Origin of the sequence: Marisediminitalea lipolytica (assembly GCF_001758465.1) — a bacterium.
GTDB classification, from domain to species: Bacteria; Pseudomonadota; Gammaproteobacteria; order Enterobacterales; family Alteromonadaceae; genus Alteromonas; species Alteromonas lipolytica.
The window spans coordinates 922,743-969,036 of record NZ_MJIC01000010.1; the positions used below are offsets into that span (position 1 = coordinate 922,743).

Consider the following 46,294-nt stretch of genomic DNA (forward strand, 5'->3'; position numbering starts at 1 on the left):
CAGATACAGCTGCCCTTGCTCTTCGGTAAAGCGATAGGCGCGTAAATACCGATTGGCATTTTGGCGGATCGTATCCACCGCCTGATAATCATTAATATCCTGCTGACCGGTAATCCTGACCAGCAGTTGTTCTATTGCCTGACGGGTCCCTTTACTCAGAGTCCGGCTTGCGCGGTTTTCAACCGGCACCTTCCCCGTTGCCAGCTCAACCGTACTGCTCGCGAAGGCGACAGACAGCACAGAGCATCCCATCAGCAGAGCAAGACCGGCGGTCAGCACCGACATTTTTTTACGTAGATTTTTGAATTCAGGCACTGGCAAAGACTTTACAAACTCCATGTTCATCAGCGAAATAGTGCGCGAGCAAAAGACGTTTCATTGTTATCTATTTAAACACGTTTTTCACCTTAATTATTGGCTTATCTGTACCCCGATGACGAATAACTGCGCCGACTGACGACTATTTGTACAGGCCTGGTCTTAAACATTGGTGCAATTTACCGTGTTAAGCCGGGTTACACATTGGACTTACCCCCGGATACTGGTAGAATCCGCGCATTCAAACCTGTCCATGTAACAAGGCTTACCCGTGTCTGAAAAAAATACGTCATTAAGTTATAAAGATGCCGGTGTCGATATCGACGCTGGAAACCAACTCGTTGAACGCATTAAGTCCGTAACCAAACGTACTCATCGCCCCGAAGTTCGTGGTGGTCTGGGCGGTTTTGGCGCATTGTGTTCGCTACCGGAAAAGTACAAAAATCCGTTATTGGTATCTGGCACTGATGGCGTAGGCACCAAATTACGCCTGGCAATGGATTTTGAGCGCCACGACAGTGTGGGTATCGATCTGGTCGCTATGTGCGTTAACGATTTAATCGTACAAGGCGCCGAGCCGCTGTTTTTCCTGGATTACTATGCCACTGGCAAATTAAACGTAGATACTGCTGCGGCGGTAGTATCGGGTATCGGTACCGGCTGCGAACAGGCTGGTTGTGCCCTGATTGGTGGCGAAACTGCTGAAATGCCCGGCATGTACCATGGCGACGATTACGATATCGCGGGCTTCTGCGTAGGTGTAGTGGAAGCTGATGACGCTATCGATGGCAGCACCGTAAAAGCCGGTCAAAAACTACTGGCACTGGGTTCTTCTGGCCCGCATTCAAACGGTTACTCGCTGATCCGTAAAATTATCGAAGTCAGCGGCGCAGATGTAAATGCCGACCTTAATGGCACACCGGTTATCGACCAGTTACTGGCACCTACCCGCATTTACGTTAAATCTGTTCTTAAACTGCTGGAAAGCGTTAAAGTGGCGGCTATTTCACATATCACCGGTGGTGGTTTCTGGGAAAATATCCCGCGCGTATTACCCGCAGATAAAAAAGCCGTGGTTGATGCAAGCAGCTGGCAATGGCCTACCGTATTTAACTGGTTGCAGGACAACGGTAACGTAGAAACCCACGAAATGTACCGTACTTTCAACTGTGGTGTTGGTCTGGTACTGGTGGTTGACGAACAGGATGTTGAAGCCGCGTTAAGCATTTTAAACGACGCTGGTGAAAACGCCTGGTTACTGGGCGAAATCGCCGATCTGGACGGTGACAACCAGGTTGAGATCAATTAGTAATATGAGTACACAACCTAACATTTGCGTCATGATATCCGGTAATGGCTCTAATTTACAAGCCATTATCGATTGGGTAGAAGCGGGTAAGATTAACGCTAAAATTGCCTGCGTCATCTCAAACCGTCCTGACGCATATGGTCTGGAGCGTGCCCGTGAAGCGGGCATAGAGGCAATTTGTCTGGATCACAAAGACTTTGCCGAACGTGAAGCATACGATCAGGAACTGATGGCTACGCTGGATAGCTTTCAACCCGATTGTGTTGTGCTGGCCGGCTTTATGCGCATACTCACCAGTGAGTTTGTTGAACATTTTAGTGGCCGGCTATTGAACATTCACCCATCTTTGTTGCCTAAGTACAAGGGTTTAAATACCCATCAGCGCGCACTGGACAACGGTGACGATGAACACGGCCTGAGTGTTCATTTTGTTACGCCTGAACTTGACGGCGGCCCCGTCATCATTCAATGTAAAGTCCCGGTGTTTGATGATGATGACGCCGACGCTCTGGCCCAAAGGGTTCAGGAGCAAGAACGTAGTATTTACCCGCTAGTGGTTCACTGGTTTTGCAGTGGCCGGCTTACAATGAACAACAATAAGGCATTATTAGATGGTAAAGTTCTTCCGGACAACGGTTACGCGAACGACTAAATCTATTGCGCTGACACTTTTGTCAGCGCTTCTTTGTGTGTCAGCCAGAGCCGACACAAACGCAGCACAATCCACTCCCTTACTCACCCCTTTCGAAGCCGTTTATTACGCTTATAAGTGGGATGATAACCTTGGCTCGGCGAAAATTTCTCTGGAGCAATTATCAGAAGGACTGTACTCCCTTACCTATCAATCCAAGGTCTCCAAATTTTTCTTGTCGGATAAGCGCTTTGAGCATTCCATCTTTTTAGTTGAGGATGATCATCTTATTCCGCAGCAATATAACTATTCCCGCACTGGCACTGGTCCGGATAAAAATCTGAAAGTAGAATTTCCGGCGCAGGATGGCGGTCAGATCCAGATAGAAAATGACGATGAATCCTTTTCCTTGCCCTGGCAGGGCGAACTGGACAATCAGTTGTATCGTCTCGATGCGCCGATTCGTCTGGCCCGTGGTGAAAAGGAACTAAGTTACGATTTCATTAATTACCGCGGACAACAACGCAACTATGGCCTGCAAGTACTGGGCGAAGAGATAGTGGATTTACCCTACGGAAAAATTCAGGCTATTAAAGTCCAGATCGTGCGCAATTCCAAAAGCCGTATGACCCTGGCCTGGTTCGCTCCTGCGCTTAATTACCAGTTGGTACGCTTACAACAATTTAAAGATGGTGATGAGCAGGGTGATTTACGATTAAAAGCCTACTCAACAACCAGTTCAGCGCCGTAAGTGGCTTGATGGCAGGTGCGCTGAGTACCTGCCAGGGCGCATTTTTCCCCTCTTAACACGTTTTCCGTCACGAATTTATGACAGCGCACACGGTAAATGTCACAACACTATCACTTGATTTTTTGCCCCAGCGAAGATAGCTTTAAGACATCTGGTCAGACCTCGGACAATAATGTGAGGAAAACAAATGTCTGATTTTATTTGGGTATTACTGGTCGTTCTGTCTTTGTGTATCGCCGCTTATCAACGACAGTCATTAGTTAACGCCTTGTTGATCGCTGCCGGGGTATTAATGCTGGGCAGCATTTTTGGTTCTCTTGGCATACTCAGCTGGTTGCTCTTTGCCCTGCTCGCTGCGCCCTTTGCCATTGCGTCTATTCGCATACCTTACCTTACCAAACCCATGTTGGCGTTTTATCGCAAAGTCATGCCAGAAATGTCGAGTACCGAACAGGAAGCCATTGATGCGGGCACCGTATGGTGGGACGGCGACATTTTTTCCGGCCGCCCCGACTGGCAAAAATTGCATGCTATTCCCATGGGGCGTTTGACGCCCGAAGAGCAGGCCTTTCTTGACGGCCCGGTCGATCGTGTTTGTAACATGATTGATGAGTGGCAGGTTAATCACAAGGATGCTGATTTGCCGCCAGAAGTCTGGGCCTACCTGAAAGAACACAAATTCTTCGCCATGATCATCAAAAAAGAATACGGTGGTCTGGAATTTTCCGCTTTTGCGCAATCCCGGGTTATCCAGAAACTGGCCGGAACCAGTGCGGTTTTATCAAGCACGGTAGGTGTGCCTAATTCACTCGGTCCCGGCGAATTACTGCAACACTATGGTACCGAGGCACAAAAGAATCATTATCTGCCACGACTGGCCAATGGCGATGAAATTCCGTGTTTTGCACTCACCAGTCCCGAAGCGGGCTCAGATGCCGGCGCCATCCCGGATCAAGGCATCGTTTGCAAAGGCCAGTGGCAGGGTGAAGAAGTGCTTGGCATGAAACTCACGTTTGACAAACGATACATTACCCTGGCGCCGGTTGCCACGGTCATTGGCCTGGCCTTTAAGCTCTATGATCCGGACGGTTTGCTGGGTAACCAGAAAGAACTGGGCATTACCTGCGCGCTGATCCCTCATGATACCGAGGGGCTTGATGTTGGACGCCGTCATTTTCCTCTGAACACGCCGTTTCAGAATGGCCCAGTACGAGGTAAGGACATTTTTGTTCCACTGGACTTTATTATTGGTGGCGCCGATATGGCCGGTAAAGGCTGGCGTATGCTGATGGAATGCCTGTCGGTGGGCCGCTGTATCACCCTGCCCTCAACGTCGGCTGGCGGCGCAAAATCCTGCGCCATGGCTACCGGCGCCTACGCCCGGATACGACGCCAGTTTAAAATCCCTATCGGCCATATGGAAGGTGTGGAAGAAATGCTTGCTCGTATAGGCGGTAATGCTTATCTGATGGATGCGGTGACTCGTTTTTCCACAGTAGGCGTTGACCTGGGTGAAAAACCTTCGGTTATTTCTGCCATTTGTAAGTATCATCTTACCGAACGTTCGCGCATTACGATCAATGACGCCATGGATGTGCACGGTGGTAAAGGCATTATGTTAGGCCCGAATAACTATTTAGGCCGTGGCTATCAGGGTATGCCGATTTCCATTACGGTGGAAGGCGCGAATATCCTTACCCGTAACATGATGATATTTGGTCAGGGCGCCATGCGCTGTCATCCGTTTGTGCTGGATGAAATCAAAGCCGCCGCCCTGAAAGACGAACAGGAAGCGCTGGCTGCCTTTGATAAAGCGGTGTTTGGCCATATTGGTTTTGCCCTGGCAAACGCATATCGCAGTATCTGGTTTACCCTGACCGGCGGATACTTTCACCAGTCACCGTTTAAAGACAGTACGGCACGTTATTACCAGTTATTACAGGGATACAGTGCTAACCTGGCATTATTAACTGACTTATCCATGGGCTTGTTAGGGGGTTCCTTAAAACGACGGGAACGTCTCTCAGCACGGCTCGGCGATATCCTCAGTTACATTTATCTGGCCAGCGCAACGCTTAAACGTTATGACGAAGAAGGACGTCAACATGACGATTTACCCTTGTTACACTGGGCCATGCAGGATCTGATTTACAGCCTGGAAACGTCCTTAATGGATTTTCTGGATAACTTCCCGAACAAATGGCTGGGCATCATTCTTAAGCTTAAACTCATCCCTTTTGGTCACCGGGTAGCCAAACCCAGTGACAAAACCGAACATGCTATTGCCCGACTGCTGCAGCAGCCAAGTAGTGCCCGAACGCGCCTGGGGAATGGCCAGTATCTGACCCGTGAACCCGGCAGCCTGCCAGGTGAACTGGAACAAACCCTGGCCGATGTCATCGCGGCTGAGCCCGTGTTTGATAATATCTGCCGGGCATTAGGAGAAAAACGCCCTTTCACCCAACTCGATGCGCTAGCTGACGAAGCACTGGCAAAAAATATTATCAGTGAGGAAGACGCTGAGTTACTCAGAAGAACCGAACACGGCCGGGCTAAAGTGGTTGCCGTGGATGACTTTGACCCGGAAGAACTGGTTGCTGCGATTCGCTAAGAAGCGGCTACATCCAAAAGTTAAAAGGAACCTGCGGGTTCCTTTTTTAGTGGATTAAGCGGAAACAATTTGACTCATTTCGCTGGCAAACCACTGGTGTTTATAACGCCAGTACCATTGCCACTTCGCCGACAAAATCAGCGGTAGAAACGGTGCCCCAGAAGCGGCTGTCACGAGAATTATCCCGATTGTCGCCCAGAAAGAAATAGTGATGAGCCGGGACCTCGACCGTTTGAAACACGCCCACCGGACGATTTGGGTTACGCTGAATGAGGTAATTTTTGTCACCCAGAAACTCCCGGTAGATTTTATTATCGTCATCAACGCGTAAAAATTCTGTTCGTAATACTTTGCCGTTAACCGTAATAACGTCCCCTTCAATTACAATAGTATCACCCGGTAATCCAATCAGGCGTTTAACGTAGGGCGTCTCACTATCGGGCGGGTAAAAAACATAGATCTCGCCCCGTTGCAGCATTGACTCATCTTTTACCTGCGTATTGTTGAGAGTGACGCCGTAACTACCGTAGTCACCAAAACCCCATTTTTTCACGATAATATACTCACCCACTTTCAGGGTCGGGTTCATAGACGTTGCCGGAATACTGAACGGCTCGTAGCAAAACGCGCGAAATAAAAACACCAGGCTATAAAATATCGTGAAGATGGCTGGAATAGCCCACCATTTTGCATACCACCGCCTGACTTTTTGCGTTGAATAGGCCCTGCAAAGCAAATAAGCGTGCACCGCACATACCAGCGTAAACAACCAGTTAAGATAAACGTAATTTAGCCAGTGACTTGGGGGAATTGATTTGTGGAGCACATAATCAAGGACTGCTACCACTAAGGACAACAGAAAATACCGCCAGAACAGTGTTCCTTGATTGACGTACAAAAAGGCAAAAGGCGGTAACAGGATACCCAGCAACAGCGTAATCCAGCCCTTGGGCTTCCATTCCATCATTGTGCTCCTTTGGCTGCTATCTTGCCCGCGCACCATCCAGTAACCGTTGCTTCTCGGCCGCTGAAATGAAAGCCTGGTGCACCCCGTTCATTTGCACCTGTCGCAGCTGCTCAACGGTTAGCCCGATTACTTCATGGGCTACGCGGTATTCGTGACTGATATCAATGGCCGAAACGCCAGGATCATCGGTATTGAGTGTCACTTCTATGCCCGCTTGCAAAAAGCGTTTTAACGGATGATTTGCCGTATCGATCACGGTGGCGGTCTGATAATTGGAGGTCGGACAGGCTTCTATCCCAATGCGTTGGTCCGCCAGATACTGCATTAGTCGCTCATCGTGTTGCGCTGCTACACCATGGCCTATTCGGCTTGCACCCAACAGCTCGATGGCATTCCAGATACTCTGCGGCCCATCCGCTTCGCCTGCATGTACGGTTATCTGCCAGCCAGCATCCCTGGCCTGTTTAAAATGTTCGACGAAAATCGGCGCAGGATAGCCAAGCTCATCGCCAGCCAGATCTAATGCAGTGATATGCGCTTTATGGGCCAGCAGTCCAGCTAACTCCTGAGTACAGGCGTCGGTACCGAAGGTTCGACTTAAGATGCCGATAAGATTGTATTTTAACGCAAAATCACGTTCACCATCAGCACAGCCCTGAACAACCGCAGCCACCACATCAGCGACATTTAAACCATGATGTTGCGCCATGTAATAAGGAGAAAAACGCAGTTCCACATAGTCCAGTCCGCTAAGACTGGCGTCCTGCATGTTTTCGTAAGCAATACGATAGCAGGCATCCGGATTAGCTAATACCGACACGCCATAATCCAGCTTAGCTAAAAACGCGAGTAAGTCAGCCGTTTTATCCTGTATCTGGCACAGCGGCAGTAATTCATCAAGTGAATTGGCAGGTAACGCCAGATTATGCTGAGCAGCTAGTTCCCAAATGGTTAACGGGCGGATATTACCGTCGAGATGACGGTGAATATCCACCAGAGGAAGGTTGGGATCGATCACAAAGATTTAGTTGATTTGTAACTTGTCCATCAATAGCACCGCCTGAGTACGGGTATTGATATCCAGTTTTTTGAGCGCGGCACTGATATGTGCTTTTACCGTTGCTTCAGTAACGTTCATTTCGTGGGCAATTTGTTTATTCATCATGCCAGAACGCACATACTTTAACACCTGCACCTGTTTGGGTGTCAGCTCTTTAAAACGTTCCAGCATGTCATTCATGTTGCCGCTGTTAAACGTTAGCTTTTCAGCGATTTCCGTTGGCAGCCATTGTTCGCCACTTAAAACCAGGTCAATGGCCTCGGCAATGGTTTTCGTAGGCGTGGATTTAGGAATATACCCCTGGGCCCCTAAGGTAATGGACTGCGAAATCACGTCTACATCATCGTTTGCTGAAACCATCACCACCGGCAGCGATGGAAACTTTTCCTTTACTGTAGATAAGGTATCAAACCAGTTAGCCCCAGGCATTGATAAATCCAGGAGCAGTAAATCAACATTGTTTTTGTCAATGAGGTCGATTAACACATCCGTTGATTCAGCTTCCAGAACTTCAAGTCCCTCAAACAACGGGGTTAAAGCTCCAGATAAGGCTTCTCTGAAGAGCGGGTGATCATCGGCTATTACAAACTTCATTTAGGTATAGGCCCCACTGGCAATAATATCTTTACTGTATAGGTTAATACTAAAGATTAACCTATAGAAGCAGAGAATGTCTAATTTCCTGATTTTTTTCGACTCAGGGTTGGTTTTCTGGCCCGTAGGGGTAAAATTGCCGCCCTAAAATACCCTTGCCCAAGAGATAATTGTGTCAAATAAAGACAATCTGTTCGCCACCCCATTAAATCAGGTCAGTGATTTCCAGTTTGATGATGCGGTAGCAGAAGTATTTCCAGACATGATCAGCCGCTCAATTCCCGGCTATCAGACGATTATAGAAACCATCGGTCAGCTGGCGGCCAGTAAAGTGGTCTCTGGCACCAACGTGTATGATATTGGCTGTTCATTAGGCGCCGCATCTTTCTCGGTTTCGCGCCATTGCAGTGCCGGGCAATGTCAAATCATCGCCATCGACAGTTCACCGGCCATGGTTGAGCGTTGTCGGCGTAAGGTAGAGGCATTCCAATTGCCCAACCCTATCACCGTAAAGCAAGGGTTTGCCCAGTCAGAAACCATCACCAATGCGTCCATGGTAGTGATGAATTTTACCCTGCAATTTATACCGCCGCCTGAACGCCCCGCACTGGTTCAGCAAATTTATGACGGACTGCAGCCGGGGGGGATTTTTGTTATTTCAGAAAAAATACGCCACCCGACTGAGCAGGGCAACGACCTGATCAACGACCTGCATTTACAGTTTAAGCGCGATAATGGCTACAGCGAGCTGGAAATCAGCCAAAAACGGGCCGCGCTGGAAAACGTCATGTTAATAGACACCTTTGATGTGCATAAAACCCGCCTGGAACAGGCCGGTTTTGCCGATGTGGTTATGTGGTACCGTTGTTATAATTTTATGTCGCTGGTAGCGATTAAATAAAGTAGGGCTTTTTGTTATGTCTGCGTCTGAATTATTCACCCCCTGTTACAAACAGCTGCTGGAAAGTCCACTGTCGCACTGGTTGAATACCCTGCCACAGCAAATGGACAACTGGTATCGTACAGACCTGCACGGGGAATTTAAGAAATGGCAAAAACTGGTGGCTAAATTACCTGTCACCACACCTTCGTTACTAGACCTTAAACAAACAGTGACCGTTGGTGCAAAGAGCGATATTGACGAGTACGTACAAAAACAAATTGAAGGTTTATTACGCCAGTTTATGCCATGGCGCAAAGGCCCGTATCATATTCACGGTATTCATATTGATACCGAATGGCGTTCAGACTGGAAATGGGACCGGGTATTACCACACCTTGCCCCCCTGGCCGGCCGACAAGTGCTTGATGTGGGCTGTGGCAGTGGTTACCACTTATGGCGCATGTATGGTGAAGGCGCGGCGGGCGTCTATGGTATCGACCCCACCCAACTGTTTTTTATTCAGTTTATGGCTATTAAACATTTTATTGGTGAAGCCCCGGTGCATTTTTTACCGCTGGGTATTGAGCAGATGCAGCCTTTGCAGGCCTTTGACACCGTATTTTCTATGGGCGTACTGTATCATCGTCGCGATCCTATGGAATTTTTAAATCAGCTCAAATCACAACTGCGTAAAGGTGGCCAACTGGTACTGGAAACATTGGTAGTGGATGGTGATGAGCAAACCGTACTGATGGCTGGAGAGCGTTACGCACAAATGCGCAACGTGTGGTTTTTGCCAAGTTCAAAGGCCCTGTTGGTGTGGCTGCAACGCCTTGGCTTCACCGACTGTCAGGTTGTCGATGAATGCGTTACAACCACTGACGAGCAACGAGCCACCAGCTGGATGACCACTCATTCGCTGGCCGATTTTCTTGACCCCGAAGACCCCGGTAAAACCATAGAAGGGTATCCAGCCCCCAAACGCGCGGTGATAATTGCTAACCGGGGCTAAATCACCCTTTGCTGGATTTTTAAAGCTGAACCTGCAATCGATCCCTTTTTGTGCAATGATTGGACTCGGGATCGATGTGCAGTAACTTATCGACTGAATTGGCACAGATGTTGTAACAAAATTACGTATATGCTGTGCAAATCATCAATAACTAAGGCAGCTTTATGGACATTTCTACATTTCTCGCGGCGCATCAACTTCCCGATAGCTATCGCGACATTGCACTAAAATGGTTCACGCCATTAGCTGATGAAATCTTTGCGCACCAGGAGAGTGCAAAGAAGCCTGTTTTCATCGGTGTGAATGGCTGTCAGGGGTCCGGCAAGTCAACACTTTGTGATTTTTTGGTGTATTACCTGTCACAACATAAAAAGCTTAATATAGTTTCTTTATCACTCGACGATTTTTATCTCGACAAATCCAGTCGCAACGCACTGGCAGTGAAGGTTCACCCCTTGCTGGCAACCCGTGGTGTCCCCGGTACCCATGATGTTGAGCTGGCGCAACAAACTTTCGACCGCTTACGGGGCTATGGCACCGTGTCGATTCCTCGTTTTAACAAAGCCATTGACGATCCTTACCCGGTTGTCGACTGGCCGGTCATTCATTCACCACCCGACGTTGTACTGGTAGAAGGCTGGTGCTGGGGGGTTAGCAGTCAAAGTAAAAGTCAGCTGCTGGAACCGGTGAATATTCTCGAGCGTGATGAAGACCCGCTGGGTATCTGGCGCAGTTACGTAAACAAGCAACTGGGCGAATCCTATCAGGCCCTGTTTGACCAGATGTCGTTCTGGATCATGCTTAAAGCGCCGTCCTTCGCCCAGGTGTATAACTGGCGAAAAGAGCAGGAACATAAGCTGGCAGCTAAAGTAGGTGCCAGTAAGCCACATACCGGCATTATGACCGACCTGGAAATTGAACGCTTCATTCAACACTACCAACGACTAACAGAACACAGTCTGGAAACACTGCCAGCACGTTGCAACTATGTGTTCCATTTGGATGAAACCCGTCAAATAACAAAAGTAGATAAGGCTGTTTAATGGATCAATCGAGTACTGTGATCTTTACCGATATGGACGGCACCTTGCTGGATCATCACACCTATAGTTTTGCTCCGGCACAACCCACCCTGGATGCCCTCGCCGAGCGCGGCATTCCGGTTATACCCAACACCAGTAAAACCTACGCGGAAATGACCCAACTGCGGGATAAAATTGGTTTAAATGGCCCTTTTATCATCGAAAACGGGGCCGCCGCTTATATTCCCCATGGCTTTTTTAAACAAAAGCCGGCGGGCACTATCTGGCAGGATGGTTTTTGGTGTAAATCCTTTATTTCGTCTAAAGGTTACTGGCTCAAATTACTCGACATAGTTAAAGGCGAGTTTGCCGGCGAATTTACCCATTTTAGTGTAATGAGTAATGACGAATTAGTCGCCGCGACCGGCCTTAGCGAAGACGAGGCCCGCTTAGCTGCCAAACGCCAGTATGGCGAGCCTGTAATGTGGCTTGGCAGCGAGCAACGTAAAGATGAATTTATTGCAGCCGTCAGAGATCGGGGGGCCACCCCGCTGGAAGGCGGACGGTTTATCCACATCTCCGGCGACTGTACCAAAGGCAAAGCACTTAGCTGGTTTATGGAAGAGTATCGACGGCAATCAGCCATCTCAGCCACTTCTATTGCACTGGGCGATGGTAAAAATGACATCGCCATGATGGAAGCGGCAGATATCGCTGTGCGCATTGCGTCTCCCACGCACGAGCCTCCCCAGGTTAATAAAAAAGATAATATATATACCAGCACCCTACTCGGCCCTGAGGGCTGGACAGAAATGCTTTCACAACTGCTTTCATTGAAAGATTAGGAGGACACATGGCCGATTTTTATCAAAACGGTATCGTAACGACGCTACATAATTTAAACAGCCGCTCTACTGAAGCGCTTGAAGCTGAGTTACTCAGATTTTCCCAGAAACGCCCAATGGCACTGATCCTGCCCTCACTCTTCTCCGAACTGGAGGGACCGGCATTAACCCACATTGTTGACGAACTGACCCACGTCCCGTATTTGTCAGAAATCGTTATTGGCCTTGACCGTGCGGATGAGGAGCAATACCGTCACGCCCAAAAGTTCTTTGACCGTTTACCCCAACACCACCGGATTTTATGGAATGATGGCCCTCGTTTAAAAGCTATCGACGAAGAATTACAAGCGCTGGATCTGGCACCTAAAGAATTGGGTAAAGGTCGCAACGTGTGGTATTGCATGGGTTACATTCTGGCATCTAACAAAGCGGAATCCGTGGCTCTGCATGATTGCGATATTATTACCTACAACCGTGATCTGCTGGCCCGCCTGATTTATCCGGTTGCCAATCCACAGTTTAACTATGAATTCTGTAAAGGGTATTACGCCCGCGTCGCCGACGGCAAAATTAACGGCCGCGTATCGCGTTTGCTGGTTACTCCATTGCTGCGGGCATTAAAACGCACCCTGGGTGACAACGAATATATCGAATTTATGGACAGCTTCCGTTATCCGCTGGCCGGGGAGTTTTCTTTCCGCCGTGACGTTCTGAATGATATTCGTATTCCGAGTGACTGGGGATTAGAAATCGGCGTACTTTCTGAGATGCACCGCAACTATTCGCACAATCGCTTATGTCAGGCTGACATTGCAGAAACCTACGACCACAAGCATCAGGATTTGTCGCTTAATAATGAACAAGGCGGCCTGTCTAAAATGTCCATCGATATCACCAAGGCATTATTCAGAAAACTGGCTACCCAGGGCGTGTCTTTCAGTAACGAAATGTTCCGCTCTATCAAAGCCACCTACTTCCGTATCGCACTGGACTTTATCGAGACTTACCATAACGATGCGGTTATGAACGGACTGTCACTGGACATTCACAGTGAAGAAAAAGCGGTAGAAATGTTTGCCAGTAATATCATGAAAGCGGGTCAGCACTTCCTTGAAAACCCCATGGAAACGCCGTTTATTCCAAGCTGGAACCGGGTTACCAGTGCGATGCCTGACATTCTTGATCGCCTGCTCGAAGCTGTAGAACTGGATACTGAAGAATTTAGAGGATAATCAATGACAAAACGCTGGGATTACTTACACGAAAAAATCAGTCATCATCTTCAGTTTATTTATGCGGATGTGGTTACCACGACCCCGATGGGCGAGCTGGCCACAGAGCTGATGAACACCATTGGCCTGCACAGCGAAGACGATATAGTGATCCCCGAGCCGCATAAGAATTATTGGGACGAGCAGGACATCATAATGATCACCTATGGTGACAGCGTGATGAACGAGCACGAATCGCCACTGTTTACCCTGTTCCGTTTTTTACACACTTACTGTAAGAATACCGTGAACAAGGTGCATATCCTGCCCTTCTTCCCGTTTAGTTCTGACGATGGTTTTTCGGTTATCAACTACTCCAGTGTTAACGAGTCGCTTGGCACCTGGTCTGATGTACATCGCATTGCCGCCGAATATGGATTAATGTTTGATTTGGTTATCAACCACTGCTCTTCCCGGAGCATGTGGTTTGACAACTTCATTAAAGGCGAAGGCCCGGGCAGTGATTTCTTCTTAACGGCCGATCCGGCGACTGATTTGAGTGAAGTCACCCGTCCACGCACCAGTCCGCTGCTGCGGGAAACAGAAACGGCGAATGGCACTCAGTACGTATGGTGTACCTTTAGTCACGATCAGGTCGACTTTGACTTTAGAAATCCTAAGGTCTTGTTAACCTTTATTCAGATTATTAAGCACTACATCGATAACGGCGCCAAAATTTTCCGCCTGGATGCCGTTGCATTCCTGTGGAAAATTATTGGTACCAAGTGCATTAACCTGCCCCAGACCCATGAAGTGATCCGCTTAATGCGTACACTTATCGAGCATGTTGATCCCAGTATCATGATCATTACTGAGACCAACATTCCTAACCGTGAAAACCTGACCTATTTTGGAAATGCGAATGAAGCTCATGCTATTTATAACTTCTCGCTGCCGCCGCTGTTGGTCAATACCATGGTTACCGGTGATTGTACTTATCTGAAGAGCTGGATGATGAGTATGCCACCAGCGCAAAACGGCACCACCTATTTTAACTTTATCGCTTCTCACGACGGCATTGGCTTACGCCCGGCAGAGGGTCTGTTAAGTGATGAGGAAATAGGTACGCTGGTGCAGTCGATGCAAAATTTTGGTGGTCGTATTTCCTGGCGCTCTACTGATCATGGTCAGCAGAAGCCCTATGAAATCAACATTACGCTGTTTGATGCCATGCAGGGGACCGTAAAAGGCCCGGATAAGTATCAGGTCGACAGATTCCTGTGTGCCCATGCAATTATGCTGGGTATGGAAGGGATCCCTGGTCTGTATATTCATAGTCTGCTGGGTACTTCAAATGACTACGATAAAGTGGCTAATACCGGCCAGAACCGTTCGATAAACCGCAAGCGCTGGGATTATTCTGAGTTAGAAGCGCAGCTTGACTCACCCTACTCTCAGCACCACAAAGTGCTTACAAGGCTGTCGCAGCTGATCCGCATTCGTAAAGCCCAGGAAGCGTTTCATCCCAACGCGACCCAGTTTACCCTGCAATTAGGCACGGCCTTGTTTGGTTACTGGCGGCAAAGTCTGAATCGCCGTCAAAGTATATTTTGTATCAGTAACGTGACTGATGAAGAACAGTCTATTTTACTGTCAGACTTAAATCTTATCGGCACGGATAACTGGATAGACTTAATTACCCGTGATCAGATTGAGGATGTACTCGGCTTTATTCAGCTTAAGCCTTACCAGACGGTGTGGCTGAGCAATATGGATTACGAAGAGTACCGCAAGGCAAATAATTAACTTAAAGGCTCCAATGGAGCCTTTTTTAATCGAGTACCGACTGATTTTTACCCTGCTGCTTGGCTTTATAAAGGTTACTGTCGGCAATGCTAAACGCTGACTGTATTGCCCCGCGACGGGAGTTAACATCCGCTACATTAAGCGGAGCCAGTACGCTGGCAACCCCGACACTGACGGTAACGTGAAGTAGTTCAGTGCAATCCGGCAACGGATATGGTAACCGGTTAATCGCATTAACCAACCGGTGGGACAATTCCTCGGCCATTTGTTTACTGGCCAACGAGGCATAAATCACAAATTCCTCGCCGCCATAGCGGGCAATAATATCCTGGTCACGCAGCGACTGGCTAAGCCGGTTGGCCACTTCTTGCAATATACTGTCACCTGCCGGGTGGCCGTAACGATCGTTGATTTGTTTAAAATCATCAATATCCACCACCAGTATGTAACCCTGTAAAGATTGTTTTTGGGTAATACGCCGCTCAAATCCGCGCCGGTTGAGTACCTGGGTTAGAAAGTCATAATGTGCCTGCTGTTTTTCTTTGGTTAGGTCAGCCTGGTGCCTGGCCGCTTTTATTACCGACAATATGTATAACACCGTAAAGAAAACCAGATTGATGAACAGCACCATCGCCAGCATGGTGGCCTGGGTTGCCACGGGTTGCCAATCGGACTCGGCAGCAGCGCTACCTGAGACTAAGCAAAAGCCAGCCAAAAGGACGTTGGATTTCATCTGATTTTCCTTCTGATCACGAACGTGGTGTCAACGACCACCGCGACAATTGAAAAATACAGTACCGATAGCATACCCAGCGCTATAACCGGGCCGGTAAGCCGAAGCGGAATATCAAACCAGAGGATACTTTTAGCCAGGAGTAAGTGAGCCCACCCAGCGCACAGAAAGAGGGTAAATACCTGATCTCTGGTCAGCGCCTGGACATTGCGATGAAAAATAATCAGGCCAACGCAAAAAATGGCCAGTGACATAGCACTGTAAACCAGCCAGAACATATCCCAGGCCATATCAGTAAAATTAAGGCTGATCAGCCAGAAATCCGGTAATGCCAAAAGATGAAAAATATCAAGCTGTGTTAACAGCAATAACGCCTCTTGTTCAGTAACGTACTGTAGTGTTTGTGCCTCTGCCAGGGATAAAAAACGGACAAAACAAAACACCAGCAACACAGAAAGTGCGGCGACACTGTATAACAACCAAAGTCGTCTGGCAGGATAAAATAGTGAGACATTGAAAAATTTACTACAAACCATTAATGCCGTCCTAGCTTATGGTAATGATTTCTAATGCTAAAGTACTACGCCCGGCAAAAATGTCAACAAAGCGAACTATCCGTCAGGGCATCATTTTGCCGCTTATCGCAAATCATTGCTAACTTGTTGCCAGCACAAAGAAATTGCCGTACTTTTCCGCGTATGATGTTCCTTTGTATGTTAGCAAAACAATAAATCAGGGATGGCGTATGACTAATCATGGAAAATCACTTTTAATTGCCTGTCTGCCTTTAATCATACTGGGCTGCGGAGGCTCAGGCTCCTCCGGCAACACCGGCGGTTCCGGCAGTGTCGGCGGCAGTACAGGCGGTAGCGGATCCGGCGGCGGTACCACTACCCCTACCCCAATTCAGATCATTACCAATGCCCAGGATTACAGCCCGGCTGAAATCAATGAAGCCGGTCGCACACTGGCCGACGAAAATTATAGTGGTAACCAGAACCCAATGGTCTTAACGCCACAAGCCATTCAGCAGTTTGTTGTCGATATGTTTGGCGAACAAGGCGATACTTACCTGACTTTGCCTTCCGTGGGTGACGAAGATTATACCAGTAGGGTTAATGGTAATGGTTCGGTTTTCCATGAGTTTAGCTGTTCCTATCAGGGCAATGTTCAGTACACCGGCCAGGTCGACGAAAACTATCTTGGTAACTTATGGCTTAATTACCGTAGCTGCGAAAACGAACATGGTCTGGTACTGTCCGGCTCCGTAGCACTTACTGTGACCGCTTTAACTGAGCAGGAAATTAGCTATACCATTAATTACGGTGGCTTAAGCTGGCAAATAGACGGCCAGGAAATCGAACTTTATGGCACCGAAAACTACACCGAAAAGTTGACTACTGCGGGCTATCAGGTTACCGGTACACAATATGTCAGTTTTGATTTGGGTTCTTATTCGGTGCTGTTAGACACCGACGTTGACTTTTCCATAAACAATTACGGTGAATTTTCAGCAATAGCGCTCAGCGGCGATGTATTTATGGGTAATCAGGGGCAGGTAAGCCTGGTTTACACAGCAGATGATGACCTTCCACCCGATGCCTACACTGGTAAGCTGATCCTGACAGCAGATACCCGGGTAGAGCTTGAAATCATTGATAACTACCTGCGCATTACTCAGGATACGGACAATGATGGCGAACCGGACCAGGGCTCCTATGCATGGTCCTGGTACAATTATATGTACGAGACCGCTACCCCGGCCGAATTTGTTAATCTGGATATACTTTCCAAACCACCCAGAGCGGATTCGGTGATCCCGGGTTTTTCTGACGTTTACGCTACAACACCAGTAGAAGTATCCCCTGGTTATTACGAAGACGAAGATACGCCTGAGAGTCAGTTAGAAATTTCTTACAACTGGTATGTTAACGGTGAACTCATTCCGGAAGAGCACGGTAGTATCCTGCCCTCTGGCATGGTTGTTCACAACGACATCCTTGGGGTATCTATGGTGGTATTCGATGGCGGTATGCGCACCGAAAGTGTGATCAGTGAGTTTATTGTGTCAGATTCGCCGGCTGAAGTGACAGTAGTGAATCTGCCAGAAACTATTGCTGCTGGCAGCACAGTGCAGTTTACCGCCCAAATCACCGATCCGGACATTGCGAGCAGCGCAACCACCGCCAGTCTGGTAGCCGGGCCAACTGGTGCCACAATGGATGCCGACGGGCTGGTTACCTGGCATGTACCGGGCAATTTCCTGTTTCCCGAACAACAATATGACTTTACCTTTGGCTGGCCGGATGCTGCTAACAGCGAGACCCAACGGATTAGTATTCAGGCCACAGCAGCGAATACCAATACCTTTGTCCGGGGCAATATCGCGATACCACGCGGCCTTGATTCCTTAAGGATTGGTGACTTTGACGGTGACGGTGAAAACGAGCTTCTTTCCACCGATTCACATCGCGCTATCTCGCTGACCAAAGTAACTGACACCGATTTTGAATCAAAATGGTTTTACAGCGGTGAATTAGGCATCGGCGGAGACATAATCAGTTTGATGGCCAGCGATTTCAATGGTGACGATCAGACCGACATCCTGGTTGCAACAGAACATGGCGTGAGTGTGATTACCGATCTTGCCCATAAAGCTGAGGTGTTAATCAGCGATAATGTCCACTTTATCAGCGCCGCAAAGTTGGCTGACACTAATCACGACGGCACCCCTGAGTTGATTTATGTCATTACTGAAGACGACTATTTAACCTCGCCCAAACGACTAAATATTGTCTCTCTGGACGCGCCGGATAGCATACTTTTTAGCATCGACTTTAATGGTAACAACGAAGATTTTGCCATTGCCAATGTCGATGACGACCCGGCAATGGAACTCATCACAAATGCACGGTTGGTTTACGATTTAGACACCGGAGAGAATCAATGGCTGTTTGGCAACGGAGGCCTTTATAATCAGGTAGAAGCAGGAGATTTAAACGGTGATGGCGTAGCAGAAATTATCGTCGCCAACATGTACGGTGACATAGCGGTATTTGACGCCAGAAGTCGTTCGCAGCTCGCCACTGCGGCTAATGCTAATATCTGTGACTTAATCACCTATGATCTAGACAACGACAATGTAGTTGAACTGATTGCTAACGGCTGCCTTTTAAGCGATATGACCGCTTATAGTTTGTCATCAAACCAACTGATAACTGAATGGGAGCTTGAGGTAGACAGCCGACGCTTCACTTCAATGATTGCCGGCGATGCCGATAACGATGGAGAGTCAGAACTAATTTGGATAACAGATAGCATTGAGCCCGTGCTGGCTTCAGCAGACATTGTGGATGGCGTCGCCATTGCCAATGCCACACGAAATAGTACTCAGCTCCTTTTGTTCAGCGCTGCAGGCTGGGCAAACTATCTGCCGGGGGACGAACGCGCAGTATTTTATGTACGCCAATCTACAACAATTGAGGGCACCTCCGGTTCCCGCGTGGTTTCTATTGATGACAACGGTAAAGTAGAAATTGGAGACGAAGTTTCTTTTTCGTATCACTACAGCACCATAGCGGCAACTGCCGATTATAATAACGATGGTGCAGGAGAAATTTTTATTCCTTCATCCGGTAACACTGAGGGACTGGTGGCGGCCGTCCAACTGTATGACAATACGGTCCAGTGGTCTTATGGCGGTAACTCTGATGACCTCGACATTGACATTGGCGTAATCAGAGCCAGTGACATGAATAATGACGGCTACCAGGACTTTGTCTACAACGATGGTTCACAACTTCTCGCCGCCGATATTCAAAACCAGCTTTTATTGGGAAGCCACAGTTTCACAGATAGGATCCATGATTTTGTCTCTTGGCATGATGCCAGCCAAAACTACACGGTGGTGGCACAAGGTACCAGGACCCTGCTGTTAAGCCATAGTAATTCCATTTTCACCGAACTTTCAGGCATTAATCAAAGGTGCAGCCGACTGGAGCTGTTTAACTATGATACGGATGCCGCCCCTGAAGTACTCTGTGTTGAGGAAAATCCTGATACTTACACCAGTGACACCGAAACTTTTGTGGTTGTCTTCGAAATCAACAATAACACGCTCACCGAAGTTCAGCGTACCGAAATGCCAACCATCTTCGATATCGCGGTTGATCCCAGTACGCAAACGGAGCAAAGCTTTTTAGCGGCTGTCAGAGAAAGCGGCTCTATCTATGATAACGACACGGTTGTGAAGATTGTTAACTATAACAATAAAGGCCATAAAATCTGGCAAAGCAGTAATATTCCCGGTCGGCCCATGCCTCACGGTATGAAATCCCGATTAGGCCCGAATGGTCTGGAGCTTTTATTGTCTTTTGAAACAGCCATGTACTGGCTGCGATAACCTACATAGCTGACGCTTAAAACCCGGCATTTTAAGCGTCACTCTGATTCGCGTAGCACTAAGCCTTGTTCTTCCCTGCGAATAAGCCGCTGGCTGTAAAGTGTTCAATTAACGCTGGTTGACCGGTAGTTATCTGTTAAACTTTAATTTTACGTAGGACGCTTGCAGGCAACCGCTTTTTTAGCCGTAAAATTTATGCCAGTAAAACGCTATTTTACCCGCCACTATTCTCTGTCGCTTAAAGTGATATTGTTCACTGCTTTGGGTTATGCCGCGCTCGGCTTTGTCGGTCAGCTCATCGCTGTGCCACCAAGCTTTGCTACTATTATCTGGCCCGCCTCCGGTCTTGCTTTGGCTACGGTACTCGCTTTTGAATACCGGGCCTTACCGGGTATATTTCTGGGCTCTTTTGGTATTGCTGTCTATATCAGAACCACCACCGGAGATGGTGGTGTGCAGCTTATTTTCCCTGCCTTACTGGCGGTTTGTTCAACCCTGCAGGCTTATGCAGGCCTGGCACTGGTACGACGCTTTATTGGCAGGACAATCGTCTATCGAAACCCCGCAGTTGTTTTGCGATTACTTTTTGTTACGGCTATTTTAAGTACTTTAGTTGGCAGTGCATTAAGTACCTTTTTACTCTTTGAATATGGTGTAATTAATCAAAGCGGCCTGATGTCTACCTGGTTGAGTTGGTGGGCGGGCGATGCCATCGGCGTTATTTTTGTGGTGCCCTGGCTGCTAGCTCTGTTTCCACGACTGGCGCGAACCCCCTTCCCCAGAGGCCGTTTTGTTATTGCCTCCTTAACTGGATTTTCGCTTTCTGTGTTGATCCTTTGCGCACTGGCACTCAATGAGGAACGCAGTAAACAAGCAATCGAATTTACCAACAACGCCAATACGGTAGCGAGAGACCTCGATTCTAGTATCAGTAACGCTACCAGCATGCTTTATTCACTAGCGGGGTTGATACGTGCCGAACCCGAACTGAACCCCGAACAATTCCACTTGTTTACTCAGCAAGTCCTCGACCAGAATCCAATCCTCCATGCATTATCCTGGAATGTCAGGGTCACCGGTATCCGGGTGAGTGAACTGCAATCGCTGCTCCGGCAGCGCTATGCTGACGCTTATTCCGATACCGCTTTTACTATTACCCAAAAAGATCGCAGTGGCGATTTAATTCCCTACAACACTGAAGATATTCACGTCGTAGTGTCTTTTATTGAACCCTTACAGCAAAATATCAAAGCATTAGGCTACGATGTCTATTCCCAGTCATCCCGCCAGGAAGCATTAAAAATAGCCTGGCAGACTCAGCAAATTTATCCGACCACACCGATAACTCTTGTTCAGGAGCAAGGCAGTCAGCCTGGTGTTCTGGTGTTCCTGCCGGTACAGTCCACTAGCGGTCACCTACTCCAGAATGGCTACGCTACTGCGGTAATAAGAATAAAAACCCTCACCGAACTGACCTTCAACAATTTTGCTTATCCGCAAGTTGCCATGTTGCTTACTGACCCGCTGGCTAATGGCGAGCAAGGCATTCTGTATAGCCGGAATCTGACGTCTGAACAACAGGATATCCTGCTGCAAGCCACAACAGGGAGTGAATGGCAAGGCGACATCCATGAAGAATTTCCCATTCTGAAGCACTATCAGATTAATCTGGGTTCGCGCAGTTGGTCACTTTACATAGCCAACAAAGATGTTTTTATCTATCAGCCCTGGGGCGTCCATCTGCTCCTTGCCAGTGCCACCTTGTTTGCCGGCCTGCTTGGCTGGTTTATGGTGATTGTTGCCGGTTATACAGACGAGATTGAGTTTGAGGTAGATAAACGCACCAAAGAACTTTCATTAACCAATCAACGGCTTATTTTGTCAGAACAAAAGCAAACTGAGGCAGTGGCCCAGGCCGAGCAGTCGAATCGCGCCAAAAGTGAATTTCTGGCCAACATGAGCCATGAAATACGCACGCCAATGAACGCCATCCTCGGGCTAAGTCAACTTGGCCTGAAAGGAACACAGGATAGTCAGTCACTCGACCGGTTTAAAAAAATCCATCAGGCCGGCCAACTGTTGCTTAGTATTATCAACGACATTCTGGATTTTTCAAAAATTGAGGCCAATAAACTCACCCTGGAATCTGCGGTATTTTCGATTCGGGATATGATCGGCGAACTGGATGATTTATTCAGAGAGCAAGCAGAAGAAAAAGGTCTGAGGTTATCCTGTCGTTTTGGTAAGTTCAGTCAGTTGTATTTTGTCGGAGATTCACTACGCATCAAACAAGTGGCCGTAAATCTGCTTAGCAACGCTATCAAATTTACTCATCAGGGCGAAGTCACCCTGTTGGTAGAAGAAGTTCACAGTAATAGCGCTGATCCCCGGCTCAGATGGCAAATCACTGACACCGGGATCGGTATGAGCAATGAACAACAGGCCGTATTATTTGATGCTTTTACTCAGGCTGATTCATCTACCAGCCGGATTTATGGGGGGTCAGGACTCGGCATGAGTATCAGTCAGCGCCTGGCGACGGCGATGGGCGGTGATATCCTGGTGTGCAGTGAACCTGACGAAGGCTCGGTTTTCCAGTTTACCGTACCCGTAAAGTTTGCTACCGCAGCACAACAAGAACGTTTGCTCAGCGCCATCGACACGCCAACCAGTCAAACTTTGCCAATATCAGCCAACATCCTTATTGTTGAAGATAATCCCATTAATCAGGAAGTGATAAAAGAATTGCTCAGTACCCACGGCATACAAATTACACTGGCTGCTAATGGTCAGGATGCGGTTGATCGCGTTCAGCGGCAAACCTTCGACATGGTCTTTATGGACATTCAAATGCCTGTTATGGATGGCTATCAGGCAACCCGGGCCATCAGAAAACTGGGTATTACCTTACCCATTATTGCACTTACAGCCGCGGCCATGGTGGAAGACCGCCAGAAAGCACTGGCCGCAGGCATGAACGACCATTTGAGTAAACCCTTTAAAGAGCCGGAGTTGCTCGCCATGATTGTAAAGTGGCAAAATTTTCAGGGCGGATAAGTATCAACGACATCGTGTCACTCAAAGCGACGATAATGTTATACTCCGCGGCAAATTAAGCAGAGTCAGTATGTTATGACAAATTCTCCCTGGTTATCCTTATCCGATGCAATCACCGCCATGCTCAGCCAGGCCCGGCCTGTCAGCGCTACAGAGCAAATTGATGTAACTCAGGCAAAGGGGCGCGTACTGGCCACCGCGGTTACTGCGTCCATTAACGTTCCGCCAAGCGATAACTCGGCGATGGACGGCTACGCATTAAAAAGCATGAATGGCAATTCAGGCCAATCGCTGATAGTGGTTGGTTCGGTTTTCGCCGGCGCTTCGACATTACCCACCGTTAAACCGGGACAGTGCGTGCGAATTATGACCGGCGCGTCCATCCCCCCAGACTGCGACACCGTAGTAATACAGGAAAACGTGACTCGTCAGGGCGATACGATTACCTTACACGCTGACAGCCCACCGCTGGCTAATATCCGTCAGACCGGTAGCGATATTGCTCAGGGTGATATTCTGTTTAACGCCGGTCATCGTCTTACCGCAACCGACAATATGCTGTTAAGTTCGATTGGTCTGGCCAAGGTTACAGTATACAAAGCCGTGACCATTGGTCTGCTGGCCACCGGAGATGAACTTATCGAGGCCGGACACCCCCTGGCAGCCGGACAAATTTATGAGTCTAATCGCACCGGCGTCGCAGCATTGCTTAACGACTGGCAGGTCAATCTGATTAATTTTGGCATTGTGGTCGACCAGCCCGAGGTACTCAAAACCACCCTCGCCCAGGCACAGGAGCTATGCGACCTGGTCATTTCAAGTGGCGGGGTTTCAGTCGGCGATGCTGACTTTGTCAAGGACATACTCGACGAGCTCGGTGAAGTCGGCTTTTGGAAAGTGGCTATCAAGCCTGGTAAGCCTTTCGCTTTCGGGCAGTTGGGTAAAGCCATTTTTTGTGGGTTACCGGGTAACCCGGTTTCGGCCTGCGTCACCACTGAACAGCTGGTGGTTCCTTTGTTACGACATTTACAGGGCGAAAGTAATATTGACGGTAGCCATCGCTTAACCCTGCGGGCTAAAGTTACCACTGCCATTAAGCGCCGTGCAGGCAGACTGGATTTTCAGCGGGCAATATTTACCCAGTCGGCCGATGGCACACTGGAAGTTACCCCGCTGGCCAAACAAAGTTCCGGCGTGATGACCAGTTTTGCCGAGGCTAATTGCTACATGCTAATCCCTGCGTCAACCGACAATCTGCAATCGGGTGATTGGGTTGATATTCAACCATTTAGCCTGGCGGATATCACCCGACCATGATGTTACTGTCACCGCGCACGGCGCTGGAAAGCCGTCGGTTAATCAAACTCGCCTGGCCCTTACTGATCGCACAGATCACGCAAATGCTTATGGGCGTAAGCGACACCATTATTGCCGGCCGCTACAGCGCGGTAGACATGGCTGCTGTGGCACTGGGATTCAGTATCTGCATTCCCATCATGAGCTTCATTCAGGGCCTGGCGCTGGCTATTCCGCCCTTAATTGCCCGTTTACAAGGCGCGAAAAGTCACGATGATGTGGCCAATGCCACGCAACAGGCCGGATATTTATTGCTGGTAATGAGTCTGTTGCCATTTTTTGCTGCCTGGTTTTCACCATCCATTGTCAGCATATTCCCCATGGACAGCGGTCTGGCGGAAATTACCGCGCAATACGTAAAGTACGTATTTCTGGCCTTTCCCTCTTTTGCGCTGTACCAATGGTCGCGTAATTACTGTGAGGCGCTGGGACATACCAAGCCCAGTATGATCATCACGGTTATCGGATTAGTGGTAAATATTGCAGCAAATTTTCTGTTTGTGTACGGAGGCCTGGGCATTGAGGCCATGGGTGGCGCAGGCTGCGGCGTGGCAACTGCATTGGTATTTGTGGCCATGGCTATTGCAACGGTGATCTACATTACCTACGCCCCGCGGTTAAGCCGCTATCAGCTATTCAGCCGCTGGCACACACCGCAAACATCAACCATTTTACAAACCCTCAGACTGGGTTTGCCTATCGCTATGACGGTGCTGTTTGAAGTTACTTTATTTGCCATTATTGCTTTGCTGTTGGCCCCCTTTGGGGCCAATGTGGTTGCAGCCCATCAGATAGCGTTAAATTTTTCGGCTCTGATGTTTATGTTTCCCTTAAGTATGGGTATGGCTATTTCTATCCGGGTGAGTTTCAGGCTGGGTCAGCAACGGGTGGAGCAAGCCCGGATTGCGGTGAAAAGTGCGGTTGTTATAGGGCTTTGCGTAGCCTGTTTCACTGCCTGTTTTACTCTTGTAGCCAAGGGCCTGATTATATCGCTGTATACCAGCGATGAAGCGGTAATTGCGATTTCATCCCAGCTGTTGATATACGCCGCGCTGTTTCAGTTTTCCGATGCGATCCAGGTCATTTCGGCCAATGCCCTGCGTGGCTACAAAGACACCGCAGCGATGTTCTACATAACCTTTTGTGCCTACTGGCTTATCGGCCTGCCCATCGGTGTGATTTTGGGGCGGACTGACTGGGCAAGTGCACAACCTATGGCCGCCGATGGATTCTGGATTGGCATTATCGCAGGCCTAACCAGTGCCGCCATTATGCTGGGAGCGAGATTGTATGTAGTACAAAAAAGGCTGCAAAGCCCGGCCATATAAGCTGACTTGTCCTATTGTACGGTCGGACTAATTTGCAACCCCCATTCGATTCAGTAATCATGGTAGTTCAGTGTTAAACGGAACTGCCTATGCACGATCCTCATCTACTACAGATTTTTCTGGCGGGCTTTTTTACTTTTGTCGCGCTTTTTTACACCATATTGGTGCTGATAAAAAAGCGTCAGCAGCAACCGGTGGTCACCATGGGACCTACCTATAGTTGCCACTGGTGGAATCATCTGACTTTCCGGGTGTTCCGTGCGGCGATTTGGTTATTCTGTGTGACTATTGCGGTTTACCCGCCAGTCTACGCTTACCTTGGCCCTATTCATTTTTTAAGCGTGCCGCAGGTAATGTGGTCTGGTGCCATGTTTCTGGTGTTGGGATTTGCGCTTGCCGTCGCGGCCAACTTTACGTTGGGTCAGCAATGGCGCAGCGGGATCGTAAAAACCAGCACACATAAGCTTATTCAGAAGGGGCTCTATCGCATTAGCCGAAACCCCGGCTATATTGGCGTAGCGGTAGCACAACTGGGTTTTTTCCTGGCCCTTCCGAGTATTTTTAGTCTGCTTTGCTTACTGGTAGGTTTAACTGCCCTGCGCCGCCAGGCGCTGCTTGAAGAAGCTTTTCTGCAGGAACGTTATGACAGTGAATATCTCGATTACCAACGACTTGTCCCCCGGTGGTTATAACGGGTGATCGATTTTATCCCGGTGTTAATTTATTTTTTTGCGGTCATCGACCCTATCGGTACCTTGCCGGTATTTATTGCCACAACTAACCAACATACCCCTGGTCAGCGTCGCAAAATTGCGCTTATCGCCTTTGCCGCTTCAAGCATCATTCTGCTGTTTTTTATTCTGGCCGGTGAAATTATTCTCACGGCGATGCATATCCCGCTGTCAGCGTTTCAACTGGCCGGTGGCATCATTTTGTTTATTTTTGCCTTAACCATGATCTTTGGTGAAAGTAAGCCGGAACAGGAGATCAAAATGGCATCCACTCTGCGTGAAACGGCGGTATTTCCCATTGCAGTGCCGTCGATAGCGAGCCCCGGAGCCATGCTAGCGGCAGTATTACTGACTAAAAATAACGTTTACACCCTTTGGGAACAGGTACAAACCGCCGCAATGATGATGATTGTATTAGTGATCACACTCATTTTAATGCTGGCGTCTTCACTCATAATTCGAATCATTGGTAGTGCGGGAGCGAGTATTGTCAGTCGGGTCATGGGGTTCATTCTAGCTGCGTTAGCAACGTCTAACATCCTGGCCGGGATCAGCGACTATTTCGGCCTAACGGCCAATAATGTTATGTAATCATTAAGCTGTACAAAATGGTGATACATTGAGCGGATTTATTATTAGCCGTGATCTAAAAGAACTTAAAGATATCGTCGCTAAAAAGTTACTGATATCCCCCAGCTAAGTAATATCCGCTCGCGATAGCATAAATACCAATAATTAGAGAAACTTAGTGCTTTTTATACTGGCGATTTGCCACTAAAAACACACTAACCAATCCCATTCCGAGTAAGGGTAGCAGTATTGGTTCAGCAACGGTCGTTGTTTCCACAGTTGCCGTGTCATAATTAATATTCAGGGTGACAACCGGCCCATCAGCCCCCCCCCATAAACCCATAGCATTTTTGCCACCGCTGACATCGCGAGGCCCCTCCAAGAAGGCGCCAATCTGAAAATAATTTGTAGTCGATGTAAGGATGTCGTTCTTGGCTACCTTATTTAACTCGATAGTCAGATCAGGCACTATATTGTAGGGCTGTTCAATTGTAGAATAAAAGTCAAGTGCATCACTGCCATATATGTTACCCGATTGAAGGTCGAAATGTCGGTAGGCCAGATCACCACCTGTAGTAACTCCATCGTCATCGACATCGAAAATCGACAACGAATTATCTTCATCCAAGTTAATAAAATGAGCATTACTGGTATTCTTAACTAGCAGTTCAACAGAATTGATAACCAGGTTTGAAGGGGATATATCTAGGAAGTTCTGTATGTCGAATTGCCAAAAGCTATTGTAATCACTTTTGATACTCCGACCAGTAAAGGTATTTTGAACATTCCCCTGAACATATGCAGGTGGAAATGGCGAGTTATCTATGCCGAAAATCCAACCTTTTTCAATGGACGTAGTCGAAAATAAAGCTGCACTAGCCTGACTGCTCAATATGAGCAATATAAGAGTTAGCAATTGACAACGGTGTAACCAGTAATTCGACATAATCACGATCCCTGTAGGTTTAAGTTTAAAATTTGCAGTGATTGCTTCTGAACCTAAGGCAAAATCTCGCGAAAAACCTGAAAAAAAACTAAAAAAAATCTAAAAAAAACCAAAACGTTATTTTGTTTAAACTTTTCAACAGGAAATAATTAGCATCTTTGATTAAAAAAGGGGCATATTACCCCTTTCATGTTTGTATCGATTATTGAACATTTTTCGCGGATTCTTCTATCTTGGGGAATAGCGAACGCCGATATTGGCTTTAAATTTATTTGTTGAGCCTTCATGACGCTCAAATTTAAATTCGCCTAGGTTTAAAGCCAGGTCGTTAAATTCGACTGGGCCAAACACTTCATCCCAAGTATATACACCTAAATCAACCCCTATCTCAATTTCGGCTATTGGTACCAGGCTGGCAGAAACACTATATTCAGGATTTGTTAGCTCTACACCCCATGGCACCCGCTCGCCTTGATTAACGTTCTCCTCAACAGTTAAGGTTTTTGAACCACCATTAACTGTCAGGCTATTAATGTTTTGATTACCCGCAGCGTTAACTGCATGGTTATACTTAACATCGAATTTAATTTTGCCGTCTTTCCCAACCAGCTTAGCTCCAGGATTAATCACAGCATAGCCAGTGCCATAATAAACACCAAAACCCAAGTCTTTACCTTTAATGACTTTCTGCACCAATGTTTTCTGTGTTCTGCCAAGCTGTGTTGGGTGATCTAAACTAAAATCAAATCCCTTCAGGGAATCAGGACAGCTAAACCCAATATTCGGCCCTGGAATTGATGCATGAAACCTACAGGTAGCGCCCAAAGTGAAGACAAACTCTTTGCCCTTGAATAACTTATCATTTGGCAGACCGACGTCTTTGTAGAACTGTGTTTTTGCATTTTCAACAGCATACGCCGTAAATGTTGCTTTGCCTTGAAAAGCACATCTTTCAGCGCGACTCGCTACATTGACCCCCTGACATAATAAGTTGGCAGGATAGTCCACAACTTGGTTATTTTCTCCGGCGAATACTTTTGTCACGATTGTTTCCGCTTTTAATTTAAAAGGCCATCGAGAGCCAAATCCAGCCTTTAATTTATAAGAGAATGCCGCATAATATTTATCGTGCCACCATTTCTTACGCGCAAACACCACTTCGTACCGGTCATAAATTTCAAAACCTAAGGTAAAGCCAGTCACTAGCTTGTAGTTATACTCATTTGAATTGTGGAATGTATAGGGCGCTTCAGTAACAGTTCTTATCTTCTTCTTGCCCTCATTATTCAACGTAGTTTTCACAGGTTTAAATAGTTCTTTTTCGGCAGGTATTCTTGGCTCTGCCCCCATAGCAACTGGACCATAAACCGTTGAGAAACTCGGCTTAATAATTCGATCTTGCATTGGGACTGGTTTATCAAGGTTATCGAGATCAAGGTGAGGAATTTTATCTATTGGTTATACCGCCAGTGGTATATAAGTTTCTTGAATAATGGTTTTATGCGTATCGTCTTCATTCAGTAAGTACTGTAATAGAGCTTGATCGCTCAGTCTGCTGACTTCGGCATTACTTCGCTGAACCTTATTGCTCACAGTAATACCTTTTGGCTTACTCTTTAACTTTGCACGCAATTTAGCAAGATCTGCTCTTAATTCTTTCGACATAGGCTTATTTTGCTTCTTGAAACAAACCATTTGTAATGTCTTATGCGGACACTCATTGCAAGGCTTTTTCAGTTTGAGCTCCAGAGTACGGGTCACTCTGATACGATCACCAAAGGATTCAATTTGTTCTTTATAAACAGGCGGCTTGGCCAGGTAACGAGCTTCAAACTTGCGAGAAAACAAGCCGGTGAAGTCAGGACGATTTTTAAAGCTGGTATTAACCACATAGCTTCTTAAATCTAACTCCAGGCCTTCTGCAACAAGGATCCTCGTTGCTGACAATGCAGAAGGGCTTGGATTTGTGAGTGAAAACTTCTGAACGCTCGGAAAAGATGTTGACGCTGCGTTAACATTAATCACCAATAAGTTGAATAAAAGTGACCAGGACAATTTTGCTTTTAATTTCATTTTTAACCTTCCTTTGAATTAATCGCGTATGAATCTCACTAAAATGAGGACTCAAGACGATTGAAAGTAAATACACTTTCCCCTAAGCCCTAAGAGTAGATATTCAACGAATAAAAATCCTAAAAAAAACTAAAAAGAACCTAAAAAATCAAATTGAATCAAATCACGCATATGTTGGCTAACTCACCAGCACAATATGAAAGCTTCGAATTAGTCGTACCAATCAGGGCTTAAGCAGGTCCTTAGTCCGCCCTACCCCGCATAATTTAAAACGCTAAGTATCCTGTGTCGGCTAATCAGTAAGTGCAGGCAAAATGATGTTTGTAGGATATAGCCGGGGGACTTTTACGATGTTAGGGGCGCAGATGCTTTTTAATGCCCGAAATTTATCGACGCGCTCGACAATCAGCCAGCAAACATCAATGTTTCTAAGTTAGTGATGGTGTCCGTGGCGGTCAATGTGCACGGGGCGATGATTTTCAGGATCATGAACTTCAGGTTTAGCTTCGGGATATGGTGCATCCCGCCATAAATCGCCAATTAACGGGTCCTCTTTTTCAGCATCGTCATCCTGCCACTGGTAGTGTTTGTCGGCTAATTTCGGATCCTTTCGCCAAAATAACAGTGCCGCCATGACCCCCCCAAGTGCGCCAAAAAAGTGAGCCTCGTAGGAAATAGCCGGATCCCGCGGAAATATCGACATCATCATGCCGCCATACATAAAAAAGGCGATCATCATCAGTGCTACTGAGCGCTTATCTTTGCGTAGGATACTGACCGTAAACAAAAAGAAGAATAGGCCATGGCTTACGCCACTGGCCCCTAAATGGACCGATTCACGGCCAAACAGCCACACACCGATACCTGAACCTAACCAGGCAAACAATAAAACCTTTAAACGCGAATTGGGATACCCGTAACGAACCATACTGCCCAGCACAATCAACGGCAGCGAATTATTAAACAGGTGCTCGTAGGAGCCATGTACCAAAGCTGATGTGGCGATACCATATAACCGGGCCCAGTCATGTGGAATAACCCCAAGTACATCGAGTGGCAGGTTAAACAGCACGCCGGCAGACTGGATCACCCACAATAATGCAACCGCAATCGCCACAGGGACGATGGCAGAGGTTAAGGCATAATTGGACTGAGTCGGTTTCATTTACCTGATATAGGGCTGGACAGTGAAATTTCAATCCAGCTTGTGCCAGTCAGCCGGACAATCAATGTCCGTTAACTTTTCCACCGCCACCAGCTGAATACGTTCCGGTGCGCTTTTAACCATCGTTTTCAGGATTTTTCCAGCCCCGGAATCCCCTTTCAGTGCAGCCAGCAAAGGCAGTTCGTGAACGGGGAAAATGACTGGCGGCGTGATAATGCCAGCGCACTGAGTAGCCGTGATTACCTGGCGCTGATGGAAGTTGGCCACCAGTTTATGCAGATGACTACAGTTGAGGTCTGCGTGATCACCAAGAGCAATAAGTAGCGGCTGTCCTGCGGCTTCGGCACGAGCGGCCGCGGTATTAAGGCTAGCCGCTATGCCCTGCTGCCAGTTTTCTACAAAGTGCTGAGAAACCGAGGCAGGCAGCGCTTGTTCAAGCGCTTCGTGCCAGTAGCCGGTATACAGCGTAATGTTTGTCAGACCGGCTTGCTTACAGGTATTAATAACCTGACACACCAAAGGACTGCTATGACCGGGCGGCGTTGCCAACAGCTTATTGCCGCCATAGCGACTGGCCCGCCCGGCAGCGAGCACAGCGACATTGATATCAAAACTGGGTTGGTTGCTCATCACTCTCTTTAGTCGATTGCACTAACTGCGGCAGAGGCACAGCGCCGACGGGCCGGTACAACACCAGGGTTTCGGCAATTTTATCCTGGATGGTTTGCCGGTTTGGATCCCAGAAAATCTGAAAAAAGCCCAGTAACCCCGTCGCTATACCCGCTGTATAACCACCATAGCGGCCAAAACTTTCCCATAAATTGAGCGAGCTGCCATCCAGTTTAACTACTTTAATACGCAACAGGCGTTTTCCAATGGTATGCCCTCGCCACCAGGCAGTTAACACACTGTAGTACAATGCCGCCCAGCCAAAACCAAGGCCTAAATCTTTTATCACGCCATCTATCCAGCTAATCAGGCTGGAGGTTTTGGTAGTGTCATTAGTTTTACCCAGTCCCAGTTTAACCGTGGGTGCCTCTGGTGCTTCTGGTGCTTCTGGTGCTTCTGGTGCTTCTGGTATTTTTTTAGTCTCTTCAACAATTTCATCAACCAGTTCAGTCACATCTGCAACGGCTTCCTCATTGCCCTTGAGCGCGCCGGTAATAATTTTATTCATCTCCTGGGAGGATGGCGGTGACGGCGTTACATCACCGGCTTTTGTCGCTTTAAACTGGGTCATAAACAATTGATGATAATGGCTTTGTTCATCCTGGGAAAAACCCTTCCCTGACAAAAACTTTTCAAAACGGATTGCCACTTCATCTTCACTGGCTTCGGTGGAGCCATAGGCCTCGCCAAATCCGCGGGCAACTTCCTCATAACATGAGACGTCTTCCTCACAGCTGTCCCAGGCGAAACGCTGGGCCACAATTAGTCCGGATCTCACCCATTCTGAATTGCGATCAATCTCGTGGTTTTTTGGCACACTGTCATAAGATTCGACCACCACATAGGTAATAAAAAACAACAGACACGCGCCGCTGAAACGGAGCATTTTACGCGCGAAGCTGCGCTTCTTCTCGCCTTGCGCGAGGTGTTTACCAGCACGAAAAAAAGTAACCGCCACAAAAAAAGCTAACACTAACGCATGAGCAGTGCTGAGTAACACTACGATAGACGCATCTATACCCTGGGCGAATAAGCGCCGCCAGGGCGATGCCAGCGGTTGCCCCAGCAGTTCATCTGCCACACCAAAAGCGTAAGGAGTAACGATCTCACGGGTTTCCTTTGCCGATAACGGCTCACTTTGTGCTGCTGTCGTCTCCGGCGGTGGTAATTGGTCTGTCATACACAAATCCCTGTTGTTTTTAGTCTATCTTTACCCGCTTTAAACAGGCTGGCAACGATGAAATTGTTACTTTTTTTGTAATGCGGTAATGCCATCTGTTAACCCTTGCAGGGTTAACGGAAACATTTTGTCTGCCATCAACTCGTTAATAAGCGTGATAGACTGATAGTACGACCAGTATTGCCGGGGCTGAGGGTTCAGCCAGATGCAGTGGTTAAAATGCTCGGTCAAACGGTTTAGCCAGGTCGCTCCGGGCTCTTCATTCCAGTGTTCCACGCTGCCACCAGGATACGCAATTTCGTAAGGCCCCATGGTAGCGTCCCCTACGAATATTACCTTATAGTCGGGTCCATAGCGGTGAATGATATCCCACACATCGATACGCTCGTTATCGCGGCGGCCATTATCTTTCCATACCGATTCGTAAACACAATTATGAAAATAGTAATAATCGAGATATTTAAATTCGCCGTGGACTGCCGAAAACAGCTCTTCTACGCCCTTGATATAACTGTCCATAGACCCGCCGATATCAAAGAACATTAACACCTTCACCGCATTGTGACGTTCCGGCCGCATGTGGATATCCAGCAAGCCGCCCTGTCTTGCGGTATTGGTAATGGTCGATGAGATATCCAGTTCTTCACTGGCAGCGCCTCTGGCAAACTGCCGCAGCTTACGAAGGGCCATTTTAAGGTTACGCGTACCCAGCTCTGCATTACCATCCAGGTTTTTAAATTCCCTTTTATCCCAGACTTTTACGGCTGAAAAGCGGCGATTCCCCTGTTGCCCGATACGAACACCTTCAGGGTTATCACCATAAGCGCCAAAGGGGCTGGTTCCACCGGTCCCTACCCACTTATTGCCTCCCGCATGGCGCTCTTTTTGTTCGTCCAGCCGCTCCCGGAGTTTTTTCATCAGCTCATCAAGACCGCCTTCCTGACGCAACTTTTCGCGCTCTTCGGCCGACAGGTGTTTTTCGAATTCTTTACGCAACCAGTCTTCCGGAATCGTGTCACCAAATAAATCGATGGCCTCCACCCCTTCAAAATAGCTGGCGAATGCGCGGTCGTATTTATCAAACTGAGATTCGTCCTTAACCAGCGTGATCCTGGCCAGCTGATAAAATGCCTGTACATCAGCAAAAATAACGTGCTGTTCCAGAGCCCGGATCAAATCCAGTAACTCCCGCAGGCTGGTTTTAACGCCGTAGCGTCGTAGGGTAAAGAAAAAATCAACCAGCATCAGCGACGTGCCATAAAGACCAGTTTTTCAAACAGATGAATATCCTGCTCATTTTTCAGTAACGCACCATACAGCGGCGGAATACTGGATTTGCCCTCTTTATCCTGTAAGGCTTCCGGCGGGATATCTTCGGCCACCAGCAGTTTAAGCCAGTCAATCAGTTCCGAAGTGGAGGGTTTTTTCTTTAACCCCGGAATATCCCTGAGTTTGAAAAATGACGTTAATGCCTCTTCCAGTAAACGCGGTTTTATGTTTGGAAAGTGCACATCCACAATCTGACGCATTTCATCCGGCGTGGGAAACTTTATGTAGTGAAAAAAGCAGCGGCGCAGAAACGCATCAGGCAGCTCTTTTTCGTTATTTGAGGTAATGATCACAATAGGTCGAATGTCGGCCTTAATGCGTTGCTGGGTTTCGTATACATAGAATTCCATCTTATCCAGCTCTAACAGCAGGTCGTTGGGAAATTCAATGTCGGCTTTGTCAATTTCGTCAATCAGTAAAACCGGGCGCTTTTCAGCCGCAAAGGCTTCCCACAGTTTACCCTTAACAATGTAATTTTTAATATCATGAACCCGCTCATCACCCAACTGCGAATCCCGCAAACGGGAAACTGCGTCATATTCATACAAGCCCTGTTGGGCCTTGGTGGTAGATTTTATATGCCACTGGATTAATTCTGTTTGCAGGCTGGCCGCCAGTTCCTCGGCTAACAGCGTTTTGCCCGTTCCCGGTTCCCCTTTGATTAATAGCGGACGTTCGAGAGTAATCGCCGCATTTACGGCCAGTTGCAGGTCATCACTGGCGATATAACTGTCGGTACCTTGAAATGCCATGGGGATCCTTAATTTTTGTAACCATTAAAATAACCATATCATATAGCAAAAATCACTTTGCATTTTATGACTTAATAACAATGATATATAGGTAACCAAAGAAGCTCCACCAATAATCTCTGTGAGATTACCCTGGCTGATAAAAGCGCGCTGGAGCCAAGACAAACAAAAGGAATAACCATGCAAGTATTTAACGATAATTCGCTTTCCATCGGCAACACTCCTCTGGTGAAGCTGAACCGTGTTACCGGTGGTAACGTGTATGCAAAAATTGAGTCCCGTAACCCAAGCTTCAGTGTTAAGTGCCGTATCGGCGCCAACATGATTTGGGACGCTGAAAAACGCGGTGTACTGACCGAAGGTAAAGAAATCGTTGAACCTACCAGTGGTAACACCGGTATCGCGTTAGCCTTTGTAGCAGCGGCTCGTGGTTACAAAATTACGCTGACTATGCCTTCCAGCATGAGTCTTGAGCGTCGTAAACTGTTAAAAGCGCTGGGCGCCAACCTGGTACTCACAGAAGCGCCAAAAGGCATGAAAGGTGCGGTTGCAGCTGCTCAGGAAATCGTTGATTCCAATCCGGAAAAATACGTTCTGCTACAGCAGTTTGAAAACCCGGCAAACCCTGAAATTCATGAAAAAACCACTGGTCCTGAAATCTGGACGGCTACCGACGGTAAAGTCGACGCTTTCGTAGCTGGTGTTGGTACCGGCGGTACTATCACAGGTGTTAGCCGTTACATTAAAAACACCATGGGTAAAGCCATTACTTCGGTTGCTGTTGAACCAACAGATTCACCAGTAATCACTCAGGCCAAAGCCGGCGAAGAACTGACCCCTGGGCCGCACAAAATCCAGGGCATTGGCGCCGGTTTTATCCCGGGTAACCTGGACCTTGATCTGGTTGACGAAGTTGAACAGGTCACCAACGAAGAATGTATGGAAATGGCCCACCGTCTGATGACCGAAGAAGGTATCCTGGCCGGTATTTCTTCTGGTGCAGCGGTAGTAGCAGCAAAACGTTTTGCTGAGCGTCCGGAAAACAAAGATAAAATCGTTGTGGTATTGCTGGCCAGCGGTACTGAGCGTTACCTGTCGAGCCCACTGTTTGCCGGTGCCTTCGGCGATCAGGAAGAAGTACAATAAGTATTGTCAACAGACTCCCTGACTAACGAGGCTTCGGCCTCGTTTTTTTTGCCCTGAAACCCTTTGGTCATTGCCAATACGTTATACTAAAGTTACATTAGGTCACTGTTTTATACAGGTACAGATGATTATGCAGTTACGTATCCCTTTGTTTTTTATGCTGTGTTTTACCCTCCTTGTGCTTAGCGGTTGCGAAAAGGAAGAACGCATCGGACGCTACGGTATGCTCGATGAAAACACACCGGAGTATACCGCCGTTATGTTTATTCGCGGCGTCTATCTGGATGAAAATCTGGATCGCGCCATTTATCTGAGTACGGACCGTATGTCACGCATACTGGAACGTTACCACACGCAAACAAACGTCCAGCGTCACGTGTTTAATTTAAAATACGACACGGTAGAAGTCACGCCGCAAACCAGCCAGTCAGTGGGTAGGACAGAATACGCCGATAGCGCCAATGTGACCTTGTTTTTTTCGGGCACCTACAATGGCGACAAAGTGGAGGACCTGCGCACGCTCGAACTGAAAAAAGTCAGCGGCACCTGGAAAGTCGATAAAATCCAGGCCGATCCTTTCCTGTAATTACAAAAAAGGGGCGATAACTTATCGCCCCTTCCGCTAGTGCCAAAAGATTAGTCTGCCAGGTGCAGGATCCAACCTACCAGCTCGTTAGCCTGTTCTTTGTTAATCACAACAGAGTTAGGCGGCATGGCAAAACCACTGACTTCCCCTTTCCAGTGACTGGCGTAAGGGCTTGAACCATTTAAAACGGTAGTCACCAGCGCTTCCTGAGCATCTTCCTGATCCTTGTATTTTTTCGCGACATCCTGCCAGGCCGGACCAATTGGCTTTAAGCCAGCCGGACCGCTGCCACCACTGGCAATAGAGTGACAGGTAACACAACCACTCTGATGGGCCAGATTAATCATTTTAACATCCTGTGATTCGGTATCGGCAGCCATGGCACCGTTAGCCAGTAATCCTGCACCAAGAGCCATCATTACAACTGATTTTTTCATGGGTATTTCCTCATTTTAGTCTCGTTCAGTGAACGAAAAAGCGTGTCTGATACAGAGCATAGGTACAGGTGTTTTCGCCAACAATCCTCCCAAAGTACTGGTTTGACTGGCAGCTGATTTAGATCAATGAATTCCGGTACAAAGCAGCTCATTAACGCGCTAAATGTAAAATACTTGTTGCAGCTCAATGCCCCTTAAACCATCATATTGCACACTATTTGCACTGCCAGAAAAAAACGGAATAAACATTATGAAATTAGAATCCATCGCGCTTCATCATGGCTATGAGTCTGAAGCCACTACCAAAGCCGCCGCGGTACCTGTTTACCAGACCACGTCCTACACCTTTGACGACACTCAGCACGGTGCTGATTTATTTGACTTAAAAGTCGCTGGCAATATTTATACCCGCATAATGAATCCGACCACCGCTGTACTTGAGCAAAGAGTGGCAGCCATGGAAGGGGGTATTGGCGGTCTGGCACTGGCGTCGGGAATGGCCGCCATCACCTATGCGATTCAGGCAATTTGTGAGGTGGGCAGTAACATTGTCAGTACCAGCCAGTTGTATGGTGGTACTTACAATTTATTTGCCCATACCCTGCCCAAACAAGGGATCACGGTAAAAATGGTTTCTCACGATGACTACGAAGGTTTTGACAACGCCATTGACGAAAATACCAAAGCGGTGTTTTGCGAGTCTATCGGCAATCCGGCCGGTAATGTGGTGGATATTCAAAAGCTGGCGGAAATTGCCCACAAACATGGCGTCCCGGTGATCGTTGATAACACCGTTGCCACTCCTGTATTGTGCCGTCCCTTCGAGCTGGGTGCTGATATTGTGGTACACAGCCTGACCAAGTACATCGGCGGCCATGGCACCAGTGTGGGCGGTATCATTGTTGATAGCGGCAAATTTGACTGGGTCGCCAATAAAGACCGTTTTGCCGTACTTAATGAGCCTGATCCGTCTTATCACGGCGTTGTTTACACCGAAGCCCTCGGCCCGGCGGCCTACATTGGCCGGTGCCGTGTGGTACCGCTGCGTAATACCGGCGCGGCAATCAGCCCGATGAATGCATTCTTAATTCTGCAAGGCCTGGAAACGCTGTGCCTGCGCATGGAGCGCCATTGTGAAAACGCCCTTAAGCTGGCCAGTTATTTAAATCATCACCAGAAAGTCAGCTGGGTAAATTACGCCGGGTTGGCAGAAAGCCCCTACCGGGCTACCTGTCAGAAAATTACCGGCGGTCAGGCCTCCGGCATATTGAGTTTTGGCATAAAAGGCGGTCGTGAGGCCGGCGCACAGTTTATTGATGCCCTGGAAATGATTTTGCGGCTGGTCAACATTGGCGATGCTAAATCCCTCGCCTGCCACCCGGCTACCACCACCCATCGTCAGTTAAATGAGGAAGAGCTGGCCAGTGCTGGCGTGAGTGCCGATCTGGTGCGTATTTCCGTAGGCATCGAAAATATCGACGATATCATTGCCGACGTGGAGCAAGCGCTGAACAAAGTTAGCTTTTAATACCATAAACAGACAAAAAAGGCCGCCAGAGCAACTCTGGCAGCCTTTTTAAACTTAACCTTTGTGGTTATTTGCCTACAGCAACGCCTTCCCTACGGGGGTCTGCGCCGCCAACAATGCCTTTATCGGTGATCTGAATCCCATGCAAGCCACTGTTTAAGTCAACCACTTTGACATTGTGTCCCAATGCCTCAAGCGGTGCTTTTAATGCTTCTATTGGTGTGCCTTTTTCCAGCGCAGTATAATCGTTACGGTTGGTGATCTTGGGCAGGTTAATCGCCTGTTGGATATCCAGACCATAATCAATAACCCCTATCAGGGTCTGCGCCACATAACTTACGATACGGCTACCACCAGGCGAACCCACCAAAATTTCCAAATCACCGTTTTTATCAAACACCATGGTGGGACTCATGGCACTGCGCGGCCGCTTATGCGGCTCTACCCGATTAGGTACCGGAAAACGATCTTTCGACGGCGAAAAGGAGAAATCAGTCAGTTGGTTATTCAGCAAAAAGCCATCCACCATAATGCCCGAACCAAACATAAATTCGATACTGGTGGTCATCGACACGGCATTGCCTTCCTTATCGATAATAACAAAGTGACTGGTATTGGGTTGCTCTAATGAGCTGCCCTGACTCACCTGAGTCGAAAACGGCTCGCCAGCACGGGCGAAACGCCAGGGCTTATCCACTTTGATGCTCTCAGCCCGGCGACTAAGGTACCCCTCGTTGATTAACGCGCCATATGGCAGGTTGGTAAAATCGCTGTCCGCAATAAATTTTTCCCGATCAGCATAAGCCAGTGCGCTGGCCTGAGTGTAGAGATTGGCAAACTCGACGCTGTCGATGGGGTAATCGGTCAGCTCAAAACCTTCAAGCAATTTGAGCACCTGATACACGTTAATCCCGCCTGAACTGGGCGGTGCCATGCCGCAAATTTGCTTGCTGCGGTATTCACCACAAACGCCGTTTCGTTCTAATGCCTTGTAATTGGCCAGATCATCGGTATTCAGTACGCCCGGATTAATCTCTACCGTTTGCACCGCCTTGGCAATTTTGCTGGCCAGCTCGCCTTTGTAGAGATAATCAGCGCCCTGTTCAGAAATATTACGCAGGGTTTTACCCAGTGCCTGATTCTTTTTGGTGGTGCCCGCTTTTAACGGCTTTCCTGCCGGATAAAAATAGGTCGCAGTACTGGGGAACGTTTTCATGCCCTTGTGATACTGCTCGGCCATAGTCACCAGTTTTTCCAGACGTTTGGAAACTTTGAAGCCTTCCTCAGACGTTGTAATCGCATCAGTAAACAGGTCTTTCCAGGCCAGTTTACCAAACTTACTCTGGGCCATCTCCAGTGCTTTAAGCGCACCGGGTACACCAACAGATTTACCGCCGACAACAGCATCAATCCATTTCATCGGTTCGCCGTGTTCCATAAACCAATAGGCATTAACGCCGGCCGGTGCCATTTCACGACCATCAAAGGTGTGTAAGGTTTTGGTTTTGTTGTCCCAATACAACATAAACGCGCCACCACCGATACCTGAAGATTGCGGTTCAACCAGTGTCAGCATTGCCTGTACGGCAACCGCGGCATCCACGGCACTGCCACCTTGTTCGATGATGTTCTTACCTGCCCATGATGCGTAAGGATTTGCCGCAACCACCATGTAGTCCTGACTGGTGTGGGCTTTTTTCTCAATATAGCCAGTGGCGGCTTCTGGCTCACCGGCCTCACGGGGCGCTAACTGGGCCAAAACCTGAAAGCTGGAAGACAGGGCCAGACACCCTGCCAGAAAAAGAATGCGCGTGCGACTACGACTCAAGATGAAGATTCCTCTTATTTAAATTTATCCGGATTAACTGGTCGCTTATGCAGGAATGCATCAAAAGCTTCCTGCGCAGCTTCTGTGCCCATGGCTTCAATAAATACATCCAGCTCAACATCCATATGCTGGCGGATGGCGTCTGCCTCGTTTGTAATTAGTGCTTTTGACTGCAACAACGCAAAAGCGGGCTTAGCCGCCAGTTTAGTGACTACGTTATCCACGGTCTCCCGCAAGGCTTCGGGTTCGGTTACTTTGGTCAGCAGGCCAAACTGATAAGCGTCCTGGGCACCAAAGGGTTCGCCCAGTAACAACCACTCGCTGGCCCGGCGACGTCCTGCCATACGCGGCAGAATGTAACTGGAAGCATATTCCGGCACCAGCCCCAAATTGATGAAAGGCATCACAAATCTGGCCTGACTGTCGGCATATACGAAATCACAATGTAACAGCATGGTTGTGCCAATGCCAACTGCCATACCTGAAACTTCGGCGACTACCGTTTTTTTACAGTTAAGTAGCGCATTCATAAAGCTGACGGTCTCAGCAAGGTGCGGATCTTCACCATGATTAGCAAAACCGGCAATTTCGTTACCGGCGCAAAATATGTCGCCTGTAGCGCGGATCACCACAACTTTGATGTGCTCTGCCTCGTTAGCCTCGTTTAATGCATCTGCCATGGTTTGATACATTTCACGGGTAAGTGCATTTTTCTTTTCCGGGCGATTTAACACAATGTGGGTAATCGCTCCCTGGGTTTCAATTAGAATATTACTCATTATTGTCTCCGACTCTTTAGTAGGCGTATGTAGGCATTTTAGTTATGATAACGCCCCAACCTTTTGATCAACAATTAATTCCAATGATAGTTGCGCTACCAGTAAAACCACAGTTTAGTTTAGGCCCGTTAATTTTAGCCGTTGTGTGTATCGCCCTGTATCTGGTTGGCGAACCGGCAACCGATTTACTGGCTTACGACCGCTATGCGCTGGAGAGTATGGAAACCTGGCGTTTAATCAGCGGTAACCTGGTGCATACCAATGGCTATCATCTGCTCCTTAACCTGGTTGGTCTGTTATTGCTATGGGCCTTACATGGCGAACATTACCGCCCGATAACCTTTCTCAAGATCTTTGTCTGGTGCAGTCTGGGCACCAGCCTGAGCATTTACCTGTTTTCACCACAGTTAATCTGGTATGTGGGCCTGTCGGGCGCGTTACATGGCATTTTTGTCTGGGGTGCCTGTATGGATATTCTGAATAAAATGCGCTCTGGCTGGCTGTTACTGGGCGGTCTGGTAGTGAAGATTGTGCTGGAACAAACCCAGGGTAGCAGTGCTGAAGTTGCCAGTCTGATAGATGCCAGTGTGGCCATTGACGCCCACTTGTACGGGGCAATATGCGGGGCTTTATTATTTTTATTAATGTGGCTATTCACCCTTGCGGCAGACTTTTTTAGCGCCCGCCGCAAGGCCTGAAAAAGCTGTTACAGGTTATCTTCGAACAGTTGGAAGATACGACGGTATTCATCCAGCCAAGAACTTGGCTGCACAAAACCATGGGGCTCTACCGGATAAATCGCCGTTTCAAAGTCGGTTTTTTCCAGCTCAATTAAACGCTGTACCAAACGCACGACGTCAACAAAAAAGACGTTGTTATCCACCATGGGAGCATTGATCAGCAGTGGATTTTGTAGCCCTTCCGCATAATAAATCGGCGAACTCTTACGGTAGGCAATCGGGTCAATATCCGGGGTATTAAGAATATTGGCAGTATAACCGGTATTGTAATGCGCCCAGTCAGAGACCGGCCGTAACGCTGCCCCGGCCTGGAACAAATCCGGTGCGTTAAACATGGCCATAAAGGTCAAAAATCCTCCGTAAGACCCACCATAGGTACCAATCCGGTTGCGATCCACATTGGCATTTTCTACCAGCCAGTTCACCCCATCCCGAAGATCTTCCAGCTCTGGCGTACCCATTTGACGATAAATTGCCGTACGCCAATCGCGGCCATAGCCCGCCGAGGCCCGATAGTCCATATCCAGTACCACGTAGCCCTGTTTTACTAACAGGCTATGGAACATGAATTCGCGGAAATAGCCTGACCAGCCAAGGTGAGAATTCTGCAGATACCCTGCCCCGTGATTAAACACAACGGCACGGCGCGGCTCACCCTCAGTATAGCCTTCCGGTAAATAAACACGTGCGTAAATGGGTTCTTGTGTATGGCTTGATGGAATGGCGACCACTTGCGGAGCCACCCAGGGTTTAGCCAGAAAGGCGTCACTGATGGTGTGGGTCAGCTGAGTTGGGGTTGAAGAACCAACCGGCAACGAGTAAAGCTCGTCAGGACGGGTTACCGTTGAATGCGTTAACAGCAGGGTTTGTTCATCCGGGCTCAATGCATAATCGGTCATGCCGTTTAAATCGGTGAGCATTTCACTTTCGCCAGAAGCCACGTTTACCCGGTAAATCTCGTAAATTCCCGGATGCTTTTTATTGGCTTTATAGTAAAAATACTGATCGTCCGCCGTTAAAGTCAGCTCGCCGGTAACAAACTGGCCACTGGTGAGTGCACGATTTTCCTTACCCGGTTGCTGTACGTACAGATGACTGTAACCAGAGGCTTCCGACAGATAATACAGCGTATGTGAGTCATGCAACCAGCCAAACTGATTAAAGCGGTAGTTGATCCAGGCATCGTCATGCTGACGATGCTGGTTTACCAGCTTCTTGTTTTGCATATCCACCGTCACAATCCAGCTGTCTTTGTTATCCCAGGCTTCCAGCATCAGCGCAACCTGAGTGCCGTCTTCATGCCAGCGAATAGATGGACCGCTACGAGACCAGCTGTTGAGCAAGCCGATAGCCCGGGGCAAACGGTTTACCGTGTAGTCTTCCCCGCGGGCTTCAGCGTTTTCCCGCTTAACCTCTGCCAGTACGTCATCGTTGTAACCAGGCAAGCCAACATAGGACAACTCGTGCTTGGTACCAGTAGCTAAATCAATCAGCCAGGTAGTCTGACTAACCGGCTTGGCATCGGCCACACGCTGACGTACATCAATAGCGGCAATTCGACCATCTTCCTGGATGTAATGGGGCATAATGTCAGTGCTGTCACGATAGCTGCCTTGTTTGGTCGTAACGATAATCGCGTGCTGACCACTGGGTGACAATTCTGCCGCAACCAGACGCTCTTTACTGTCAAAATACACCGGCGCCGCTACTACCGCCGGGCTATTTTCACGCATCATCTGTTGCTGATTAAACCGATCGGCCCGGTTTTTCCGTTGCACCTGAATATATTTGATCAGGCTTTGTTGTTCAGCAGCAATAAAATCTTTCGGCGGCTTATTTGCTACAGGCGCCTCGGCAAATTTCCAGCTGAGCAACTGTTCCTGTTGCCCCGTGGTCAGATCGATGGCAATAAAACTATCGTCCTGTCGGGCCATCAGACGGTTATCCGTCAGAAAACCAATGTTCCGCAGCGACTGACCATAAGTCAGGCGAACCACCTGGCCATCAGGCATTTTAACGAACACACTGTCTTCATATTGCCAGGCCGTGTACAAACCATTCGGACTGGTCACTTTTTCATCGGCTGTATACAGATGTAACTGGCTGGCGGGAACTTTTACCGACTGTCCGTTAGCATCGATACGGTACAGATCATATAACTGCGTTGTTTCCTGCTGACGGGAATACACCATGCTGCCGTCAATTGCCCATCCCGCGTCCTGGGGCTGTCTGCCCAGCCATTTCGGGTCGGCCATGATCTGTTCAAGAGTAATCGCATCTGCCGATTGCGTGGCCTGGTGAACCGGTGGTGTTACCACAGTGGCAAATTCGCTGGCGTGTTGGGGCGTTTCTGTTGTGACTGCTGTGGGTGCCGTGCTGCTACAGGCAGCAATGGCTAAACCCAGGCTAAGCAAAACACTGTTTCTTGTTAGAGTTTGTCGCATATTATTATTTACTTAGTAATGAATTCCGGGTCATTATAGCCAGCTAAGTCAGGGCGATGTGATCATTTGTCTTTGATTTTGACTTGCTGGTCTTGTTAACCAGATGTGGCAATAAATTGATCCAACCGATGCTTAAGTTAAGTATTGGTTCTGACACCCCTCATACAGGAACAAAGCAATGAAAAAATTAGTCGGCGCGTTGATACTCAGTTCGCTATCACTTTTTGCTCAGGCTGATAGCTGCCCTGACGTACTTAAATTCATGAAACGTAAGTTAAATTCTCAGGAAACCGTTAACCTTTGCAGTGAATACAAAGGCAAAACCCTGCTGATCGTTAATACCGCCAGTTACTGTGGTTTTACGCCCCAGTTTGAAGGCCTGGAAGCCATGTATTCTGAATTGAAAGACGAAGACTTTGTGGTGCTTGGCTTCCCTTCACACGATTTTAACCAAGAAGACGATGACGAAGGCAAAACCGCAGAACTTTGCGAGCTCACCTACGGCGTGGAATTTCCCATGTTCGAACCGACTCACGTAAAGGGTGACGATGCTGACCCGCTTTACCGCATGCTGGCTAAAGCGACCGGCGAAGCGCCAAGCTGGAACTTCAATAAATATCTGGTCGATAAAAAAGGTAACATCGTTAAGCACTATAAGAGTTCGGTGAAACCCTCAGATAAAGAATTACGCACTGATGTGGAAAAAGCGTTAGCACTGTAAATCAGACAGCAGATAAAAAAAGCCCCGCACTTGGCGGGGCTAATATGCACACTCAACTTGGAACACACTATAGCAATTCAGGGTTCACACATTTAACCAATAATTGCTAGTTGCATTAAGTTAGTCCCGCCCTTTAACCTAAAGTTCAACTTTTTTTATTTTTTCTTGAAAAAAATTGCCACCGGCAATCACTACCGTTTTGTTATTGGTTTTTAGCCGATGATTTTAAATAGATTCCCCCGGGCATGCCCGGGGTTCTTTCTGTTACAGCTCCATTCGGAGCTGATCTGAATCCTTCCGACCTTGATGCTCAACGTAGTTCCGTATTGTGTGCTCGTCTAAGCCTACGCTGCTTACAAAGTAACCCGGCGACCAAACAATATTTTCATTCCAATAGACCTTTCCTAGCCATTTGAATGTCTTTCTCATGTTTGACGCTGACTGGGCTTTGAGTTTACCCATCACTTCTGCTATCGAGTATTTCGGTGGAATGACCATCAACATGTGCATATGGTCATTATCAAAGCCCATTCGCTCTATCGTTACGCCGGGCATACTTCGAAGCAGCTTCGGCAACACTTTGCGCAAATACTCCACGACGAAAGGCTTCAGTATCCGACGCCTGTATTTGGTTACCCAGACGACGTGATATTGAAGTCTATATAGACCATGTGATGAGACTCGAACTTCCATCTTCGTAGCATACAGGCCTCGGACTCATTCATCCACGGGTAAACCCGTGGTGTTCTGTCGCTTCGCGACCGGTCACATAAA

40 protein-coding genes (1 of these 40 running past the window's edge) are annotated in these 46,294 nt (G+C 47.9%); 21 read left to right on the top strand and 19 right to left on the bottom strand.

Annotated elements, in window-relative coordinates:
• Positions 1 to 339, bottom strand: the 5' end (the start) of a protein-coding gene (locus BFC17_RS09600; protein ID WP_175439556.1) for a DUF2066 domain-containing protein. Its footprint begins 999 nt before the window's first position; the window shows 339 of its 1,338 coding nt (coding positions 1-339); it begins with the start codon at positions 337 to 339; its stop codon lies off the left edge, out of view.
• Positions 340 to 589: 250 nt separating this feature from the next.
• Here BFC17_RS09600 and purM point away from each other — a divergent pair, with 250 nt between their 5' ends.
• The 4 genes from purM (at position 590) to fadE (ending at position 5,620) form a co-directional block, all read left to right on the top strand.
• The gene (gene purM / locus BFC17_RS09605; RefSeq protein ID WP_070176206.1) at positions 590 to 1,627 is read left to right on the top strand and encodes a phosphoribosylformylglycinamidine cyclo-ligase; all 1,038 of its coding nucleotides are present in this window, start codon (positions 590 to 592) and stop codon (positions 1,625 to 1,627) included.
• A gap of 4 nt (positions 1,628 to 1,631) precedes the next feature.
• Positions 1,632 to 2,279 carry a phosphoribosylglycinamide formyltransferase gene (gene purN / locus BFC17_RS09610; RefSeq protein ID WP_070176207.1) on the top strand — a complete coding sequence of 216 codons (648 nt, stop codon included), beginning with the start codon at positions 1,632 to 1,634 and terminating at the stop codon, positions 2,277 to 2,279.
• Positions 2,239 to 3,009, top strand: coding sequence for a DUF3108 domain-containing protein (locus BFC17_RS09615; protein ID WP_070176208.1), 771 nt, complete (start codon positions 2,239 to 2,241; stop codon positions 3,007 to 3,009). Before purN ends, BFC17_RS09615 begins: the two co-directional genes overlap by 41 nt.
• A 187-nt stretch (positions 3,010 to 3,196) precedes the next feature.
• Complete coding sequence (gene fadE, locus BFC17_RS09620) at positions 3,197 to 5,620, top strand: acyl-CoA dehydrogenase FadE (protein WP_070176209.1); 2,424 nt, start codon at positions 3,197 to 3,199, stop codon at positions 5,618 to 5,620.
• Positions 5,621 to 5,720: 100 nt separating this feature from the next.
• Here the strand turns inward: fadE and lepB are convergent, their stop codons facing one another.
• From lepB to BFC17_RS09635, 3 genes are read right to left on the bottom strand one after another with little or no spacing between them, the layout of a single operon-like run.
• A complete protein-coding gene (lepB, locus tag BFC17_RS09625; RefSeq protein ID WP_175439557.1) occupies positions 5,721 to 6,587 on the bottom strand; it encodes a signal peptidase I in 867 nt (288 codons plus the stop codon).
• Between the two features lie 16 nt (positions 6,588 to 6,603).
• The gene (gene add, locus BFC17_RS09630; RefSeq protein ID WP_070176211.1) at positions 6,604 to 7,605 is read right to left on the bottom strand and encodes an adenosine deaminase; all 1,002 of its coding nucleotides are present in this window, start codon (positions 7,603 to 7,605) and stop codon (positions 6,604 to 6,606) included.
• Between the two features lie 6 nt (positions 7,606 to 7,611).
• Positions 7,612 to 8,241: a response regulator transcription factor gene (locus BFC17_RS09635; protein ID WP_070176212.1), complete on the bottom strand. Its 630-nt coding sequence runs from the start codon at positions 8,239 to 8,241 to the stop codon at positions 7,612 to 7,614.
• Positions 8,242 to 8,410: 169 nt separating this feature from the next.
• Between BFC17_RS09635 and cmoA the strand changes: the two genes are divergently transcribed.
• From cmoA to BFC17_RS09665, 6 genes are all read left to right on the top strand, one after another.
• On the top strand, positions 8,411 to 9,142 hold the full coding sequence (gene cmoA / locus BFC17_RS09640; protein WP_070176213.1) for a carboxy-S-adenosyl-L-methionine synthase CmoA: 732 nt from the start codon (positions 8,411 to 8,413) through the stop codon (positions 9,140 to 9,142).
• Positions 9,143 to 9,158: 16 nt separating this feature from the next.
• Positions 9,159 to 10,136 (top strand): tRNA 5-methoxyuridine(34)/uridine 5-oxyacetic acid(34) synthase CmoB, encoded by a 978-nt coding sequence (gene cmoB, locus BFC17_RS09645; protein ID WP_070176214.1) that lies wholly within the window; start codon positions 9,159 to 9,161, stop codon positions 10,134 to 10,136.
• 164 nt (positions 10,137 to 10,300) lie between these two features.
• A complete protein-coding gene (locus BFC17_RS09650) occupies positions 10,301 to 11,179 on the top strand; it encodes a kinase (RefSeq protein ID WP_070176215.1) in 879 nt (292 codons plus the stop codon).
• A complete protein-coding gene (locus tag BFC17_RS09655) occupies positions 11,179 to 12,003 on the top strand; it encodes an HAD-IIB family hydrolase (protein WP_070176216.1) in 825 nt (274 codons plus the stop codon). The genes BFC17_RS09650 and BFC17_RS09655 overlap by 1 nt, the downstream gene beginning before the upstream one ends.
• An 8-nt stretch (positions 12,004 to 12,011) precedes the next feature.
• Positions 12,012 to 13,235 carry a glycosyltransferase family protein gene (locus tag BFC17_RS09660; protein ID WP_070176217.1) on the top strand — a complete coding sequence of 408 codons (1,224 nt, stop codon included), beginning with the start codon at positions 12,012 to 12,014 and terminating at the stop codon, positions 13,233 to 13,235.
• 3 nt (positions 13,236 to 13,238) lie between these two features.
• Positions 13,239 to 15,020 carry a sugar phosphorylase gene (locus tag BFC17_RS09665; protein ID WP_070176218.1) on the top strand — a complete coding sequence of 594 codons (1,782 nt, stop codon included), beginning with the start codon at positions 13,239 to 13,241 and terminating at the stop codon, positions 15,018 to 15,020.
• 25 nt (positions 15,021 to 15,045) lie between these two features.
• Here the strand turns inward: BFC17_RS09665 and BFC17_RS09670 are convergent, their stop codons facing one another.
• Together BFC17_RS09670 and BFC17_RS09675 are read right to left on the bottom strand one after the other, a co-directional pair.
• Positions 15,046 to 15,753 (bottom strand): GGDEF domain-containing protein, encoded by a 708-nt coding sequence (locus BFC17_RS09670; protein ID WP_070176219.1) that lies wholly within the window; start codon positions 15,751 to 15,753, stop codon positions 15,046 to 15,048.
• On the bottom strand, positions 15,750 to 16,289 hold the full coding sequence (locus BFC17_RS09675; RefSeq protein WP_139142040.1) for a hypothetical protein: 540 nt from the start codon (positions 16,287 to 16,289) through the stop codon (positions 15,750 to 15,752). Before BFC17_RS09675 ends, BFC17_RS09670 begins: the two co-directional genes overlap by 4 nt.
• A gap of 209 nt (positions 16,290 to 16,498) precedes the next feature.
• Between BFC17_RS09675 and BFC17_RS09680 the strand changes: the two genes are divergently transcribed.
• The 6 genes from BFC17_RS09680 to BFC17_RS09705 all read left to right on the top strand — a co-directional run bounded on the left by BFC17_RS09680 (position 16,499) and on the right by BFC17_RS09705 (position 27,218).
• Positions 16,499 to 20,155 (top strand): FG-GAP repeat domain-containing protein, encoded by a 3,657-nt coding sequence (locus BFC17_RS09680; protein WP_070176221.1) that lies wholly within the window; start codon positions 16,499 to 16,501, stop codon positions 20,153 to 20,155.
• A 195-nt stretch (positions 20,156 to 20,350) separates the two neighbouring features.
• The gene (locus BFC17_RS09685; RefSeq protein WP_139142041.1) at positions 20,351 to 23,212 is read left to right on the top strand and encodes a response regulator; all 2,862 of its coding nucleotides are present in this window, start codon (positions 20,351 to 20,353) and stop codon (positions 23,210 to 23,212) included.
• A 75-nt stretch (positions 23,213 to 23,287) separates the two neighbouring features.
• Positions 23,288 to 24,529 carry a molybdopterin molybdotransferase MoeA gene (gene moeA, locus BFC17_RS09690; RefSeq protein WP_070176223.1) on the top strand — a complete coding sequence of 414 codons (1,242 nt, stop codon included), beginning with the start codon at positions 23,288 to 23,290 and terminating at the stop codon, positions 24,527 to 24,529.
• Entirely contained in the window at positions 24,526 to 25,896 is a 1,371-nt protein-coding gene (locus BFC17_RS09695) for an MATE family efflux transporter (protein WP_070176224.1), read from the top strand. Before moeA ends, BFC17_RS09695 begins: the two co-directional genes overlap by 4 nt.
• Before the next feature lie 89 nt (positions 25,897 to 25,985).
• Entirely contained in the window at positions 25,986 to 26,588 is a 603-nt protein-coding gene (locus tag BFC17_RS09700) for a methyltransferase family protein (RefSeq protein ID WP_070176225.1), read from the top strand.
• A gap of 3 nt (positions 26,589 to 26,591) precedes the next feature.
• Entirely contained in the window at positions 26,592 to 27,218 is a 627-nt protein-coding gene (locus BFC17_RS09705) for a MarC family protein (RefSeq protein WP_070176226.1), read from the top strand.
• A gap of 154 nt (positions 27,219 to 27,372) precedes the next feature.
• Here BFC17_RS09705 and BFC17_RS09710 read toward each other — a convergent pair whose 3' ends face one another.
• The 8 genes from BFC17_RS09710 to BFC17_RS09745 all read right to left on the bottom strand — a co-directional run bounded on the left by BFC17_RS09710 (position 27,373) and on the right by BFC17_RS09745 (position 35,311).
• Positions 27,373 to 28,143 (bottom strand): hypothetical protein, encoded by a 771-nt coding sequence (locus tag BFC17_RS09710; protein ID WP_070176227.1) that lies wholly within the window; start codon positions 28,141 to 28,143, stop codon positions 27,373 to 27,375.
• Between the two features lie 228 nt (positions 28,144 to 28,371).
• Positions 28,372 to 29,547: a hypothetical protein gene (locus tag BFC17_RS09715; RefSeq protein WP_139142042.1), complete on the bottom strand. Its 1,176-nt coding sequence runs from the start codon at positions 29,545 to 29,547 to the stop codon at positions 28,372 to 28,374.
• Positions 29,548 to 29,601: 54 nt separating this feature from the next.
• Entirely contained in the window at positions 29,602 to 30,216 is a 615-nt protein-coding gene (locus BFC17_RS09720) for a hypothetical protein (protein ID WP_070176229.1), read from the bottom strand.
• A gap of 433 nt (positions 30,217 to 30,649) precedes the next feature.
• Positions 30,650 to 31,381, bottom strand: coding sequence for a rhomboid family intramembrane serine protease (locus tag BFC17_RS09725; RefSeq protein ID WP_070176230.1), 732 nt, complete (start codon positions 31,379 to 31,381; stop codon positions 30,650 to 30,652).
• 30 nt (positions 31,382 to 31,411) lie between these two features.
• Positions 31,412 to 32,011, bottom strand: coding sequence for a nucleotidyltransferase family protein (locus tag BFC17_RS09730; RefSeq protein WP_070176231.1), 600 nt, complete (start codon positions 32,009 to 32,011; stop codon positions 31,412 to 31,414).
• Complete coding sequence (locus tag BFC17_RS09735; RefSeq protein ID WP_070176232.1) at positions 31,989 to 33,230, bottom strand: RDD family protein; 1,242 nt, start codon at positions 33,228 to 33,230, stop codon at positions 31,989 to 31,991. Before BFC17_RS09735 ends, BFC17_RS09730 begins: the two co-directional genes overlap by 23 nt.
• A gap of 66 nt (positions 33,231 to 33,296) precedes the next feature.
• Positions 33,297 to 34,475: a vWA domain-containing protein gene (locus tag BFC17_RS09740; protein WP_070176233.1), complete on the bottom strand. Its 1,179-nt coding sequence runs from the start codon at positions 34,473 to 34,475 to the stop codon at positions 33,297 to 33,299.
• Entirely contained in the window at positions 34,475 to 35,311 is an 837-nt protein-coding gene (locus BFC17_RS09745) for an AAA family ATPase (protein WP_070176234.1), read from the bottom strand. Before BFC17_RS09745 ends, BFC17_RS09740 begins: the two co-directional genes overlap by 1 nt.
• Positions 35,312 to 35,491: 180 nt before the next feature.
• Between BFC17_RS09745 and cysK the strand changes: the two genes are divergently transcribed.
• Together cysK and BFC17_RS09755 are read left to right on the top strand one after the other, a co-directional pair.
• Positions 35,492 to 36,457, top strand: a complete 966-nt coding sequence (gene cysK, locus BFC17_RS09750) for a cysteine synthase A (protein ID WP_070176235.1) — start codon at positions 35,492 to 35,494, stop codon at positions 36,455 to 36,457.
• 130 nt (positions 36,458 to 36,587) lie between these two features.
• On the top strand, positions 36,588 to 37,043 hold the full coding sequence (locus BFC17_RS09755) for a hypothetical protein (RefSeq protein WP_070176305.1): 456 nt from the start codon (positions 36,588 to 36,590) through the stop codon (positions 37,041 to 37,043).
• A gap of 50 nt (positions 37,044 to 37,093) precedes the next feature.
• Here the strand turns inward: BFC17_RS09755 and BFC17_RS09760 are convergent, their stop codons facing one another.
• Positions 37,094 to 37,480: a c-type cytochrome gene (locus tag BFC17_RS09760; RefSeq protein ID WP_070176236.1), complete on the bottom strand. Its 387-nt coding sequence runs from the start codon at positions 37,478 to 37,480 to the stop codon at positions 37,094 to 37,096.
• Positions 37,481 to 37,730: 250 nt separating this feature from the next.
• Here BFC17_RS09760 and BFC17_RS09765 point away from each other — a divergent pair, with 250 nt between their 5' ends.
• Complete coding sequence (locus BFC17_RS09765; RefSeq protein ID WP_070176237.1) at positions 37,731 to 39,008, top strand: O-acetylhomoserine aminocarboxypropyltransferase/cysteine synthase family protein; 1,278 nt, start codon at positions 37,731 to 37,733, stop codon at positions 39,006 to 39,008.
• A gap of 67 nt (positions 39,009 to 39,075) precedes the next feature.
• Here the strand turns inward: BFC17_RS09765 and ggt are convergent, their stop codons facing one another.
• Together ggt and BFC17_RS09775 are read right to left on the bottom strand one after the other, a co-directional pair.
• The gene (ggt, locus tag BFC17_RS09770; protein WP_373287131.1) at positions 39,076 to 40,836 is read right to left on the bottom strand and encodes a gamma-glutamyltransferase; all 1,761 of its coding nucleotides are present in this window, start codon (positions 40,834 to 40,836) and stop codon (positions 39,076 to 39,078) included.
• A gap of 14 nt (positions 40,837 to 40,850) precedes the next feature.
• Positions 40,851 to 41,615, bottom strand: a complete 765-nt coding sequence (locus tag BFC17_RS09775; RefSeq protein WP_070176238.1) for an enoyl-CoA hydratase — start codon at positions 41,613 to 41,615, stop codon at positions 40,851 to 40,853.
• Positions 41,616 to 41,659: 44 nt separating this feature from the next.
• Here BFC17_RS09775 and rrtA point away from each other — a divergent pair, with 44 nt between their 5' ends.
• Positions 41,660 to 42,313 (top strand): rhombosortase, encoded by a 654-nt coding sequence (rrtA, locus tag BFC17_RS09780; protein ID WP_229680903.1) that lies wholly within the window; start codon positions 41,660 to 41,662, stop codon positions 42,311 to 42,313.
• A gap of 8 nt (positions 42,314 to 42,321) precedes the next feature.
• On the opposite strand, the gene BFC17_RS09785 is transcribed toward rrtA, so the two are convergent.
• Positions 42,322 to 44,799 (bottom strand): S9 family peptidase, encoded by a 2,478-nt coding sequence (locus BFC17_RS09785; RefSeq protein WP_070176239.1) that lies wholly within the window; start codon positions 44,797 to 44,799, stop codon positions 42,322 to 42,324.
• Positions 44,800 to 44,977: 178 nt separating this feature from the next.
• Here BFC17_RS09785 and BFC17_RS09790 point away from each other — a divergent pair, with 178 nt between their 5' ends.
• A complete protein-coding gene (locus BFC17_RS09790) occupies positions 44,978 to 45,520 on the top strand; it encodes a glutathione peroxidase (protein ID WP_070176240.1) in 543 nt (180 codons plus the stop codon).
• Positions 45,521 to 45,784: 264 nt separating this feature from the next.
• Here BFC17_RS09790 and tnpA read toward each other — a convergent pair whose 3' ends face one another.
• Positions 45,785 to 46,213, bottom strand: coding sequence for an IS200/IS605 family transposase (tnpA, locus tag BFC17_RS09795; protein WP_070174559.1), 429 nt, complete (start codon positions 46,211 to 46,213; stop codon positions 45,785 to 45,787).
• Positions 46,214 to 46,294 lie beyond the last annotated feature (81 nt).

What these genes read in the sequence shown, in the direction of transcription:
- purN (WP_070176207.1), top strand. Translation starts at nt 1,632, where the DNA reads ATGAGTACACAACCTAACATTTGCGTCATGATATCCGGTAATGGCTCT.
- BFC17_RS09615 (WP_070176208.1), top strand. Translation starts at nt 2,239, where the DNA reads ATGGTAAAGTTCTTCCGGACAACGGTTACGCGAACGACTAAATCTATT.
- fadE (WP_070176209.1), top strand. Translation starts at nt 3,197, where the DNA reads ATGTCTGATTTTATTTGGGTATTACTGGTCGTTCTGTCTTTGTGTATC.
- lepB (WP_175439557.1), bottom strand. Translation starts at nt 6,587, where the DNA reads ATGATGGAATGGAAGCCCAAGGGCTGGATTACGCTGTTGCTGGGTATC.
- BFC17_RS09635 (WP_070176212.1), bottom strand. Translation starts at nt 8,241, where the DNA reads ATGAAGTTTGTAATAGCCGATGATCACCCGCTCTTCAGAGAAGCCTTA.
- cmoB (WP_070176214.1), top strand. Translation starts at nt 9,159, where the DNA reads ATGTCTGCGTCTGAATTATTCACCCCCTGTTACAAACAGCTGCTGGAA.
- BFC17_RS09650 (WP_070176215.1), top strand. Translation starts at nt 10,301, where the DNA reads ATGGACATTTCTACATTTCTCGCGGCGCATCAACTTCCCGATAGCTAT.
- BFC17_RS09655 (WP_070176216.1), top strand. Translation starts at nt 11,179, where the DNA reads ATGGATCAATCGAGTACTGTGATCTTTACCGATATGGACGGCACCTTG.
- BFC17_RS09660 (WP_070176217.1), top strand. Translation starts at nt 12,012, where the DNA reads ATGGCCGATTTTTATCAAAACGGTATCGTAACGACGCTACATAATTTA.
- BFC17_RS09665 (WP_070176218.1), top strand. Translation starts at nt 13,239, where the DNA reads ATGACAAAACGCTGGGATTACTTACACGAAAAAATCAGTCATCATCTT.
- BFC17_RS09670 (WP_070176219.1), bottom strand. Translation starts at nt 15,753, where the DNA reads ATGAAATCCAACGTCCTTTTGGCTGGCTTTTGCTTAGTCTCAGGTAGC.
- BFC17_RS09675 (WP_139142040.1), bottom strand. Translation starts at nt 16,289, where the DNA reads ATGGTTTGTAGTAAATTTTTCAATGTCTCACTATTTTATCCTGCCAGA.
- BFC17_RS09680 (WP_070176221.1), top strand. Translation starts at nt 16,499, where the DNA reads ATGACTAATCATGGAAAATCACTTTTAATTGCCTGTCTGCCTTTAATC.
- BFC17_RS09685 (WP_139142041.1), top strand. Translation starts at nt 20,351, where the DNA reads ATGCCAGTAAAACGCTATTTTACCCGCCACTATTCTCTGTCGCTTAAA.
- moeA (WP_070176223.1), top strand. Translation starts at nt 23,288, where the DNA reads ATGACAAATTCTCCCTGGTTATCCTTATCCGATGCAATCACCGCCATG.
- BFC17_RS09695 (WP_070176224.1), top strand. Translation starts at nt 24,526, where the DNA reads ATGATGTTACTGTCACCGCGCACGGCGCTGGAAAGCCGTCGGTTAATC.
- BFC17_RS09700 (WP_070176225.1), top strand. Translation starts at nt 25,986, where the DNA reads ATGCACGATCCTCATCTACTACAGATTTTTCTGGCGGGCTTTTTTACT.
- BFC17_RS09710 (WP_070176227.1), bottom strand. Translation starts at nt 28,143, where the DNA reads ATGTCGAATTACTGGTTACACCGTTGTCAATTGCTAACTCTTATATTG.
- BFC17_RS09715 (WP_139142042.1), bottom strand. Translation starts at nt 29,547, where the DNA reads ATGCAAGATCGAATTATTAAGCCGAGTTTCTCAACGGTTTATGGTCCA.
- BFC17_RS09720 (WP_070176229.1), bottom strand. Translation starts at nt 30,216, where the DNA reads ATGAAATTAAAAGCAAAATTGTCCTGGTCACTTTTATTCAACTTATTG.
- BFC17_RS09725 (WP_070176230.1), bottom strand. Translation starts at nt 31,381, where the DNA reads ATGAAACCGACTCAGTCCAATTATGCCTTAACCTCTGCCATCGTCCCT.
- BFC17_RS09730 (WP_070176231.1), bottom strand. Translation starts at nt 32,011, where the DNA reads ATGAGCAACCAACCCAGTTTTGATATCAATGTCGCTGTGCTCGCTGCC.
- BFC17_RS09735 (WP_070176232.1), bottom strand. Translation starts at nt 33,230, where the DNA reads ATGACAGACCAATTACCACCGCCGGAGACGACAGCAGCACAAAGTGAG.
- BFC17_RS09740 (WP_070176233.1), bottom strand. Translation starts at nt 34,475, where the DNA reads ATGCTGGTTGATTTTTTCTTTACCCTACGACGCTACGGCGTTAAAACC.
- BFC17_RS09745 (WP_070176234.1), bottom strand. Translation starts at nt 35,311, where the DNA reads ATGGCATTTCAAGGTACCGACAGTTATATCGCCAGTGATGACCTGCAA.
- cysK (WP_070176235.1), top strand. Translation starts at nt 35,492, where the DNA reads ATGCAAGTATTTAACGATAATTCGCTTTCCATCGGCAACACTCCTCTG.
- BFC17_RS09755 (WP_070176305.1), top strand. Translation starts at nt 36,588, where the DNA reads ATGCAGTTACGTATCCCTTTGTTTTTTATGCTGTGTTTTACCCTCCTT.
- BFC17_RS09760 (WP_070176236.1), bottom strand. Translation starts at nt 37,480, where the DNA reads ATGAAAAAATCAGTTGTAATGATGGCTCTTGGTGCAGGATTACTGGCT.
- BFC17_RS09765 (WP_070176237.1), top strand. Translation starts at nt 37,731, where the DNA reads ATGAAATTAGAATCCATCGCGCTTCATCATGGCTATGAGTCTGAAGCC.
- BFC17_RS09775 (WP_070176238.1), bottom strand. Translation starts at nt 41,615, where the DNA reads ATGAGTAATATTCTAATTGAAACCCAGGGAGCGATTACCCACATTGTG.
- rrtA (WP_229680903.1), top strand. Translation starts at nt 41,660, where the DNA reads ATGATAACGCCCCAACCTTTTGATCAACAATTAATTCCAATGATAGTT.
- BFC17_RS09785 (WP_070176239.1), bottom strand. Translation starts at nt 44,799, where the DNA reads ATGCGACAAACTCTAACAAGAAACAGTGTTTTGCTTAGCCTGGGTTTA.
- BFC17_RS09790 (WP_070176240.1), top strand. Translation starts at nt 44,978, where the DNA reads ATGAAAAAATTAGTCGGCGCGTTGATACTCAGTTCGCTATCACTTTTT.
- tnpA (WP_070174559.1), bottom strand. Translation starts at nt 46,213, where the DNA reads ATGGAAGTTCGAGTCTCATCACATGGTCTATATAGACTTCAATATCAC.